The following is a 57,671-nucleotide window of genomic DNA, read 5'->3' as shown; positions in this document are numbered from 1 at the left end:
GGTATTCATCGTCAGCGTCAAATTGATGTAGCTATACAGTTATTCGATGTAATGGGCATAGCCCGTGAAGACAAAGAAAAGCGTATGGATTGGATGATGCGCGGTTTCCGTCAGTTTGATGCACCGGTTTCTTTGGTGCTGACCTACGATAAGTCATTAGAGCCTGCTGGCATAACGCAATTTGGCTTGGGCTCTTTGGCCTACGGTATTGTTCTTGCTGCTTGGGATTTAGGGCTTGGCTGCGTAATAAATGGGCAGGGGATAATGCAGTCAGACGTGGTACATAAGTACGCTAACATCCCTGATGATGAAGCCATTATGATTTGTATAGCACTAGGTTATCCAGACCCTGATTTTCCCGCAAACGATGTTCGCTCGACTCGCGCCGATAACGAAGAATTTGTCACTTATCACGGCTTTTAGTGTATTGACCTTATGCTGCATGCTCGCAATAGCGCAACGGTTGTACTTTTTTACGAGAATTACTAGCCTGTTACGCAAACAGCCCTAATAAGGAGCATGCGAAATGAAATTCTTAATTTTTCTAGGTACCGTACGAGACAGTACGCCACCTAGGCCAGCAAGGTTAGGCCTTCGAGTCGCCAAAGCCATATTGAATTGGGGCAAAGACAATATGGCTGAACACGAATTTGAACTGATAGATCCTTTAGATTATTCAACCGGTGAAGTGTTCAAGCCTCACTTTGCTTATGTCCAAGGGAAAGCGCCCGAAGCGTTATCAACGCTGGCTGAAAAAATAGAATCTGCTGACGGGTATGTAATGGTAAGCCCCGAATATAACCACTCAATGAGTCCCGCGTTAGCGCATTTACTTAATCATTTTGGTAGTTCTTTATATTCATTCAAACCCAGCGTAATTGCCACTTATTCAGCAGGACAGTGGGGCGGTATGCGCGCGGCCGTTGGGATGCGAACCTTTCTGTCGGAGCTTGGTTGCCTGCCTGTTTCTGCAATGATCCATGTGCCCCATGCACAAGATGCATTTGATGAGGAAGGTTGTGCAAGCAGTGAAAAAGAAGAAAGCTGGAAAGCTTATTTTGGAAGGGCGCTAAGTCAGATGCAGTGGTGGTCTGAAGCGGCATTAAATCACCGTCAAAATAAAGACCCTTTCGAATTGTCAAAAGTGTTTAAATCATCGCCTACGCAAAGAAATATATCGTGATGAGGCGGTGGAAATCGTTTGTTGCTTCTCTTATTGACAACACTTAGATGGCAGCATACCCAGTGTGATTTTATCGCTTCAGTGCCTACAAAAGCGAGCAAGAAAACCGTGTTAAATTAAGCGAAGCGCTTATAAAAAAACAGCATAACTCAGTGGGTATGCTGTTTTTAAAATTAATAATTATCTTTCATCTGATGGCGCGTAACGCTCCAACCAGTGTGCGTAAGGCGCAGGCATTACCCACGACGGTTTCTCAACGCCAAGCTGGTTTGCAGCAAAGTAAGTCCAATGTGGGTTGGTAAGGTGCATTCTGCCTACCATTACTACATCGAGCTGTTCATTTTTAACGGTGTCGTTTGCAAGTTCCGGTGTATCTACACCCCAAGCGGTAGCTACGGGAATACCTGCTTCATCACGAACGCGCTTAGCAATAGGTGCTAGGAAAGCGGGCCCCCATGGGATGTTCGCATCGGGCGTATTGAAACCTACGCTAACACTTACAAAATCAGCGCCAATTTCTTTGAACTGCTTTATAAGCTCAATAGACTCGCTAAGTGTTTGCTCGTCTTCACCATCGTATTCAATAACGCCAAAGCGCACAGTCAACGGCAGGTTCTCTGGCCATACTTTACGCACAGCGCCGAGTGTCTCAAGCAAGAAGCGTCCGCGACCTTGTGCATCACCGCCGTATTCGTCGGTGCGTTTATTAGCGTGTTTCGAGAAAAAGCTTTGAGCTAGATAACCGTGAGCAAAGTGAAGTTCAAGCCATTCATAGCCAGCTTCAAGGGCTCGCTCTGCGCCTTTTACAAAATCATTCTTTACACGTTCGATATCGGCTTTAGACATTTCCGTTGGGGTAACAGGTAAATGTGCGCCAAAGGCTTCTGCCGACGGACCAATTGGCTGCCAACCTTTTTCTTCGGTAGGCTGGATATGATCATCGCCTTCCCACGGGCGGTTAGCACTGGCTTTGCGACCGGCATGAGCTATTTGAATACCTGCTACAGCGCCTTGGCTTTTTATGCGATCAGCGATGTTTTTCAAGCCGTCTATGTGTTCGTCTTTCCAAATGCCTAAACAATTTGGCGTTATGCGACCTTCCGGAGAGACCGCTGTTGCTTCAACAATGACAAGTCCTGCACCGCCTCGTGCAAATGATTGGTAGTTAGCTTCATGCCACTGATTAGTAAAACCGTCTTCTGCGGAGTACTGACACATAGGGGGCACGGCAATACGATTGCGAAGGGTCACGTCTTTCAATGAAAACTGTTCAAATAGTGCAGTCATATTTCTCTCTAATAAATTAAGAATAACAAGTACCCAGCCAATGCTAGGTACTTAATTGTTCAACATGCATATGTATTTAGTACCATATGCAACTTGGTTTATGCCGCTAAGGTTAAAATTTCGCGAGCTTTTGCCAGGTCGATATCGCCATGCTCACCAAGGGCCGTTAACCCGTTGCGTTCTAGGTTCGAAATTAGACCGTCAATTGCCGACTTCTCAATGTTGTAGTCTGACAAACGGGTTTTCACCTGCATGGTTTCGAAAAAGTCTTGTACGGCTTTAATGGTCAAGTCGATAGCCTTTTCTTTGTCATCTTCTTGAATACCAAATACGCGCTCGCCTAGCTGCAGAATTTTTTCCTGTTTCTTGTCGCGCTGCACAAACATTAGTGATGGCAATACGATTGCTAGGGTTACAGCGTGATCTAAACCGTGTAATGCAGTGAGTTCATGGCCAATCATGTGGGTGCCCCAGTCTTGTGGTACACCTTTGCCGATTAGCCCATTTAGCGCCATGGTTGCTGACCACATAACGTTCGCGCGCACATCATAATCTTCAGGTGTCGCTAGCGCTTTAGGGCCTTCTTGAACTAAGGTTTGTAAAATACCTTCTGCAAAGCGGTCTTGAAGCGGTGCATTTACTGGGTAAGTCAAGTACTGCTCAATGACATGTACGAATGCATCGACCACACCATTAGAAACCTGACGAGGCGGAAGTGAATACGTGAACTCAGGGTCAAGCACAGCAAATACAGGCTGTACTGTTTCCGATGAAAACGCGCGTTTTTGTGACGTTTCTTTTTTGTTTACTACCGAGTTGCCGTTGCTCTCAGAGCCTGTTGCTGGCAATGTAAGCACTGCACCAATAGGTAACGGGTTTTCAAACGCTGCGCCTTTAACAAGTATGTCCCACGGATCGCCTTCAAAGTTAGCGGCTGCAGCAACAAACTTTGCGCCGTCAATAACACTTCCGCCGCCAACAGCAAGAATGAAGTTCACGTCATTTTCACGGGCTACATTCACTGCTTTCATGAGTGTTTCAAATTCAGGGTTTGGTTCAACGCCCTGAAACTCAATAACATCGGCGCCTTCTAGCGCGGTATTTACTTTATCGTAAATACCATTTTTCTTAATTGAGCCGCCGCCATACAAGAAGAGGACTTTTGCTTGTTCCGGCAAACGTGAAGACACTTCACTTAGTTGTCCTTTGCCGAACAAAATTTCGGTTTGATTTTTAAATGTAAAATTAAGCATCGTGTTGCCTGTCCTTAATTAGTTTGTGAATTTAGCTGTTGTAAAAGCTTCTCAGCTAACAGCTCGTCAGAAAATGGGTTTTGGCCAGTAATAAGTTCACGGTCTACTACTACATTCGGTGCCCACATTTCTTTGTATTCCATGTTTCCACCCGCTTGCGCCATTGCGTCTGCTGGGTAATATAATAAAGTTGCATCGTCTAAGGTGCTTTCAAAATATTCTTCTTCCGGCGTCGAGAAGATTGTCATTTTGTAGCCTTCATAAATCCAACTGTCAGATGTGGCTTGCTCACCTGATTTCAATGCTAGTTCGAATGCCTTTGGGTTAGATTGCCCAGAAAGTAAGGCGATTGGACCATGGCAGATCGCAGCAGTGGGTTTTCCTTCACTATGAAAGTGAGACAAAATCTCGCCTACCTGAGGGTTGTTTGCTAAGTCGATAAGTGGCGCGTGCCCACCTGGAATAAATACACCCTCAAACTCATCAAGGCCATCTGCAATAACTTCGCTTAGTGACAATGTGTCATTAATACCATCTATCGACGCAACAAACGTTTGAATATCTCTCATTTGTGATTCGCCGCCATCAAAGTATTGTGGAATAACAGACTTTTTATCTACTGCAGGCGCATTACCTTTTGGTGTTGCCAATACTAGCTTGTAGCCGGCATCTACCAATGCCTTTGCCGGCACGCCAAACTCGTTAAGGTAGTAACCTGTAGGCTCTGTTTTGCCCTTTGCCAGCTGCATTACATTTTCGCTTGAAAGTAGAACAAGCACTTCGCCTTTACTGGCTTTTGATGACTGAGCGTCGGCTGCATACGCCGACTGTGATAAGCCAGCAATGATCGCTAGTGATAGAATTGATGATGATTTCGTCATTTGCTTTTCCTGTCGCATTAGAAAGTGAGTGCATCTTAGAGTTGTTGGTTTAAAAGCAGAAGTCAGATAAATTATGATGAGTCATCAAAAATCTGATGGGTGGAGAATTATGTCTTACCTAACACAGCTAAAAACCTTTGTAGAAGTTTATCGAAGCGGCAACATCACACGTGCAGCAGCGCGGCTTCATATGTCTCAGCCAGCAGTAACCTCACATATTCAGGCAATGGAACATATTGTCGGTAAAGAATTGTTTGTGCGAAAAGCGAGAGGCGTAGAGCCAACGGCGATTGCTGATGATTTAGCGCTACAGGTAGCTAGCCACATAGATACATTGGAACAAAAAGTAGCGTCTATCCGAAGCCGAGCATCAACGGATCACGGCACCTTACACTTAGCGGGGCCTGCGGAATATTTGAGTTTTGTTGCGGGTCCAGCGCTGGCCAACTTGCTTCAAGCCGATAAAGTAAACTTGGTTATCCACACGGGTAATAAAAATAGCACTTATCAACTGTTAGAAGGTGACGTTGCTGAACTTGCCATTACCGCTTCTGAGCCAACAGACGCCATGTACGAATATCAGATGTTAGATAAAGAGCGGTTGATATTGGTGATGAACCGGGTTCAAGGTAAATTACTTGCTGATAAAGAGATAACGGCGTCGGTATTGAACCAGCACAAAGTGGTGAGCTATGACGAGCAACTACCGCTTATTCGCCGGTATTTTTCAGAAGTGTTCAATGCACCATGCGAATCACCTGTAGCTGCAATATGTCCAGATATTCGTGCAATCAGCAGCATTCTTAAAGCAGGGATAGGCTATTCGGTATTACCTGATTACCTTTGCAAAGAAGCGATTGCTAAAGGTGAGCTCGTCTCACTTGGAAAGAGTGGGCCTGAAAACGAAATCTATCTGGTATGGAAAAAAGGCGCGTTGCGACACCCTAGGGTCGACTTTGCAAAAGACGTAATAATGGCTTTTGCGAACATTAACTACCTTGCCAGCTATCCTGACTAGCAGCTTTGGTTCAGTGCGCCATATAAGCAGGGCTTGTCGCACTGAACTCCAAATAGGCTTATTGAGATGATGAAATTAAAATGTACCAACAACTTTAACTTGGCCGTCGACTTTATTCTCGTCAATGAAACCAATTGTGTTCGGGTTAGTTGCAACTAACTTTAACATCTCGTCTTCCGTTGCAATCATTTCAGGTGGAGTGCCACGGCCGGTAAATACAAGCTTCGACCAAAATGCAGAGTATTGAGATTCTGACTTTCCTAATACACTGTTGTTAAAAGCGTCTCTAGCAGTATTGCCCTGCTCAAAGGTGAGTGGGATTGCGCGGCTGCCATCTGGAAATGCTTTTACTTTCCCTAGATATATTTTTTTTACCGTGTCGATATCTATACCCGAGTTGTTGCTAGCATTAACAATTACGGCGGTACCCGCATAAAGTGGTGCCGATAGAATAAAAAACAGAGCTGCAATTATCTTCATTGATATTACCTTCGAGAGTTACTCTGCATAATGAGTTACCTGTGTATTTATACTTAAATGCAGAGTTATTGTTACCATAGGGCACATCACCCTTTGTGAAGTATAACCAAGATTTACCATTTGTCGCACTTCAACAAAAGATGAATTTTTAAATGGAGAACAAAAATATTCATGGCGAAACCTAATGCAAAAGGACCGATCAGAACCGTGCAGATTTATTGCGCTAAATGTAAGTTCCAACTTTTTAAGTATCGAAAAGGAGGGAAAGGCGCGCTGGTGAAGTGTTTCAAAGAACGCATTGTTGAAGATTACACTAATGAAGAAGGGGTTTGTTCCTCCTGTAATGCTCAGTTTGCCAGAAGAGCAATGATTCGGGGCGTTCCCGCGCTTAAAATAGTGGGCGGTAAAGTGCATATGAAGTGAGATTGCGACAAGATTTCAAAAAAGGTGTCGTAACGTACAAATAAAGTCACTATTTTTGTTTTTTCGGAAATTTTTGAAAAATTAATCGTTTGGGCAATTTGCACTGACACAAAAATTGCCTAAATTTATAAAATAACTCGTGAGCCCGCTAAAACGAAAAGGCTAGCGTGTAGGGTGTGGATCGAAAGTCAAAGGAGTGAGTTATTACCTAACTGTTAACCTGAGAAGTTGCATGTCCATTCAAAGAAAATTTCTGTTCTCGGTTTCTGCAGTCATTGCCTTGTTCGCACTGATTGTAGCAATTATCACTGTGGTAACTACGTCGTCGTCTATTTCTGAGCTTGTTAAAGAGCAGAAGAAAAACACTGCCGACCGCTTAGTCAACATTCTAACTGTGACCGACGCCATTATGCTTGAGCGAGTTAAAAACAGTATGGCGCTACTGATGCAGCGAGGAGAAGCCTTAGGTGCTCCCAATCAGGGTGACTACATCAATGTAAAAGCAACACAGGCACTAGAGTTAAGGCTGGGGAATGCTGCGCAAGCCAACGATTTTGAATTAGTTGACGGACTAACCAGTGTTATGGGAGGTACAGCAACGCTTTTCAGTAAAACCGGAGATGATTACATCCGAGTGAGCACAAACGTCATTAAAAATGGCGAGCGAGCAATTGGCACTAAATTAGCTCCGTCAGGAAAAGCGATTCGGAAAATAAACCAACAGCAAGCTTACTACGGTGCGGTGGATATTCTAGGTAGCCCCTATCTGACAGGTTATGAGCCTATGTTCGACGCAAGCGGGCAAGTGATAGGTATATGGTATGTGGGATATTCAGCAGACCTTAACGTTCTAGAGCAAGCGATTAATCAGAGTCATGTTTTAGAGAATGGATTCGTAGCGCTTAGAGACGGCAAGGGTAACATTCGCATGCATTCATCGCATGTTAACGATGCGCAAGTCACCGAAGCATTGAATCAAAATGAAGATTGGATTGTAGAAGTGGTGCCTTTTTCTAAATGGGGCTATGACATCATATTAGCTGCGTCAGCTTCCGAGAAAGCAGCGATGGTTAGCAGTTCGGTGATAACTGTAGTGCTTAAAATTGTGCTGGCCAGCGGGGGGATTTTGCTCACTGTTTGGTTATTAGTGAAATATATCGTTGGAAAACCACTCGATGAGTTTATTGGTGTAGTAAACAACCTTTCAACGGGTGAAGGCGATCTTACTTTTCGCTTTGAGGCAAATCGCAGTGACGAGTTTGGAACCATGGCTAAAGCTTTTAACGGTTTACTTGCTCAACTACAACAAACACTTCAAAGCGTGGATGAAGCCACCGATAATATGTTAGCAAAATCAGAAGCACTGAATACTACTGCAATGAGTTCTAAGGAGACCGTTTCGAAGCTTAGCCAAGAGACCGAATCCATCGACAACGCGATTACGATGATGCAGCAAAACGTACAAAGTGTCTCTACTACTATAAGAAGCTCGAGTGACGCCGCTAGTGCTGCTGATACAGATACAAGAACCAGCGTGACCGTTTTGTCTGAAACTATCAAAGATATCCAATCGCAAGCGAATGACCTCGACGCATCAGTGGAAGTAATCAATGAACTAGCACAGGCCAGCGAGGAAATCAGCGGCGTTATGGAAGTCATTAGAAACATTGCAGAGCAAACAAACTTACTTGCACTCAACGCGGCAATTGAAGCGGCCAGAGCAGGCGAACAGGGGCGGGGCTTCGCTGTGGTTGCAGATGAAGTGCGTTCACTAGCTAGTCGTACGCAGGCTTCCACGGAAGAGATCCGCATTATGATAGAAAGGCTACAGCAAGGAAGCCGTATTGCTTCTGAAAAAATGCAACTAAACAAAGAAACCGCGTTTAAGACCGTGGAAACCACTAAGCACGCAGGTGAGTCGTTAAACCAAGCGCTAGAGGCTGTCGCTAGAATCACTGCGCTAAATGAGGACGCCGCTAATTTGGCAGAAGGACAAACTTCAGTTGCTGCCGATGTAAACAGAGGGGTGAGCAGTATCCAGCAGGTAGGCCAAGCCAATACAAACTACGCTAAAGAGGTCGTTGATAATTGTGAAGCACTAGTGCAGCAAATAAAGACCATGCAAATGCAATTGCGCCGCTATCAGTTCTAAATTCCCATTCGAGGGAAAAACCATTATTCAGAGAAAACGCTGTAAAAACTGTTTTCCTGCAAATCCGTAAGCGACAAAGAGGCATCATTAATCAAAGTAAGTCAGTGCGTCTAATGTCCATCACAGAACTAAAGAGTGCTTTATAGGTGCTCTTTTTTTGTGCATTTAAATTGTAACATGCGCAAGATTACAGCATGGAAATGTTTCAAAACTGAAACATTTTAATAATGTTACAAATTAGCTTTTCCTGTACCAAAGTTTAGTCGAGTTAATGAATAAGTAAACTTATTTTAAAGCTTTAACTTGTTGATATATATAACATGTGACGTTTATATTATTATTTTTATTAAGTGCTTGCTGCGCATACGTATGTATAAGAATTTATACCTTCCTTATACAAATAAAGCGGAAAGCAAAATGGTTAATGAGGGTAACACACAAAAGTATAAGCTGAGTAAATCAGCGAAAGTTGTCAACGCGTTGTTGGCAGGGGCATTGTCACTGGGCGTAGTATCACTTAATGCATCGGCCGACACGGTTTGGCAGGAAGATTTTGAATCCAGTGAATTGCAAGGAAAGGGCGCAACTGGTTCTAATCCCGGTGGGGCCGTTCTAAGCCTTGAAGGCGTTGAACGTTGGTCAATTGATGTTTCCGCAGGCGCATTAACTGCAACCTCAGATTGGTTTCGCGTTGAAAACGGCGCTATGCAAGCCCGCGATGTGGATGGCGAAGTGGTATGGTTGAGTGAATCGATTGATATTACTGATGCGGGTGATGTCACCATCAATGCAGTACTTTCGGAAAGTGGCGATTTTGAATCGACTGATTACATTGATGTATTTTACTCACTAGATGGCGGCGCTTTTGAGCTTATAACAATTACCGAAGGCGCATCAAATACTGTACAAGATGACTTCGGTAATGCCACGGTAAATGAAACAATTGGTAGCGGAAGCACGTTAGTATTGAAAGTCGCCATGGCTAATAATGCAGGCACAGAATACTTAAATTTAGATAGTATTTCGGTGACGGGTAGCGGTGCCTCTGATGGCACAGACAATGGCGGTGATAACCCTGATAACGGGGGCGAGCCTTCCAACGAACTCCTTTTCTTAAGCGGTACTTGCTTTAACTGCCCAGATTTAGAAGCAATCAATTTAGCGAGTGATTTTGTAGCATCGGACTACTATGCCGCTTTAGATGCCGCTATTGCTAGCGGTGATAGTGCACAATCACTGAAAGAAACAGCACACAACATCATTGAAAACGGTCATCGCACGCTATCATATTCTGAGGTGTGGACTGCGCTTACCTACACCGATGAAGACCCTGCAGATACTGACAATGTTATCCTGTTTTACAAAGGGATATCACAAGGTAAGTTTACCAACGGAAGCGGTAGCCAAAGCTCTAACCAAGAAAACTGGAACCGCGAACATGTTTGGGCAAAAAGCCACGGTTTTTCAAGCAGAAGTTTAACGGCATACACAGATATTCTTCATCTGCGCCCTACAGACATTTCAGTAAATAGCTCTCGCGGTAATCTAGATTTTGACTTCAGCGATAGCGCACTTGCCGAAGCGCCTGAAAACCGCGTTGATAGCGATTCTTTCGAACCGCGCGATGCAGTGAAGGGTGACGTTGCTCGCTCTATGCTTTATATGGATGTGCGTTACGACGGTAACACCGCAGGTGATACCGAAGAAGATTTAGTATTGCTAAACCGTCTAACATCTACCGACGAAGCAGCATTTGGAAAGCTTTGTGTACTGCTTCAGTGGCACGAGAGCGATCCAGTGGATGAATTTGAGCGTCGCCGTAACGAGCGTGTGTTTGAATTCCAGGGGAACCGTAACCCGTTTATTGATAAGCCTGAACTTGCTTCACTTATCTTTAATGAAAGCTGTGATGGCACGGGTGGTGACACAGGTGGTGACACAGGTGGTGATTCTGGCGGCGATACCGGTGGAGACACAGGTGGTGATAACGGTGGTGGCACAGGTGGTGATACCGGTGGTGACGCAGGTGGTGATACTGGGCCGTCAACCAATAGTGTTTACATTTCAGAGTATATTGAGGGTGGTAGCTTTAATAAAGCGATAGAGCTTTTCAATAGCTCGACTCAACCTGTGAGCTTGTCTGGTTACGAGTTAGTTTTACTTTCAAACGGTGATACTGCCGACGCCGACCGTAAAGTACTGGCACTTGAAGGCGAAATTCCTGCAGGTGGCGTAGCAACATTCGCTCACGCGCAAGCCGATGCTTTACTTACAACTGGTTCTACACTCAGCAGTTTCGTAATGAACTTCAACGGCGATGATTACGTTGAGTTGGTATATAACGGTCAAGTTGTTGATGCATTAGGTACTTATGGCGTTAAGACTAATTGGGGCAAAGACGTCACGTTAGTGCGTAAGAGCTCTGTAACAGGCGGAAACCCTAACCGAAACCCTGCTTTTACTCTTGATGAGTGGGATAGCTTCTCAAAAGATACGCTAAGTAATTTTGGTTCTCACAACGGTTCAGTAAGTGAGCCAACAGACCCAACCGACCCAACGGATCCTACAGACCCAACAGATCCGACAGATCCAATTGCTGAAGTGGCACTTATCAGCGCGATTCAAGGCGACGGTGAAGAATCAGCGCTTGTCGGCACGGATGTTATTGTTGAAGCAGTAGTCACCAAAGTTGTACCTGCCATGAGCGGTTTCTTTGTTCAGGAAGAAGCAAGTGATTCAGACGATAACCCGGCAACTTCTGAAGGTGTGTTCGTTTACGCAGGCTCATTTAACCTGCCAGAAGCAGGGGATGCAGTGCGTTTGCAAGGTACAGTAGGCGAGCGCTTTGGTGTAACCCAATTAAGCTTGTCTGCAGAACTCGAGATTACGGGTGTAGGTAGTAATGTGCTTTACACACCTATTGCTATGCCATTTAGCCTCGATACTTCTTTGGAAGCACTAGAGGGCATGCACATCAGTTTTGAGCAAACCCTTAAAGTTTCTGATATGTACAATCTTGGACGTTATGGTCAGTTTAACGTGTCGTCAGAACGCTTATTCATTCCTACTAATCAGTTTGTAGCGGGTTCAGAAGAGGCGTTGGCGCTAGCTGAAATTAATGCACGAAACACCTTATTGGTTGATGACGGAGCTACATCACAGAATTTGGATGGCATTCCTTTCCCTGTAGGTGGTTTATCACACAACAATCCACTGCGTTTAGGTGACAGTGTAGAAGCCCTAGAAGGTGTATTACATTACGCCTTTGGTGCTTACAATCTTATCCCTGTCGGTGATATCCAAACTGTGCGCACTAACCCACGAATTGCTGCACCACAGCTAAATGCTATCGGCGATGTAAAAGTGGCTAGTTTTAACGTGCTTAATTACTTCAATGGTCCGGTGTTCCCCACCACTCGCGGTGCTGATTCAGAAGTTGAATTTGCTCGTCAGCAAGCAAAAACAGTATCTGCCATCGTGGCTATGGACGCCGATGTGCTTGGCCTTGTCGAAATTGAAAATGATGGTTACGGCAGTGATTCTGCGATTGCGACATTAGTAGACAGCGTGAACGCGGAACTAGGTAGCGATGAGTACAGCTATGTTGCATTAGAGTCTTTGCTGGGCGGCGATGAAATTGCTGTAGGTATAATCTATAAGCCTGCCGTAGTTTCGCTTCAGGGTAACCCTGTGACGACGTCTGAACCACCATTTGACGAGGGTAACCGTCAACCTTTACTGCAAAGCTTTAATGTAAACAGTAATGGTGAAGACTTTACCTTAGCAATAAATCACTTTAAGTCAAAAAGTTGTGGTGGTGCGACAGGCAACGACGCAGACTCAGGTGACGGTCAAGGTTGTTGGAATGAAAAGCGTACCCAAGCTGCACAAGGTCTGATTTCCCTTGTTGAGCAAAAGAGCGACGTCTTGTCTGACCGCGTTATCGTAATGGGTGATTTGAATGCCTATGCGAAAGAAGACCCTATCCTTGCTCTTGAAGAGGCTGGCTACAGTAACTTGGTTAACTTCTTTGATGGAGACGGCGCTTATTCCTATAGCTTTGGCGGAGAAGTAGGTTACTTAGATCACGCTTTATCAAGCCCATCATTAACGGAATATGTGGTCGACGCAACGGTATGGCACATTAACGCCGATGAACCCCGCGTATTCGATTATAACGTAAATTATAAGACTGAAACCCAGCTTTCTAGTTACTACGGCGCTGATGCGTATCGCTCGTCAGATCACGACCCAGTACTTGTCGTATTGGATTTCCCTGAAGCGAGTGAGCCAGAGCCAGTTATTGGTGATTTTGATGGCGATAGTGACATAGATAACAACGATATTCTGGCGTTCTACACCTTACTTCTACAACGTCAAGCGACGGTTGAAGAGCACGACTTTAACAATGATGACAGATTAAATATCTACGATTTATACGCGTTAATGTCTATGTGTACACGCACTGCATGTGCAATTCAGTAATTGGAAAGAAAATGAAAAAAATTATTTTAATGGTATTGGCATTTGCAACTTTTAGTGCAAATGCCGCAATAATTGAAATCTCTACGGATAAATCGATTTATCAGGTAGGAGAAACTATCACGGCGACGGTAAGCTTTTCTAATGAAGATGCTTTTTCAGGAGATGTACTGCTTGTTCAATTATTCGACGTTTACAACACCATTGTGGAGTTTGATGAGTCGTTATTGAGCTTTATTGGCGCTTCTACATCAAATCCTTTTGGTACGGTTAACGTCTCTGGCGACGTGATTTTCGAGCTCTTCTTACCAGAAGCTAAACCAGGTGGTGTACTAGAGATAGGTTCTTCAATCTTCGATCATGAAGGTGGAATCGACTTTCTTTATCAGTCGACAACTCCTGTCATAGGCCTTTATAGTTTAAAGTTTATTGCTCAGGCCGCGGGAATTTCGGAGTTGAGCGGTTTAGAAGGTAGCTTTAATTTCGGTGGAGTTTCTTTAGGTGGCCAAAATCAACAAATTGACATCAACAGCACAAGCTTTGAAATCGCTCAAGTACCTGCACCTGGTACCTTTGCGCTATCGCTTCTGGCTATAGGTGGTATGTTTTTCGCTCGTAAGCGTGCGAAATCATAAACCTTAAACGCTAAACGTTTAAGCCCAGCCAAGTGCTGGGCTTTTTTATTTCTTTTGCTATTTACATGCGGCTTTAAATGAACCACACTGAATAAAAATACAATAAGCGCGCACCATGTTAGAAACCATTTCTTTTTCTCAACGCCAACGACTGGCGTATATCGACTTCTGCCTTTTGTTTAAAGGGGCCATTCATCGCCAAGATTTAATCAATCGGTTTGAAGTGGGTTTATCGGCCGGCTCTCGTGACTTTACTCTTTATAAAGAGCTTGCGCCCGATAACTTAATCTACGATCCAAGGGAAAAGCGTTATTTTCAAACAGAAACCTTCGTTCCGGTTTTCGAGCACGATGCAAAACGTACCTTGGTAAAGCTTGCTAACGATATATCGGACGGTTTCGATGCTATTGGCGATGTACATTTCCCGGTAGAAAGTGCATCTTCCCTGAACGTGCCTGATATTTTTGTGGTAGCGAAAGTAGTACAAGCCATAGTCAACAAAAAGGCGATGAGCGTTATTTACACGTCGCTGTCTAGTGGCAGTGGCGCACGTGAACTCGTGCCGCATAGTATTGTTGACAACGGCCAGCGCTGGCATGTGCGCGCCTTCGATAGAAAATCACAAAGCTTTCGCGATTTTGTGCTTACAAGAATTAGTAAGGTTACAGTTAAAACTGAGCCTGAAACCCACGAATGCATTGAACACGATGAAGAGTGGGGAAGACTTATCTCACTTGAAATAGTGCCTCACCCGAAGAATATCAAATATTCTACGGCAATAGAGCTTGATTACGCTATGGAAGAAGGAGTACTCAAATTAGAGGTACGCGCGGCTATGGCAGGGTATTTACTCCGCCGCTGGAATGTTGACTGCACAAAACATGCGAGTTTGCGCACTGGCGAATACCAGCTTTGGCTTAGAAATCAGCAGAGTTTGGCAGACACTGATAACCTTGCCATTGCCCCAGGCTATGTAGGCGAGAAAGAGCCTTATACAGCTTAGAGACCGTTTACATGCGTTAATATTGATGTTCGGCAAACCTAGCCCACAAGTACAAGCGTCTTTATTAACTGATGTATCTTTTAATCGTGGTAATTAGAGTGTCTTTGTCTAAGGGCTTGGAGAGGAAATCGTCCATGCCCGCAGCTAAGCACTCTTCTTTATCTTCCGCAAATGCATTTGCAGTTAGTGCGATTATAGGAGTGTTAGTTTCCAGTGTTTTTCTTAAAATTATTGAAGCTTCGATACCGCCCATAACTGGCATATTGCAGTCCATAAGTATCAGGTCGAACTTGTGTCGTTTGCTTACTTCAACGGCATCGCGACCATTTTTAACATGCAAAAATTTATAGCCTTCTGTTTGCAATATAGCTTTAACAATCTCGGCATTAATTTCGTTGTCTTCGGCCAATAGTATCCGTTTCTTTTTGTTGATTTCTTGAATCTCTTGGCGACTAACAGGTTTTGCTTCAATTAACTTACTTAAATCGTTTTCCAGTTCACGTCTGTTGATTGGCTTAGCATGAGTCTTCCAAATACTTTCAAGTATTTCGTGTTCGTCTTCCAGTCTTTCTAGTTCAGCCGAAATTAATATTACTTTAGGAAATTTAGGCGGTTTTAAACTTTTAAGCTGATGAAGTAAATCTACGCCGCTCATTTCTGGCATAGAGAGGTCAAGAATTATGACATCAAAACTAAACGGTTTGTCATCTAAAAATGCATTTGCACTTTCATAGCTGCAGGGCTCAATCGACATAGACGCAACGATGTGCTCAAAGTATTCGCGACTGGTTTGAAGGTCGTCAATGATTGCACAACGCAAGTTAACACTCGGCACAATATTGATATCTGGGAGCTGTGCTTCTCTTGTCAGCATTGTGAAGGTAAATGTACTGCCTTGACCTGAGAATGAGGCCACATTTATATCGCCACCCATTAAGTTAGCTAGCTGTTTTGCGATGCTAAGCCCTAGCCCTGTGCCACCAAATTCTCGTGTTGTAGATTGGTCAGCTTGTTCAAATTTTTTAAAAATGTTTTCTAGCTTAGAATAGGGTATGCCAATGCCTGTATCGATAACATCAAAGATAAGGCGATTGCCATTTTCATTTTTAGCGTGTGTCACTTTTAGCGTTACCGAGCCTTCAGCCGTAAACTTAATCGCGTTGCTCAGCAGGTTGTGTAAGATTTGCGCTATTCGCGTTATATCTCCTTCGATAACATGGGGAAGATCAGCGTCTTTTAAATAGTGAAATTCGAGCCCTTTGCGTTGGCAATAAACCCGTTGTAACGACACCACATCGTCTAGTACTTGTAGTAAATCAACAGGGGCTTGCTCTATTTTTATTTTGCCCGCTTCAATCTTTGATATGTCGAGAATGTCATTAATCAAAACTAACAGCTGCCGGCCGGCTGTTTTTGCCTTTTTTAAGTACAAGTTACTTTTTTCGGGGTTATCTATTGCCAGCTCAATCATGCCAAATAAACCATTCATAGGCGTACGTAACTCATGGCTCATGCTTGAGAGGAATTCTGATTTTGCTTTACTGGCTTTCTCGGCTTTTTCTGCGGCATTTTGTGCTAATTCTTTCGAGTGCTCTAGCGCGTTAATAGAGCGTTTAACCTGACGCTCCATAGGAAAGAAAATAAGCGCGGCTTCTATACTCAGTAGAGCAAGTGCTGCAAGCCACAGGTACATTTCAATACTAAGAACTGTATCTACACGTGATATTGCGTCTTGTTCTAATTGGCTTACAACATTGTCTAGCTGCTGTAGAAGCGAGGTAAGCTCTTCAACCGGCATAAGGGGAGACGTTTCGCAACGTGCATTTGTTAACAAGGTCTCAGCTCTATCGACAAAGTTTTTGACTTTTGAATCAAGCTGTCCTTGTTGAAAATAAGTGTTAAACGTTTGAGTAGGCAGGTGTTCCAACGAAACAAGATACTTATGATTTTGTTTGAATTTAGTAAGATCTTGCTTTAAATAGCCTAATTCTTGGCTGTTTCCACACAATGTCGATGAAGCTGCCAGCATCGCTATGCGTTGCGACAGCATACGCTGCTGGCCTGCAATATTAATAATTTCTCCATCCTGCTTTTGTTCTTTAATTAACCCTGAAAGAATTAAAAAAGACAAGGTAATTAGCGATGCTGTTAGCGCTAAAGCAACGATATATCGAAAACGTATGGACATAAGGTAAAGAAATGCACAGTGGTAACTAAAAGATAATAGATGCCAAGTGGTTACGCAATGTGCTGAGCAAATTACTTTTTTAAGTGACCCTATTCATCATCGCTTGGAAAATGGTTTGGCTCCCAGCCACGCAATACCGCTTCTTTAGTGTAAAACTCTGCTTCTTTATCGTTTAGAAAATGGGAGTCAATTGCAGGTGATGCGGCTTCTTTAGGTGCACCATCTCCAAAAGATTGGTATTCGGAAAACCGTGCTTCTGTGTGGGGACTAAATGGTCTCTTTATACCTGATAGCGTAGTTCCACCCATAGTAGTCCATCGCTTTTGGATGATATGACCTGCCATATAGGTGTTTATAAACGTGGTTTTACCTACAGCGTAAGGGTTTGCATATCGGCCATCTGAAAAGGTGGTTGTTGGATGCCACGGTCTACCCAGTGCCACGCTTTCATCTGGAACGCCGTTTTCTCTTTCAAGCCTACAGTTGTTGAAAGTAAGTCCATATGGGCGCTGTAAATGGGTGCTTGGGGCGGTTATGTAGCCCGTTAGTCCTTCGCTGTCACCACCTGAATGACGTGCTCGGGAGATAATAGAAACGCTTTCAAAAAATGCGCTGCCCTCACCAAAAATGAAGTCAATATGTCCCGCTATTGTTCCGCCTTCAATCAAAGCGCGGTCACCTTTTAAATAGAGGGTGTCTTGATAACCCCAAAGTGCGACATTTTTAAGGTAAGTGCGATCTGAGTTCACGTCGGTTTTAAGCGCTACTGCCTGCGTACCTGATAATCGAGTAGGGTCATCTTTTGCTTTGAGCTCGTTACCGGGATAATCAAAATCATTGGTGATAGTGATATTTTCGACAGTGATATTATCACCTAAAATCTCCACCGTGGCTGTGCGACGAGTTCCCCATTTTTCATCAGAGTTTTCTGCAACTTTTTGACCTGCATATCGATTGAAAACGATAGTCGTTGTTTCTTGCGATTGGCCTATCAAGTGAATATTGTCAGCGTTTATGACGACACGCTCTCGATAAATGCCTTCGTTAATAAAGACGGTCCATACTTTATCTTTTTGTGGCTCGTGAGACTCGATATAAGTAACAGCTTGGGACACAGAGCTAAAACGAGGTAAAGCGCCGTTAGTTACGTCACTGTTATCGTTACTGTCATGTGATTTAGCTACCACTACATCCGTCGTTGCTGGCATTGCCGCGCTTAATCCACTGAAAAATATACCCGCCAGCAACACAAAGGCTAAACTAAGACTGACACGTGCTTTATTAAATTCCATAGTATTTATTCTTCTACCGCCCATGCTTGTTAAATGGTTGGCTATTAATAAACACATTGTTTATTGAAAGGTGCGCTACATTTTCGATAACGGCATCTTTAATTGCACGCTTTATCGTTACGTTATTTATCGTCAACCCAGAAATAGGTGTATGATCGTATCCACGAAGTACAAAGGCTCGGTTAGCAGAAGCAACGTTTAAGTTCTCTATAGTGATATCTTCCAGTAGAGGAGGGAAGTTACCGGCATCACCCTCTTCGTAGAAGAAATTCACGACAACAGCGTCTTTCACCGTCCCAATATCGATATTGCGATAGTTTAGATTTTTTAGGTGACCACCCCGAATACTGTTGGTTTTAATTCTAATGCCGCGGTCTAAATCAGGGCTACTCATGGTGCAATACTGAGCATAGAGATTCTCTACACCACCGGATATTTCACTGCCGATTACAACACCGCCATGGCCAGCCTTCATCTCGCAATGTTCTATGACGATATTACTGCAGGGAACATTGACCCTTCTACCGTCTGCATTGCGTCCAGATTTAATGGCAATGCAATCGTCCCCTGTATCAAATGTACAGTTAGAGATAAGAACGTTCGTGCAGCTTTCAGGGTCGCACCCGTCCGAATTTGGGCCGAAACTTTTACAGTACACGTCGTTAACGGTGACGTTCTTGCAAAGCACAGGGTTAACCAGCCAAAATGGAGAGCGCAGAATGGTTACACCCTCAATAAGTACATTTTCACAGCCGTAAGGTTGTATAAACGGAGGGCGCAGGTAATTATTTTCAAAAACGCGGTCACTAACGGGTGTCCCTTTTTCTACCATTTCTTGCAGCGTGTCTCTGGTATATTTTTGGTTCTCAACCGGATCGTCACCCCATGTTGAAGCCTTCCACTTACCTTTCCATGGCCACCAGTTGTCTTTCGCCGCGCTACCGTCAAGCGTACCTTTGCCGGTGATTGCGATATTACTTTGCTCAAAAGCATAAATAAGAGGGGAGTAACCCATTAACTCCATACCTTCCCAGCGAGTAAAAACATATGGTTTGTAATCATCAGGATTGGTAGAAAATCGAATGGTTGCGCCTGCCTCAATATGCAAGTTTATATTCGACTGTAAGTGAATTGGGCCGCTGCATAGCCAGTCGCCTTTTGGCACAACCACTTTGCCACCACCTTGGCGTGCGACTTGGTCGATAGCTGCATGTAACGCTTGCTTAAAATCACTGCCATTTTCATTTAAAAAGTCGGTTACATTAGCTTCGCGCTTTGCAAAGGTGGGGCGCTTTATCATCCCTTTAATAAGGTTTGCTTCAGCGTCCCACTGGCGTTGAGTCCTTCCCGTTTCGGTCACACTTGCACATCCAGATAGGAATGCTGGAACACCTAAAGCCACCCCAGAAGCTGCAACAGTGGTGGCGAGGCCAGACTTTAAAAAGTGACGTCTGGCATTCGGTGAGTTAGGTCGGACCATCATATACCCCTTATATTTACGATTTAGCGCTTTTTACTTATTCAAATAATGTGCAGCCAGAATGAATGGACCTACACCTTTCGCGTCGTTTGCTCTGATTGGCTCACTCATGTAGTAGTCGAATGAACCATCTCTATATGGATTTCCACCAAGACCAGCAACAGCGCAAACTTGTTCAAGGCTGATAACGTTAGTTTCTGGATTAACCGAAATCATTTGATCAAGAAGTCCAGCAAACCCTTTTTCTGCGTAAGTTTTGTATTTTTCAGGAAGAAATTTAAGGCTTGAACCTTTAGCCATAGCGTAGGTCAGCATTGCCGTACCTGATGCTTCAAGGTAGTTTCCTTCTCGACTGCCCAAGTCAGTAACCTGATACCAAGTGCCCGAATTATGTTGATAGGTAAGCGTAGCGTCGATAAACGCTTTAAAGCGCGCTTTTAGCCACGGTGTTTTTGGGTGTTCGGCAGGAACAACTTCTAGCACATCCACCATTGCCATAGCATACCAACCTAGCGAACGTGACCAGTGATGTTGAGAAAGACCTGTTTCTTTATCAGCCCACTTTTGCTTTTTAGATGCGTCCCAGCCATGCAAGGGGAGGCCTGTTTTTTCGTCGTAAAGGTGCTCTTCAATGAGTTCAAATTGCAAAAATACGTCGTCTAGCTCTTTCATATCGCCGTACTTAACAATGTACTCGGCATAAAAAGGTGCTCCCATGTACAGGCCATCAAGCCACATTTGGTCTGGATAACGTTTCTTATGCCAAAAGCCGCCTTGTTTGGTACGTGGGTGAGTAGTAAGCTGCGTTCTAAGTAGGTCAGCGGCTTTTTTGTACTTAGGGTTGCCAGTTTCTTCATAAAGAAAAAATAACACCTTACCCGGGTTAACCATATCAATATTGAACTTGTTGATATCATAGGTTTTGATACTTCCGTCATCTTGAACCAACATGTCGTAGTAACCTTTTACATAAGACAGGAGACGGGGATCTTTAGTATCTTGATAGACTTCCGTTATGGCAAGGAGATTGAGACCGTGAACGTAATCCCACTGGGGCTTCTCGTCCCAGTCGATTTGCCAAGCTTCTGGGAAACGCACCATCTCAGACTCTATCATTCTCATAGACCATGATTGTGTGTTGTCGAGAGGCATTTGTACCCAATCATTTGCATTAGCAGCGGAAGAAACAAACGCCGTGCAAGCTACAACGGAAGCTGCGCGTAGAATACCTTTTAGCATAACAAACCCTTATTTTTATAACATTGTAAATACACTCTGTGCTACCGGTAGCATAATGGTTTTTATTTGCTCATATGTCAACGGGATTGTTTATATTTTTTAACTTTTATTTTACGCGTTTAAAAAGTGACTATTATAACTTAAGTTTTTGTATTTAAATGACTTAGTTAGAATATTCATCCTGCTTGGGTTAGTTTAAATAGTCTTCCCTTCTTTCATCATTGCATATCAAATTTCTACTTATTGTAAATTTTTTTAACAAAATTGTTGCCACCGGTAGCATAACTGTTTAGGATGTAAATCAAATGTAAAGCTTGAGTGTTGTTTTCGAGGTTTACATTATTGCCGAAGAGAAGTTTTGCGTTAATTAGAAAACGTAGCTGTACCCTGCAACTCTTCTCATTCAAGGTTTTGGTGGTTTACGAGACCATTATAGAGAATGAATTAGCATTGACGCGTTTTCGCTTCCTTAACAGCCAAGACATGCTATCGGATAAATGTAAAGCATTGACGGTATTAATCACCAAAATGTTATCCGGTGGCATAAAGGGGAGTGAAATGGTTAAATACGATAAATGTTGAATTTGTGTAAATTTGAATAGTTCACACACGTTTCAAAAGCATCTTCACCTTTTGTCAGTATGCGCGTCTCTTATAAATATAAAAACCGGAGAAACAACAATGTTACCAAAGAAAAAGCAACTCGCTGTTCTTGTTACGTTAGCGTTGTCAGGCGCACATATTCATGCGCAAGAAGCCACAGACGAACAAACTAGTGAAACCGAAGCACAAAATATGGAAGTCATTGAGGTATCTGGCTTTCGTGGATCGCTCAATAAGTCATTAATGGAAAAGCGAACGTCAGTTAACAGCAAAGAATCTATTGTTGCCCAAGACATTGGTAAATTTCCGGATTTAAATATTGCAGAGTCTATTCAGCGTGTTCCTGGTGTAGCCATCTCTCGTGAGGGGGGAGAAGGGCGTCAAATTACCTTACGCGGTTTAAGCCCTTCATTTACCCGCACAACACTTAATGGCATGGAAGTGCCAGCGAGTACAGATGGTACAGACTCAGGAGGCGGTGTTAACGGCGGACGTGGCTTTGATTTTAACATTTTCGCATCTGAGTTGTTCAACCGCGTAGATATTCAAAAATCTCCCACTGCCTCTATGGAAGAAGGCGGTATTGCAGGTACCGTGGATTTATATTCGGCAAAACCGTTCGATTATGACGGCTTTAAATTCGTTTCATCTCTTCAAGGTGGCTATAACAGCATTACTGAAGAGACCGATCCTCGCGCAGCTTTCATGATCAGCAATCGTTTCGCTGACGATAAGGTGGGCGTACTTTTCTCGGCCGCTTTCTCAGAGCGCACAGTAAGGCAAGAAGGTTTTGGTACCGTTCGTTGGACAACACCGGTTCGCGATGGTGGCGGTATTTTTGCAGACACGTCTGATACTGTGGTGAACGGCACGCCAGACGTGGGTAATTGCGAGTATCAAGGCGAATCTGTTGATCCCGTTAACTGCTTGTGGACACCACGCCTTCCACGCCCTGATTACTTTGGCAATGACCAAGAGCGTACTGGTTTTACGGGGTCTATTCAGTGGGCTGCAACAGACAATTTCACACTAACGTTAGACGGTTTAGTGTCTAAGCTTGATAACACCCGTACCATGTATAACTTCTTCCACATGTTTAGAAGTACATTTGACGAGATTACCCCTACTTCAATTACAGTGCATCCAAACGGCAAACAGGTGCTGGCTGGAAGTTACGACGGTATCAAGTCGCGTATAGAGAGTCGTTTGCAGGAATCAACCACTGACTTTAGCCAATTTGTTATCTCTGGCGAGTGGTTTATTGGTGAAAATCTAAAACTTGATATGATGGCAGGTACCGCAGAGTCTGACGCTCGTTCAGAGCAATATCGTTACAATATGACGCTGCTGGAAGAAACTAGCTACGGCTTTGACTTTAGCAATAACATTAACGCGCCGCAGCTTACTTATGGTTATGACGTTAACGATGCAAGTAACTATAATCTAAGCGATGGCCGATTACGTGCTACTGATGTATTGCGCGAAAACGATACGGTTAAGTTTGATGCCACTTATCTTGGCGACGAAGTGACTATCAAGGCGGGTTTCGCCTACAACGACCGCGTAGTAACCTACAGCGAAGAGCAAATTAATGGCTTCCCAGATCAAGATTCGGCGGTCGGCTTTGCTGAAATGATGCCGGTAGACGATTTCGGAAGTGGCTTTGATGGACCACTTGATCCGTTCCTTGTGGCCGACTTTGACGCCATTAACAGCCAACTGCTAGACGTTGTTTGGACACCACGCTCTGCACAAAGCTGGCAAGTAGGCGAAGAAACCTCTGCTGCTTACATCGAGATGGATACTAGCTACGAGATTGGCGATATGCTGCTTCGCGCTAACTACGGTGTACGCTATGTGAAAACAACCACCACCTCTGAAGGCTTTATTCAAGGCGAAACGGTACAAATTGAAAATGACTACAATAACTTTTTACCAGCGGTTAACTTAGCACTTGAGGCCACTGACGACGTTGTTGTACGCCTTGGCTTAACCCAGTCTATGACACGCCCAAGCCTGAACTCGTTAAACCCTGGCAACCCTAGTTTTGATTATATTAACGGCTCGGTGAGCGTAGGGAACCCATTCCTTGACCCATTCACTTCAGACAACGTTGATTTTGGTGTTGAATGGTACTTCGATGACGAAGCGCTACTAGCAGCAACCGTGTTCTACAAAGACATTGATAACTGGATTGTTCGCGCATCAGAAGAGCGTTTAGTCGACAGTGCTTACTACGACTTTATCGACAACGATGCACAGTTTGACCCTGTAATTGCGCTAGACCCACGCACTATTCCATACGAGCATAGCAGTCCAATTAACGCTGAAGACAGAAGTGTAAGCGGTTATGAGCTAATTTATCAGCAGCCGTTAAGCTTTCTACCAGGACTGTTCGAAAACATGGGTATCGTGTCGAACTACACTCACGTTAACGCGGACGACATCGAAGGTATGAGTGAAACATCGTACAACTTTACGGTGTATTACGAAACAGACCAATACGGTGCGCGTGTGTCAGTTAACAAACGCGACGATTACCTGACAGACTTTACTGGCAGTAATGGTAACGTTGCGCACGGTACGACAGGACCTACGCAGGTAGATTTCTCGTCATTTTATAACGTAAACGACGAACTCACGTTAACCTTTGAAGTCATTAACCTTACCGATGAGTACGAGCGCTTGTTTACCACGGGTGATGGCTCTTTGAACTTGGTACGTGAGTACAACCACACGGGCCGTCAGTTCTTCTTGGGCGCTCGTTATACGATGTAAAAAACAGGCTGACCAATTATGTTGGCCGGCCTGAGATAATAATTAAATGTTGTGTTCCGTGAAGACGGGTGTGTTTGGCCATCGTAATGATGGCCTTTTTTATGTGTAAAAAGTGTAGGCCGGGCGGAGTTCACCACGCCTCTACCTCACTTTTTGAGCAATTTGCATCGCAACAATAGAAATATTGAAAAGGAGAAAAGGTGTGAAAAGTTCAAGTAAACCCACCACAGGGAAAATATTCAACGCGCTGCGCTATAGTCTTGCAAGCGTTTTTGTTGTATCGAGTACTTTTGCAGTAGCAGACCAGCAAGGCACGAGTACACTTCACATTAGTTACGCGGCGCAATCTAGCGCTTATGCACTTACCAATTCGGGTTCCCAAAGTGCTTCAATCCAAAGCGCTACTAATAAAGGCAGTGAAGAGGCTGTAAAAGCTCCACCCTACAAAAAGCCAGTTACCCTACATCTGGTAGGCGATTCAACCATGTCAGACAAGCCTATGTTGTCATATCCAGAACGTGGGTGGGGGCAATTACTTCCTGAATTCATGCTACCCAATCTTAATATTAAAAACCACGCGGCTAACGGCAGAAGCACAAAGCGATTTGTAGATGAGGGACGCTGGCAGCTTCTGTTATCCGATCTGTCTGAAGGTGATTTTGTGGCTATTCAGTTTGGTCATAACGATCAAAAACAGTCGGATCCTGCTCGCTATGCCGACCCGGAAAATGCTTATCCAGCTTACTTGAATCAGTTTGTTCAGGATGTTGAAGCAACAGGGGCATCAGTGATTATCGCAAGTAGTATTTGCAGGCGTCATTTCACTGAGGAAGGTGTGTTAAAACGGACGTTGCTGGCGTATGCCGATGCAGCGAAGAAAGTGGCAGCACAAAATAACGTGCCATTTATTCCTATGAACGCTTTAACTTGCGATTTTCTTGCTCAGGTAGGCGAGCCTAATAGCAACCATTACTTCATTAAGGTGCCCGCCGACCTTTATGCGCGCTACCCTGAAGGCAAAACGGACGACACTCACTTGAACGTTGTGGGCGCGGCGAAAATGGCGCAAATATTCGTGCGAGAGCTAAAAGCGACAGCGCACCCACTGGCAAAATACGTATATCGAGACACGTTGTAAGCTCACATAAAAATGAAGTGGCGCGTTATTGCGGGCGTGCCGCGTTCTTTAGTGCGGGATCGCCTTTATCTTAATTAGCGTGCTTGCTTATGGTTACAATGGCAGGAAATAGAAGAGAAAAAAGAGGAATGTCACATACCGACTATAGCGACGGTATGTGATTAGTGAAGGCATCGTCTGATATAATGGCACCGGGGTAGGTAATCACAGTCGCTGCCACTTTTGCACCATAGCTCGCGCTCTCAACAGGCTTTCTACCTGCAAGTCGAGCGGCCATATAACCGCCATTAAATGCATCGCCAGCAGCCGTTGTATCAACCACCTGTTCAACACGCTCAACAGGCACAATACATTGTTCTTGTTGACGGAGTATATGAACGCCAACCGCCCCGTTTTTCATAACGATTTCTTCAATCTGTTTGTCGGCTAAATAGCTAAATATTTCATCAGCATTAGTGTGGCCAAACAGCATTAAATGGTCGTCTGCACCTGGGAACGCCAAGTCTGCTTCAGCATATGCCTTACCCGTCCAGTATTTGGCATCTTCTCGAGATGACCAAAGACGAGCTCGATAATTAGGATCAAAGGCAATCTTACTTCCTTTGGCCTTGAGTGACGAAATTAGTTCGAAAAGTGTAGCGCGCTGTTCGTCATCTAAAATGGCAATAGAGATACCGCTCAAATAAAACCAATCACAAGCAAATTCAGCGCCCTTCATAATGTTGAGCGTCTGTGTTGCTGCAGACTGGTTACGCCAATATGCAAAGGTTCTTTCACCTTCGTTGTCGTTGCGGATCATATACAGGCCAAGGTTACGCGACGACGAGCGAAACACTAAATCAGTGTTAATTTCGTGCTCCCCCATTTTAAACAGCAGCTCATCGCTTAAAAAGTCTGCGCCTATAGCCGTTAAGTAACTAATGGAAGAGGAAGGCAAGCAGCGTTTTAAATAAACCGCAGTGTTGTACGTGTCGCCAGCAAAGCTTTTCGCCATCAGATTATTATCTGTGTTTTCATCGCGCGTACTAACTGATGATTCACGCTGAGTGCTTCGAAGCTCTACCATGCACTCGCCAAAAATAACCATTCTTTGGTTGGTATCAACTATACTCATGCCGCAGCCTCATCAAACAATGTTAGGCTTTGTTGACATGCCAAAGTTATAGCTTGCCAATTTTTTGCTTCAATGGCTGCCTTCGGCATCATCCATGTACCGCCTACTGCTCTTACATTGCCAAGCGAGAGATACTCATTCGCGTTATCGCCATTAATGCCGCCGGTAGGGCAGAAGCAGACATCGCTAAATACGCTTGAAATAGCTTTAAGAAAAGGTGTTCCGCCGCTAAGACTCGCAGGAAAGAACTTCATCTCGCGAATGCCTTTTTGGTGCGCCAAAAGAATATCGGCAGGCGTAGCGACGCCTGGCAAAAAGGGTGCATTAGACGCAATCAGTGTATCGAGCAATGTCTCTGAGCTTGTGGGCGTTATCAAAAACTGCGCGCCTGCATCCAACGCTTCAAATACGTGGTTGCGATTTAACAATGTACCCATACCCACAACGAGTTCAGGAAACTGTTTTCTAATCGCTGACAGGGCTTCAAATGCTGCGTCGCTGCGTTTCACTACTTCTATGTTGCACAGGCCGCTATTTGCAATTGCTTCTGCTAGGTGAAGCCCCTCGTCAACAGATTTAGGCTGAATAATAGGCAGTAATGGGGCGCCTTTAAGCATGGAAAAGGTACTTTTCATCACGCGGTTCCTTTTAGTGAATCTAGCGAACTTTCTGTTAACGTAGTGGGAGCAGAACCTTGCTGGCCTTCGTTGCTGTTTTCGTGCGATAAAATGTTAAGCAGCTGATTAACTTTTTCGAGCACTTTTTCTTTGAACGTAGTGTTTACCGACAGTTCGGCGAACATGGTTTCAAGAGATAGCAATTTTTTTGCAAGTTCTATTGCCTGAAAGTCTACCGATTTTGCTGTAGCCCTTAACATACTATCTAGCGGGTCGGTAATGGTTTCGTTTAAACGTGCCTTGTTGTTTACAAATAGGCACCAGGCCGCAACTGCACTGCAGAGCAAATCAATATTTCGTTTTGCTTTTAGGTTATCGCGTACTGTGTCGAGAATTCGAAATGGGATTTTCTGTGACCCATCCCAAGCAATTTGCGACAACAGGTGGCGAATATGCTTATTCTCATAGCGCTTAACAATGTCTTGTGCGTAAGCGTTCAGATCGAAGTCTTGTGTTCCGCTATCGGCATTCTCGTTATCACTGGATAGAGACGGCACAATTTCTTCTTTCAACATGGTTTGAATCAGTTGCTTTATGGCTGGGGTACGCATTGCGTCGAATACGGTTTCCTTGCCAAGCAATAACCCTATGTAGGCCAGTGTTGAATGTGTGCCGTTTAGAATGCGAAGCTTAGCTTTTTCAAAGAAGCTCACATCATGAGTAAAAGTAACGCCAACTTTATCCCAAGCAGGTCGTGGGCCAGAAAAATTATCTTCAACCACCCATTGAGTAAATGCCTCTCGCTGAATAGGCCAGTTATCAGTTAAACCCAGCTCAGCGGCAACGTTGGCTTTAAAGCTGTCTTCAGTTGCTGGCGTAATACTGTCAACCATAGTGCAGGGGAAGGCGATGTTCTCGCTTATCCACTGGCCGAGTAATTCATCCGTTTTATTGGCGAACTCGGTCACCGCTTTTTGCAGCTTTTTACCGTTGTCTGACACGTTGTCACAGCTGATAATGGTAATATCTGCATAGCCTGCCTGCTTACGTTGTGATAGTGCTTGCACAATTAGGCCAACTGCACTTACCGGTGTTTCTGGCGTGACTAAATCAGCTTTTATATCCGGATGATCAGTATCTAGATGACCTTGTGCATTAAGGCAATAGCCCTTCTCTGTCACGGTAAGCGTCACAATTTTAGTTTGCTTGTCTACCAGCGCAGCAACAATGTCTTCACGATCATGTGCTAATGTTGAAAGGGTTTTAATTGCGCCGATAATGTGGGTTTCAGGCTCGTTATCAACAATACACAACGCATAGAGATTGTCTTGTGTACTCAACGCTTCTTTAAGTGATGCGCTGCGCATTGACACACCGTGAATGCGCCAGTCACCGCCATAAGCCAGCGCCTTTTCGGTATAATACGCTTGGTGCGCACGGTGAAAGGCGCCTGGACCAATATGCACAATGCCACAACCGGTTGCTTCCAGGTCGTATTTTGGTTTACTTACGCTGTCACTTAAAAGAGGTAGCGTTGAAATTGATAACGGCTTTGTCATGATTACCCCAGTTTGTACGCTTGTTTAGCAAAATCATAAGTGAGTTTTCTGGCAATGCTGGCCGCTTCTGTTTCACTGATGCGGTGCTCCACAACTAGCTGTGCAAGGAAGCGACAATCAATGCGTCTTGCAACATCATGACGTGCAGGAATAGACAAGAACGCGCGCGTATCGTCGTTAAAACCAACAGTATTGAAGAAACCTGCGGTTTCTGTCACTTGATGTCTAAAGCGCAACATGCCTTCAGGGCTATCGTGGAACCACCAAGAAGGGCCAAGTTTCAGGCAAGGGTAGTGGCCTGCAAGTGGTGCTAATTCACGGCTGTACGTGGTTTCATCTAATGTAAATAGAATTATGTCCAGGTTAGGCTCGTTACCGTATTTACCGAGTAACGGGCGAAGCGCTTTAACAAAATCTGTTTGCATTGGAATGTCGTGGCCTTTATCGCGACCAAACTGTGCAAAGAGCTGACTGTTGTGGTTTCTAAACGAACCAGGGTGAATTTGCATCACCATGCCGTCTTCTACACTCATTCCCGCTAATTCGGTAAGCATTTGCGCTCTAAATAGCTCTTGCTCTTCGGCGTTACTGTTTCCACTTCTTACTTTATCGAATAAAGCAATACACTCAGCTTCACTTAAATCAGCTGTGTTCGCTGTTGGGTGTCCGTGATCTGTTGCTGTCGCACCGTGCTCTCTAAAGACGGCACGTCGTGCACGAATTGCGTTCAGGTAGCCCTGCCAGGTTGCCGTATCTTCACCGGTTAATTCACCTAGTTTCTCAATATTTGAAGCAATATCTTCGCGTGAAGCATCGACTACATCATCAGGTCTAAAGGTGGTAATAACCCGCTTTGCCCACGGTGTATCTTTAATCGCCGAGTGATGGGGAAGGGCATCAAGCGCACCTTCGGTGGTAGCAATCACTTCAATATTGAAGCGATCCATCAGTGCACGGGGTTTAAAGTCATCCCCTTGAAGCTGCGCAGTGATGTGGTCGTAATAATGCGTTGCGTTGTCGCTACACAACATCTCTCGCAAACCAAATACATCGTGAAATACAGTGTCTAACCACAAACGCGATGGTGTGGCAGCAAATAGATGATAGTTATCTGCCAGAAGTTTCCAGATTTTACGTGGATCCTTTTCCGTTTCGCCGCCGTCCCAACGTGGCACACCAATATCGGTTAATTTAATACCTTGGCTATACAGCATTCTGAACACATAGTGATCAGGGGTGATAAACAACTCGGTTGCATTGGTGAAATTATTGTTTTGTGCAAACCAACGTGGGTCAGTATGGCCATGCGGACTTATGATAGGGAGATCTCGAATTTCCTTATACAGCGCCTTTGCAACACTTCGGGTTGCTTCATCGGCAGGAAAAAGTCTATCTTCATGTAATAATATCGATTCCATAACGCTCTCTTTTAGAGGGTGACGCCACGTTTCCAAATAGCAATCTCATGGCTGCCATTCTTTTCGTTGCAGGTTTGTTGACCAGATGCCACTGCCAAGCAATGTTGGAGTAGCGCTTCGGCACACTTATCGATAGAGACGCCTTCTAGAACTTGTCCAGCGTTAAAATCTATCCAATGTGGCTTCTTATTAGCGATATCTGAATTTGACGATATCTTGACTGTGGGTACAGGAAAGCCAAGGGGCGTGCCTCGGCCTGTGGTGAATAAAACGATATGTGCCCCCGATGCTGCCAACGCCGTTGAACTAACGGCATCGTTACCAGGTGCTTGTAATAAACTTAAGCCTTTATCTTGCTTGGGCTCGCCATACTGCAAGATGGACTGAATAGTAGACGTTCCACCTTTTTGAACCGCGCCGAGTGACTTTTCTTCTAGCGTGGTTAATCCGCCAGCTTTATTGCCTGGAGACGGGTTTTCGTAAATAGGTTGGTTGTGGGCGATAAAGTAGTTCTTAAACTCATCAATCAGCGAGTTAAACGCCTCGAATACGTCTTTGTTTTTAGCGCGATTCATTAAAAGCTGTTCGGCGCCAAACATTTCTGGCGTTTCGGTTAAAATAACCGAGCCACCTAGATTACACATTAAATCGGTAACACGCCCTACTGTTGGGTTGGCAGTAATACCGCTAAAAGCGTCGCTACCCCCGCATTTCATGCCCAACGTTAATTCGCTAGCGTCGATGGGCTCACGTTTGTCATTAGCCATTACTTTTAACAAGTCATAAACCGCATTGACACCTTCTTCTAACTCATCTACCACTTCTTGTGCGTTGTAGAAGCGAACCCGATTTGCCGGTTTATCAACGTGAGGCAGTAAACTCTTAAGCTGATTGTTTTCGCAACCCAAGCCTACAATTAACACCGCACCTGCGTTCGGGTGAGATGCGAGAGAGGCTAAGATAGTGCGCGTGTCATCTAAATCATCGCCCAGTTGAGAACAGCCAAAAGGATGGGTAAATGCGCGGAACCCGTCGCACTCGCTAGCGAAACGACGATTACATTCGTTGGCAATACGGTCTGCTGTTCGATTTACGCAGCCTACGGTATTGATGATCCATACTTCATTGCGAATACCCACTTTTCCATTTTCTCTTCTGTAGCCCATGAACTGTAACCCAGAAGTAAGATGGTTTTGTTTTGAAGCGGTATTTGACGGCGCGTAAACGTATTGTTCAGTGCCTTTTAACTTAGTCTTTGCGTTATGGCTGTGAACATGTTCACCAGCATTAATTCGGCTTGTTGCTGCACCAATGCTGAAACCATATTTTACGATGTCACCACCGTCTGACAGGGTAACTAAGGCAACTTTATGGCCAGCAGGAATGTCTTGGCGAACTGTAAAGTCAAATTCAGCGATGTAAGTGCCAGCCACGATAGGGCAGGTTGCAACCGCAACGTTATCGTTATTATGCACTTTAACTAGTTGTGTTTTAACGTCCATTACAAGTCCTGCTTTATCTTTACGGCTTATTTAACCGCTAAGCGTTGTTAAATAAGCACTTAGTCTTTAAAAAGAGCGATAGATTGGAAAGCGTTGCTTTTTACGCTCTGTTTACAAATTGTTTATTTTTAACATTCTTATTTATTGTTATGCCACCGGTGGCATATTAGGTCGAAAAAGAAGTGTTAGCAACACTTCATTGCAAAAAATCACACTTTTTTGATTGAATCGCGAATAATCAGATGAGGTTTGACCAGATACGTTTCGGTTTCACTAACTTCACTGCCTTCGATGTGCGCGATGATTTTACGCGCTGCGATAGCTGCCATATCCCCAACGGGACGTTGAACAGTAGTAAGGGCAGGGATTACACGGGCAGCAAGTAGATTGTCATCGAACCCCGCGACGGATAGTTCGTCAGGTACGGTTATTCCCATTTCATGAGCCACTTTCAATACGCCTGCTGCCATTTCATCGTTGTTCGCAAAAATAGCTTTAACTCGTGGTGACTGAATAAGCAATTGACGCGCGCATTCTATACCGCTTTCGAAGCTGTTTTTACCCTCAATTACCCTGTTTTTAGGTACATCGACACCCAGGCCGTTAAGCGTTTCAACAAAGCCTTCCAAACGCTCTTTTGAGGAATAATACTGTTGCGGACCGCTGATGATACCAATGTCTTTATGACCTAGTGAAACCATATAGCGCGCTAGATCGCTCAGCGCAGCTCTGTCGTCACTCACTACGATATTTTGATGGTCATCTAAATCTACTGACGCCATTCGCACATAGTTAATGCTCTTTTGCTGCAGTGCGTCTGCTAAAAGTTTAGACTCGGATACGGGTGGCAGTATGATGACGCCATCTATGTTCGAACGACGTACAAAATTGACGCAGTTTTCTACGAAGCCTTCTGCATTATAGCGGCAAGGGTGGACGACTAATTCGTAACCCTTTTGAGAACATATGCTTAACACGCCTCTTTGCACTTGGTCGATATACAAGGCATCTGGGTTGTCATAAATCAAGCCTATCAAGTAAGAGCGGCTAGTACTTAAACCACGCGCTTGCTTGTCAGGGGCAAACCCCGTTTCTTGAATGACAGCTTCAATGCGCTCACGTGTTGCTTTACCAACATTGGTCGCGCCGTTAATGACGCGTGACACGGTACGCTTTGATACCCCTGCCAAGGCTGCTACATCATTGATAGTCGGGCGCTTGTTCATAATTCTCTGTTTTTCCGCGCTATTATGTCGTTACTTCCGATATTACCACACAAATACGAGCAATATGTTTTTGTTACTTAAAAGTGAAAGTTCGTGTGATCAAGCTCCGCTTGACCACACCTTTCAGTCTTGATGATTCTACCTTACTAAAATCCTAGTGCACGTGGCAGAGCTTCACTGAACCAAGCAACATACGTGACTAACATAAGAACCACGAACATAGCCACATACAAAGGAATGAGCGGTCTAATGATGTTCTCAAGTTTGGTTTTAGCAATAGCACAGGTAATAAAAAGTACCGCGCCTACGGGCGGTGAGCATAATCCAATAGATAGGTTGAGTACTAGCATGATGCCAAACTGCAACTCGCTCATTCCAAGCTCTAAGGCAACCGGCAAAAATATGGGCGTAAAAATAAGTACGGCAGGCGTCATATCCAAGAATGCACCAACCACAATGAGTAACAAGTTGATAAGAAGAAGAATGAGTAATGGGTTATCGCTTATCGATAACAGTGCATTACTTAAAGTCTGCGGGATATTTTCAAACGATAAAAGCCATGACATCGCGGTTGAAGCCGCGATAAGCAGCATTACAATTGCTGTTGTTTCCGCTGCTTTTAAGAATATATCGGGTAAGGCTTTCGCTTCTACTTCTTTATAAAACACCACAGCTAACAGCAAGGAGTAAACTACCGCAATGGCACCCGCTTCAGTAGCGGTAAAAACACCGCCCACAATGCCGCCAATCACTAAGAATATGAGGAACAGGGAAGGGAGTGCTGCGATAGTTTTTTCGACAACTACTTTAATAGGAAGTCGCGGCGATAGCGGGTATCCCTTCATTTTTGCATAGACAAAGCACACTAGCATTAGCGCTAGACCCACCATAATGCCTGGAATATAGCCAGCCATAAAAAGGGCGGCGATGGATACGCCACCGCTAGCGATTGCGTATACAATTAAGATATTACTTGGTGGAATTAACATTCCCGTAGTTGATGCTGCGGCAGTGACCGCTGCGCTAAAATTCGGCTCGTAGCCCGCTTTTTTCATTTCGGGCAACATGAAGCTGCCAATAGCAGACGTAGTCGCTACCGCAGACCCTGAAATTGCACCAAACAGCATGCAGGAAACAACATTCACCAAGGCTAAACCACCGGGAAGCGCACCGATAAGCGCCATTGCACATTCAATTAATCGCTTGGCTATGCCGCCGCGTCCCATGATAAGGCCAGATAAAACAAAAAATGGGATTGCCAATAGTGCAAAGCTATTAAGACCACCTGCCATACGCTGGGCAATAGTAATGGTAGCCGGAGCAATGTCCATGCTCATTACCATAGCAAGCAGCGTGGCTACACCAATGCTGATTGAAATGGGAACATTTAAAAGAAGGAGTACAAAAAAGGCGACGACTAAGATAATACCGGTCAGTTCCATTACGCTGATTCCTCATTGTTGTCTTGCCAAAGCGTTGTAATGTTAACCAGTGCATAGGCAATGATAAGGCCTCCAGATAAGGGAAGCACGCTATAAATAAAGCCCATTTTTACACCTAGCGCTGCTGAAATTTGCTCTAGCTCTAATGTAAGAGACACTAGTTCAGCGCCGCCGTATACCATCACTAAAACACAGAAAATAATGACGATAATTTCAACGCAGGTGAGCAAAAGGCGTTTCACTTTACGTGACTGGCGCTCAACAATTAGGTTGAAGCCTAAATGCGCGTTTTGACGATACGCATAAGCCGCACCTAAAATACCAATCCAAATAAGTATGAACCTAGATAATTCTTCGGTGATTGAAGCGGGGTCTTTAAGTACGTAACGTGAGACCACTTGCCAAATCACGGTAAGTAAAATACTTACCATGGCAACTATAAGTGTGCCGGCTAAGGCTTTATCGATAAGGCGTATTATTGTCATTGTTACATCGCTTTTATTTGCGTAATTAAGTCGCCAATAGGCGTGCCTTCAAAGCTCTTATGAAAAGGCTTTACCGCTTCAACGAAAGGCGCTTTATCAGGCGTAATAACTGTGACGCCTTCGGCTTTTACCTTTTCTAAAGATGCTTGGGTCGATGTTTTCCAAAGCTCGCGTTGGTATTCAACCGAGTCTTCCATAGCCTTGGTTAACCACGTTTGCTGCTGCTCATTCAAACCTTCCCACACTGGTAGTGATGCCAGCATGACATCTGGCACGCTCGTATGCTCATCAAGGCTGTAATACTGAGCAATTTCATAATGACGAGAAAGGTAGTAGCTAGGTGGGTTATTCTCAGCACCATCCACAACACCTTGCTGAAGCGCTGTGTACAGCTCTCCCCAAGAGACGGGCGTTGCTGCTCCACCCAGTGCGCGAACTGTAGCTACCGCAGTGGGGCTATTTAACACGCGAATTTTTAGCCCGTTCAGATCGCTTGGTGTTTCTATAGGTCTGTCGTTGGTATAAAAGCTACGGCTTCCCGCATCGTAATAGCCGAGACCTTTTAGTCGAAAATCTTCAATACCGGATAGCAACTCATTGCCTAAGTCGCTGTTCAACACTCGCCAAAAATGATCATTATCGCGAAAAATGTAGGGAATACTGAATATCTTCATTTCAGGAGCAAACCCTTCTAGGGGGCTTGCAGACACCTTCGTCATGGCAAGTGAGCCAATCTGCAACAGTTCTACCATTTCTCGCTCGGTGCCCAGCTGGCTGCTCGGATAAATAATCACACTCATTGTACCGTCAGAATAGTAATCGAGTCGCTCTCCAAGGTATTCCATTGCCTTATGCACAGAGTGTTGCGTGTCCAACGTATGCCCTAAACGCAATACGGTGACTTCGCCTTGCAATTCATTTTGCGAACACGCGGCTGTTAGCAACATCGCTGTAGCAGAGAGCGTGAGTTTTAGATACCGCAACATATTCAATACACCTATTTAGAACAGGGCAGCTTAGCGCAACTGCGATGGCGGAAACTTATCCATATCATCGTAATCCAGGTTTTCTCCCGCCATTCCCCAGATAAACGCATAGCTTCCTGTACCCACACCACAGTGAATTGACCAAGGTGGTGAAACCACAGCTTCTTCATTTGCTACAAAAATATGGCGAGTTTCGTGAGGTTCGCCCATGAAGTGACAGACTCTGCTTTCGCTGTCCATATCAAAATAAAAGTACACTTCATTGCGTCGGTCATGCTGATGAGCAGGCATAGTGTTCCAAACAGAGCCTGTGTGAAGGCGGGTTAACCCCATCTGTAATTGACAAGTATCGACAACAGAATTGATAAGTAACTGTCTGATATCTCGCTTGTTAGAGGTTTCTTGACTACCTAGATGAAGAACATTTGCGTCGGCACTACCTATTTTTTTACAGGGATAGGCGTGATGAGCCGGCGCGGAGTTTAAGTAATATTTGGCAGGATTGGACGCATTGTCTGACTCAAATATTACTTCTTCATTGCCTTGGCCGATGTATAGGGCTTCCTCGTTATCTAAATGGTAAGTCGTGCCTGAAACGGTAATGGTGCCTGGACCGCCGATGTTTATCACACCTACTTCGCGACGGGCGGTAAAGAAGGGCATTTTTAACTGATCTTCAATGGTTTCTAGTGTCAATGCACTTGCAGTGGGTACTGCGCTTCCAAGCATAAAGCGTTCGTAATGGGTGTATATCCATACGACTTTGCCCTCTGTCATCAGGGTGTCGACCAAAAAGGCGTCGCGCAGTTCTTGCGTATTGTAAGCATTGGCCTCTTTACGGCCTATGGCGTATCGCGTGTCTATTTTTTCGTTCATCACTTTTTTCCCATTCATCGTTGTTTTGCTGCACAAGGCTATTTGTTAGCTCGGGGCTATCTTATCGCTCAGGGCTATTGTATTGCTCAGGGCTGTGACCTTTGTTAGTCGCTAGCGTGCTAAAAAGCCGCCGTCAACCGCAAGGATATGGCCGTTAACGTAGTTACTTGCTGCGCTCGCAAGAAATACTGCTGCCCCTGCTAAATCGTCGCTTTCACCCCAACGATTAGCTGGAATGCGGGCGCAAATTTCAGCACTGCGCTTTTCATCATCTTGCAGCGCTTGGGTATTATCGGTTTTGATATAACCGGGCGCTATCGCGTTTACCTGTACATTGTGCTGTCCCCACTCATTGGCCAGCGCCTTTGTTAATCCGGCAATGGCATGTTTGCTCGCAGTGTATGCGGGAACAGTAATACCGCCGGTGTAACTCAACATTGACGCAATGTTGATGATCTTACCTTGCCCACGCTCTACCATCGTCTTGCCAATAGCTTGGCTAAGTAGGAAAGCTGAATCGATGTTGACTGCAAGTACGTTTCTCCATTCCTCAAAAGGAAAGTCGGTAGCAGGTGCCCTGAAAATAGTACCGCCGTTGTTGAGAAGTATGTCGACGTGTCCTTTAACGCTTAACGCATCTTCGGCAAGTTTGGCTACAGCGCTGGCATCGGCAAGGTCGGCATCTAATGCCATAGCTTGCCCCCCTTCACTTTGAATTTTACGTAATGTCTCATCACAGCCACCTGGTCGAGAGCTCGCGCAGATGACGAAGGCACCTGAAGTGGCGAGTGTTAAGGCAAGCGCTTGACCTATACCTCTGCTTGCGCCAGTAACCAATGCTGTCTTACCTTCTAGGCTGAAATTGACCATGTAATTCACCTTTACCATCTGCGTTATCAAATGCCTGACTTTCATCGACATACTAAGTTGAAATATCTCGTTAACAAAATTTAAAATAATTGCCACCGGTGGCAATTGTCAATATATTGTTTAAAAATATCGTAAATTAGTTCAGCGCGTTAACAACCAATGGAGAGCATAAAAGTGATTAAATTGAGTAAGATAGGTCTAATTTTGGTGCCATTTTTGGCAAGTTGCTCACAAGAAGATATAAATCCAACTTTGTCTGTCAAGGTCAAAAATCCAGCAAATGGTGGTAACGGGAAGCAAGTTTTCGAAATTTCACTGCCCCCGCAATATTCAGGTTGGAAGTTGAAGCAACACCCTTCTGAGTGGATAGAAAATGATGAAGGGAAAGCGATGCTTTTAGGTGCGGCATCTATAGCGGCAGGCAAGAGCATATCGTTAGAACTTTTACCACCTAAGCAGGTTTCAAATAATAATGTTCAAGACAGAGCGCACGCGGAACTTTCATTAAGAGCGGGAGGGGAGTGGCAAGACGCAGCATATAGCGCTGAAGGCTTTGCGTTTGAAGAGGTCACTTCGTTTACGTCACCCCCTCAATTAACCGACCATTCTTACTTTTTGCGTTACGAAGGGCCCGGTTGGGAGTCTGATCAAATGGGCTATCGTCTCTATCTTGATTGGCGCAACGCGATAGATGTCTTTGTAAAAACTGATGACAGTGTAGTGTTACCCGAAGTTGGGCAAGACGGCTATGATAGCTATCACACTTTATCTTCGTGGGGCGGAGACGCGCTTAAAGTTGGCAAATCGTTGGGAGTGGGTGCACTAGGTCGATTAACAGAACAAGAAACCCAAGACTCCTCAACGCAGACAGTCATGCATTTTCAGCATGTTGAGAATACGCAATACAAATTGGTATCGAATTCTCAGTTGCGGGCTGAGTTCGAAGTTGGCTACGAAGGGTGGACATCGTCTGATGCGAAAACGGACAGCATTGACGTTACCACGCACTATCGAATTGATGCGTTCGACCCCACAACCCACATCAGAGTTTCTGTATCAGAGCCTTCGGATAATATTGTCGCGGGTTTAGTGGCACATGATGGAATGCAAGTAATTAAAGCTGAGCGCGGAGAGTGGGGCGTGATAGCTACTTGGGGGGCTCAAAGTATCTTGGCAGATAATGACAACTTAGGATTGGCCCTTGTTTACCGGTTAGATCAGGTCGAAAGGGTATTTGAGGGTGAACATGACCACCTTGTGTTGTTTAAACCTTTGACCGCTTTTGACTATAAAATTCTCGCGGTTTGGCCCAAGCGTAGTAGCGACATACAAACTGCAAAGCAGTTCGAAGATTATCTGATTAACAAGCTAAAAGTGCACAGCCATCCGTTTACTGTATTAAATTAAGCAACATTACTTAACTTGGAAAACGGTTTGATGCGAAGGACTGGGGCGGTTGATCTTTAATTTTTAGCAGAGCTCAACAAGCCCCTAGATTTACCAAATCCCTACGGTTTAGCTTCAATTCTTAAAATTCCTTACTTCTCTTTCGATTTTTGCTATTTTCCATGAGTTTACTCGAGCCTAGAAAATATTGACCATCTAACCCTATACCGTATTCAGAACCTTTAATTAGCCAATGAAATAAATAATTCATAAATTGACTAAATGGACTATTTTTTCTTGATTGAATATTCAATAATCCTAAGCGCTGCGCCGCCTCCGTTTATGTTTGCTTACCCTCCTCCTTTACTTTCATATTGTTGTGTCAAAAAGCTTTTACTTTTTGGTCAATAATTTGTCACCGAAGTGTCATAAATTTTATCCACACTTTTTGCCCGCTAAGACCGTTTAGCGAGGTAAGCCATCTGCTCTCCTCATCTCTAATTATAAAACAAGTATAAGCAAGGAACCGTAATGAAAAGCGAAACTCTTCGTGGAATAAAGTATTCAGCGATTGCACTAGCAGTAACACTTGGAATGTCTGCCTGCTCACTAGAGGGTGATGATGGCGAAGACGGCGTTCAAGGGCCAGTGGGCGAACAAGGTCCAACAGGTGAGCAAGGCCCTTCTGGCGAACAGGGCCCTGTGGGTGAACAGGGACCAGAAGGTACAACAGCAGGTACGCTTACTCGTATTGCGACTGTTCCTCTTGGCGCAGAAGTAACGGGTATTTTCCTCACTGATGAAGGCGACCTGTTTTTCAATGTACAGCATCCATCTGGTACGAATGCAGCAACGACTAGTGTCAACGACATGCCTATCAATACAGGTACTGTGGGTGTGCTAGCAGGCGCTAACTTTAATAATCTGCCGGTTACCCTACCAAATTCTCCGGTACCAAGCTCTGATGAAGAAAAAGAGCTGGTGGTTTCTGCCATTGGTCAATACCAAGTACTTGGGCAAACCGGTGATACTTTCGGTACTGATCTTCCTGAAGGTTTAGGCCACATCTACACACTCGATGGCGAAGAACTTGTTCTTGAAAACGATATGCCTGACTTTAACGGCTTTATTTCAACGGCCGAAGGCGAAGGGTATCTTTTCTCTAACTGGGAAGAGCTTCCTGGCGGTATGAGCCGCATGAAGGTAGAAAAAGACGAATTTGGCATGTGGGAAGTAACAGAAGCCATGATGCTCGACTTCTCACCAGTGTGGGGCACGGCAGCAAACTGTTTCGGCTCAATGTCACCATGGGGCACGCCTCTTACGTCGGAAGAGTGGGTGGTTAACTCTGCGGTAGACACAACAACGTCTCCTAGCTGGAATAACCCAGAAGCCGTATCAACCGATGCACGCTTAGGTCGCATGTGGCAGATGACAGCACCAGATGCGCCAAATCCTTACAACTATGGCTACATAGCAGAAGTTACAGAGCCATTGGCTAATGAGCCAGTGATTGTTAAGCACTTCACTATGGGCCGTTATGAACACGAAAATTCAACGGTAATGCCTGATGGAAAAACCGTTTATCTTTCTCAAGATGACACCGGCGGCGTGCTGTTTAAATTTGTCGCTGATACTGCAGAAGACTTATCTGCAGGTACGCTTTACGGCGCTAAACTAACTCAAGATGCAGGGCAAAATGACCCAGCGACCACGGGGTTTGCTGTTGAGTGGGTTGAGCTAGCCAGTGGCGACAATATGACTATTCGCGCATGGATTGACGAGTACAACGGTATTGGTACTGACGATTACGTAGATGGCCAAAGCTCTTATATCACAATGGCCGACGTTCAGGCATGGGTTGATGGCGATGCAACGTATCCAACAGTGGAAGAGGGTGGTTCTAGCGTAACCGCTGGTCAACCTATGGACGACCGCGTGGCGTTCCTAGAGAGCCGCGCAGCAGCCCGCCTTAAGGGGGCTACCGCAGAATGGAGAAAACTAGAAGGTATCTCTATTAACCAGAAGCGTGCGCAAGAAGCTGTAGAAGGTGTTGATACCATTGAAGGTGAAGTCGTAGACAATGCATACCTTTACATCGGCATTGCTGATATCGATAACACTATGGTTGACGGTGAAGGCGACATGCAGCTTTCTGCCCGCGTTAAAGATTGTGGTGGTGTTTATCGCGCCAAGCTGGAAGAAGGCTACAACATTTCTCGTATCGAACCTGTAGTGATGGGTGGTACGTACCGTTCAAGCCTGACAGGTGCAGAGCGCTGTGATGTTGAGCAGCTTTCTCAACCAGACAACGTTGTAGTTATGAACGACGGCCGTATTCTTATCGGTGAAGACGGTTTCCAAGAAAACAATACGCTGTGGATGTATGAACCAGCAGATAAATAAGTTTTCTCTTTAATTTAAAATTTGCCGGGTGTTTAAACACCCGGCTTTTTCCGTTGTGACGATTATGAAAATACTTAAAATAACTTCAGGTGTAGGCATTCTGCTTTCACTACTTATCAGTGCGGGGTGCACTGAAAGCACAAGTGCTGACCTAAGCAGTCAATCAAATACCGGCATAAGAACAAGTACTCACTCTGCTAATGGGAAAGGGCCTTCATCAGAGCAGACAAACGCCGACAATGTGCACTATTACCCTTATCAAGAAGGTGATGATATTCCCTCACTTGCCTATATTGAGCACAATGAAGTGTATAACCCAGAATCGGTGATCCCGCCCCAGTGTTACACCAAAACTGAAGGCGTTAAAAACCCGTGTTATGCGTGTCACCAAAGTTACGATTCGATAGAAAAGCGCCCTAACCAAATGGGTGATGGTACATTGCAGGGTAACTATGAATTTTCCGATGTTGGGTTAACGAATAGCTGGAAGAACCTTTTTATAGACCGTACGTCGCTCATAGCGGATATTGATGATGCCACCATTAAAAAATATGTAGAACAAGACAATTACACCGCATCGATTCAAAGCGACGCAATGCCAGAATATATGCGCATCGAAAGTTTAAGTGAAGCTGATAAGGCTTTTGATAAAGACGGTTTCGCCAAAGATGGCAGCGGGTGGGTATCTTACAATTACAAACCCTTCCCAAGTACCTTCTGGCCGACTAACGGGTCAACCGGTGATGCCATGATCAGGCTTCCTGAAAGCTTTCAAACACTGAATGGTGAATATGATCAGGCCGTTTATACATTGAACTTAAGCCTAGTTGAAATGGCGGTCAAAGAGCTAGACACATTAACAGTAGCACCAGTCGATGAATTAGCGCTGAACCTTGATGTAAACAACGACGGTAAGCTCACAAAATTAGTGACTGAAATGGCGCGTTCGTCGCATTATGTTGGCGATGCAAGTGCAGTTCCGCTTGCCCATATGCTTTACCCCGAAGGTACCGAATTCTTGCACACTGTGCGTTACATTGGCGTGGATGAAAACGGAAATATTTACAATGCGCCGCGGATGAAAGAAGTGCGCTACATGAAAAAGCATATGTTCAGAAGCCGCGAAAGCTTGGCCTCTGCCTATTATGCCGAGGCAAAAGATAAGCATTTTGAGAAATTGCCTCAAACTCGCTATCTGGGTGAAAAGGGGATAGACAACGGCTTTGGCTGGACAATTAACGGCTTCATCGAAGATGAGCTGGGCGAACTGCGTGCTCAACACGATCAAGAGCTAGCGTTTTGTAACGGCTGTCATAAAACAGTAGGGTCAACCTTTGACCAGACATTTTCATTTGCCCGCAAAGTGCCTGGCGATGCAGGGTGGGGATATATTGATTTGCGTGCCATCGAAGATGTACCAAATATCAATGAAGAAAAAGGCGAATTCCTCACCTACATGGAGCGCGTGGGCGGTGGCGATGAGTTCCGTCAAAACGGAGAAATGCTGGCCAAATGGTTTGATGAAAAAGGCATGGTCAAGGTGGAAGAAGTGCAACGTGCCAAGTCAGTGTATGACATCATTACTCCTTCACCAGAGCGCGCTTATGCGCTAAACAAAGCTTATTTGACCATAGTGAAAGAACAAAGTTATCTGTTTGGTCGCGATGCGACACTGACTGAAGCGACTAACGTGTTAAGCACCATTGATGCCCAGCAGCCACCACTTAAACCTGAATATCGCTTCAAGTGGGATATGCGTCTTAACTGGCAACAGGAAAAGCCAAGCACCATAGCAGAAGCGCGTCAACACTAACCATTAGTAGATGCTTACAGGCGTAAAGTTTGATATCGACCAGTTGCTGCGCTCGCGAGCTCTGTATTGCTCGCGAGCATCTAATTCGAATGCTTTGCTGCTAATGAAGGTCATCAGAAGAAGTATCGCTTAAGCTGAAGTGCTTAGAAGGCCAGATTCTTTCTCTGGGGAATGAAAGGATGTGAACGCGATATTGTTCTGAGCGTTCGTTACCATTCGCTTCTCGGCCGGAGCCCCTGATTTGTCTTCACCTTCCTGCTGGGGGAGGTGCTTGACCTTAATGCCGTTTTGCTTGAAATCAGCATTAATAAAGCCTTGGTCTGAATACGCGTTCAATACATTGATACATGGGTAAAAGCCCCATTTCGAGTGAAAACGCTGAGCATTATGAACAAAGTCTAAAAGGTGATTCACTGGACATTGATAATTAGGGCGGTGTGGTGCGAAGGTTCGCGTGGGTAATTGCTCTAACGAGAACCCTAATGCTCTACAGTTAGTGAAGAAATCTTCGTCGTTTAGTCCGAAACCCGCGTAGCCTTCATCGAAGCCGCCGGTTTTCTGAAAGTCTGCCTTACGAATAAAAAACACTGTAGAACAAATACTATCGTCACTAAACTTTCCATGATTAATTTCCTGATCTCTTGAAGGTATTTCGTTATTGTCATCTTCGGGTAACGTGTCGTCATTACTTGCTAAATAACCGATTTCTTTCTCATCTTTTGAAATTGTTCGGTAGGGCTTACTACAGCGCTCGTTGGGCAGAAATACCACTGATGTGAACACTACGGTGTTGTCACGAAGTGCAAGCAAGCCATCCTTAAAAAGCGATGGGGCAATAACTGCATCTACGTTTAAATAAACTAAATTCGCGTGCTTGGCCGCTGACATACCCTTGTTGCGCGCTTTCGCTATCGGAAGCGCATCTTGATTTACAAATTTGTGAACAATGTCGAATTTCTCACTCTGTATAAGTGACAAATCAGAAGGAGGTGCCATCCAAACAATGACTAGTTCATCTGGCGTTGGAGAGCATTGCTCTAACTGAGTAATCAAATTAGTCAGCTGTTCAGTCCTGCTCTTAACGATAGTTACTGCACTTATTGGTGAACGCATACTCTTCCTCCCTTTCTAATTTATTGAATTTGTAATAACTAGGACACGATACGTTGAACGTTATACTCTCGTGTAAGCAAATAACATTCCTCTTTTGCAAGTTATTGTTTGTAAAGTGTAAATTTTATTGAAGGAGTTTGATTTTGAGAATTTTCAGCAATGGTTGGGCGTCAAGGTAAGCAAGAGGTGCAAAGGAAGAGAAAAATTTACAAACGAATGTATGGAGGCAAATAGCAGTTTTTTATTTTAAATTTTTTGGTGGTTTGTTCTGATTTTCAGATTAACATCGCTCGTTGTTTCATAACTCTCTTTTACTGAGCATCTAGCGCGTAATAGCTTTGCCGTTCCCACATATTTTGGTATGCTTGGTTTGTAGGTTAAACATTACAATTCAATAGTTTAAATATTCCTACAAATATTGCTTAACACGTTTTCTTTTGAGTAGAGCTGATCCGATATTGTTGGTTATTACTCACTCAAAGTGTAGGTAAATCTTCAGCCTTACTTGTAACGTATTAATTTCTGAACTTCTTATTTTTTCTGGTGGACAAAGGCTGTGGAATCACAATCGTCTGTATTCATTCGACACTATGACAAACAATCATTAAAGGTGGTTGATGTCATATCTGGTATCTCACCGAATGCTATGCGTAGAGTATTTGGTGGCTGGATATTTTTCGCTGCTGTTGTTGGCGTTATTGTAAGTGTAGCACCAGATTTGAGCGCTCAATTTATCGGTTTAACGCTTTTCGTTCTTGTTGCTTTTACACTCGTAATGTTTGGTCAGAGCAGAATAACGGAAGGCTGGCCAGCTATCATTTGTGACAACAACTATATTGGCGTGGTGAGAGACCCCGTCAAGAGAGAGTATATTTGTGTGAACGCTGCGCTGGTCAAGGAAGCTAAACCTACATTAATAAAACCCAATAAAAAAGCGGTTGAGATTGTGTTAGATAGCGAACAACTATCGGCAGAAGATCACGAGGTGCTAAACCAAGCGGTTTGGCCTCGAGAGAACAAGCTGATAGGGCTAGCACATTTTAAAAAGCGTGAAGAAGCGTGTGATAGCCTTATGTGGTGTGTCAAACACCGTAGTTAGCTCTCTTTAGATTTACAGCCTTGAGATTAGTGTTAATCCGTGATTAGCGCTAGCTCGGTAAATAGCGGGTAGTGATCTGAGCCTATGCTTTCAAGCTTCTCTATATTGACCAATGCAAAGTGTTTCGAGTGAAACACGTGGTCTAATGGCCATTTCACTAAAGGATATTTCGCGTGAAATGTATTAAAAAAACCGCGCCCCTCTCGTGGGTCTAAAAGTCCGCTTATTTTCTTGAATTTTCTGGTAGTAGGTGACCAAGCCACATCGTTAAGATCGCCAGCGACGACGATAGGCCCCTCTGTTTCAGCTATTTCTTCCCCCACAACCGTAAGTTCTACGTCTCTGGGCTTTGCATACGTGTTTTCTGTTGGGCTTGGTGGTTTTGGGTGAAGAAAATACAGTGTGACATCTCGTTCATTAAGTTTGATTTTCACTCGCATAGAGGGAACATCATCTTCAATTAAAAATCGCAATGAGACCTCTTCAAAGGGGACCTTGCTGTATAGATGCATACCGTAGAGGTTTTCGAGTGGGCAAAATTTACGATATGGGTATTCAGACTCAATTTCACTGATGCCTTTCTGCCACTTCTCATTAGATTCCAACGTTACAAGAAAATCGGGTTGCTTATTTCGTACATGTTCAATGAGCTTGCGAAAATCGTCATTAGGCATATACACATTGCTTGATAAAAGGCTTAGCTTTTGGCTCGCGCTCTCAACCTGTATGTGCCTAACTTCTCTTTTATATAAAGGGGTATAAGGAACGATCCAGACAACCTGATAAATAAGGCTCACTGTTAATCCAGCTACAATAGTTATTGCGAGGCTATCAATCTTTGCGTAATAGGCTAACTCAATAATATGCCAAGCAATTAACAAAGCAATTATAGCTGCTATCTGTAATCGCGGAAATTCCCAAACTCTTACTAACCAATGAGAAGAAGGGAGCAAAGGGGCCCAGCTTACGGCTATAAATAAGACTGAAACAGCAGTAAGTGCAGTATCCATGTCTGGTTGGTCCTTTAGTTTAATTAACGAAGAACGCTTCACCTGCTAATTCGGCCTGCAAAATCAAATTGATGACCATAGCCAGTGAAGCGATACGAATCGTTATAGCTACGGCGGCTTTGTGAAAATAGTTTAACCTAGGTATCACTGCAACTAGGCGGCGGCCAACGGCGAAAAGTTAGTTCCTAGTACAATCGATAGGAACTTTTCTTACGTGAAGTTGACGAGTCTTGGGCATGAACAAAATTAAGTAAAAAGTTCTCAAACAAAGGCAAAGTTTGCAAAACAAACTTACTTTATTAGACCTAAATTTTAATATTTATCATTAAAAACAATACTTTATTTTGTTGGCAAGGAATTGGCATGACTATCTTCGAGTTTCGACAAAGGAGAAATGTTATGAAACGTTCAATTATTTCTATGATTGTTGCTACAACTTTGACCACAGCTGCATATGCAGGTGACATGGGCACTGACAGCACAGAAAATAAATGGGAAAAAGGCGCCAAAGACGCATGGATTGATGGCAAAGCAGAAGCAACGCTGTTGTTCAATGGTAACCTTGATTCATTCGACATTAACACTGACGTTAAAAACGGAAATGTTGTTCTTACTGGTAAAGTTGAGAACTCTGTTGATAAAAAGCTAGCGGAAGAGCTAGTGGCGAATATCGACGGTGTAACGTCTGTAGATAACAAGCTAACGGTTGTCTCTGACAAAGATATGGATGGCGATATGTCAGATGACATGGAAGACACGGTTGACGAAGGTACAAGCGAGTTGACTGATGCTAAAATCGCCACAGTAATCAAAACCCGTCTTCTTATGGATACTGACATTTCAGGTTTTGATATTGATGTTGACGTGGAAAACGGTGTAGTAATGCTGACTGGTGAAGTTGATTCTGATGCCGAGCGTGACTTGGCAGTAGAAATTGCTAAAAATGCTTCTGATGTCAAAGATGTAGAGAGCAACTTGCGTGTAGTAACTGAAACCGCAATGAACTAAAGGTTCTTTTCATCATTTTCACAAAAAAGGGGCGCTCGCCCCTTTTTTCTTATCAAATATTAAACAAGCATATAATAATCGAAGTCAATGCTTCTATTCTTCGTTAAAGAGTACTATCTGCCAATTTCAGATTGGACCTCTTTGCGATATTCAGTGCAACCATCAAAAACAAATTAGAGTTCGTAGATAGTAATATCAGTTCCATTTTGCTTACTACAATGCGCTTTATGTTCACGTACTTGTTCTGAATCCAAATAAGCATATGCACCGCAGACGTCAAAACTACCATGTTCAAATCACGTTAAATTTCAACAATTTTTCATTCGTTTAAATCAAAATTTTCATCTGAAATTACTCCAACATTAGCAAGAACCGAAGCGAGAATTAATGTAAGAGACATTAAAACGGGCTTCATCCATGGGATAACTGAAACGTCAAATAACCACAAGGCAGTAGGCATTGTCTTTGTTTTAGACATTTACACCTCTTGGCAGACAAACGCTTACCGGTACACCTCATACTTAAGTCAATATTATTGGTAAGTCCGGTTGAGGGGGAATATTGCATTTTGTAATGCCGATTTAACTATCTTACAAATCAATTGACAAAGTAATGAAATCTTTAAATAGATTGCCTTCGAGAGGGAGGGGAATTTGTATTATTGCTGTTTTTATTACTGAACCTATTGTCTTCTAATACTTATGTCTATTTCCACGGCAATATTTAGCACGAAAAATGAACTTTTTGGTAATGCCAAACATGCGCTGAACACTTTATTCTTCATCTACTGGCAATTTTGAAGTCGTTTTTACAAACTTTTTTTGGATAGGCTTTGATTAAACCCGAAAGAAAAACACGGAAAATTTCTCTTAAAGTGTGTAGAAAATTCTCTCAATATATCTTGCAGTAGTAGTCGTGCTTCATATCTTACTGAATTGCAAAGAAATATATTGTGGTATAGAAGCTGCAATTAAAAATCACACATAGTTATCAAATTAGCGCATTGTTTGGCTTACCTTAACTCTTTAGCGCTAAGTTTATTAATTAGATTATGAGCAGTTCACAGATGGTCAAGGAGTGAGGCATGAACATTTTAAAGTGGGTTTATTCAGCTATAGTTGTTTCAGTTGTAATAGCATTAATCGGTTTGTTCGGCCAAGGCAAGCTTTCAATTAGCCAAGCAACGGCCGATGACGCTGAACGCACTGTTCATGCAGATATCGTTAAAGTTGAACAGACATTATCACTTGTTGAGTTTGATCTATCCAAAAAAACGCATTTGCTTAGAAAAACACGCTTAGATTTTTATGTTAAGCAGGCAAAACAAGCTGATTTAAGAGGCTGGAAGTTTAAACGTGACGAGTTTGTTGAGCGCGCTGAGAACATCATTAGCCACCATCTTACACAATATGCGAACGATATCGCTCAAGAGACAGATACCTACACTGCACAAGCAATTTAGCCCAAATAGCATTAATGAAAACGCCCTTTACGTTTTGAGAACGTGAAGGGCGTTTTTTGGCTTACAAATACATTCAAATATCAGACAAAAAAAGCGAAGCTTAAGCTTCGCTTTCATTCTTCGTGTCAGACTATTCAACTTCCACAATTTTTAAAGTGTTAGTTGCGCCAACTTTTTCCATTTCATCGCCATAAGTAAGGATGATGCTGTCCCCACTTTTCACTAAGCCTTTCTCTTTAAGCGATGCTATAACATCGTACTTTAACTTACCTGGTTCGCTATCTGATGAGTCAAAGTAAACCGGTTTTACACCGCGACATAATGCCATCGTATTCAGTGTTGATTCGTGACGAGACATCGCAATAATTGGCAGAGCTGTAGTGATACGCGACATCAATGTTGGCGTAGTTCCACTTTCAGTTAAACCTACAATCGCTTTAACGCTTGGCAAGTGGTTTGCGGCGTATACAGCAGAGAGGGCAATCGATTCGCTAGTAGATGAAAACTGCTGGTCCATGCGGTGCTTAGAGATTTTAACGCTTGGATGAGTTTCTGCGCCTTCACACACACGGGCCATAGCAGCAACCGTTTCGATAGGGAAGTTACCCGCGGCAGTTTCAGCTGAAAGCATAACCGCGTCAGTGCCATCTAGGACGGCGTTTGCAACGTCCATTACTTCTGCACGCGTTGGCATAGGGCTATCAATCATCGACTCCATCATTTGAGTCGCAGTAATAACAACCTTGTTCAATTGACGAGAGCGGGCGATAAGCTTTTTCTGAACGCCAACAAGTTCTGCGTCTCCAATTTCAACACCTAAATCACCACGGGCCACCATAACGGCGTCTGACGCAGTAATAATGTCGTCCATGGCTTCATCAGAAGCTACCGTTTCAGCACGTTCAACCTTCGCACAAATTTTAGCGTAGCAACCTGCTGCCTCTGCAAGTTCTCTAGCATAATTCAGGTCTGCACCGCTTCGAGGAAATGAGACCGCAAGGTAATCAACACCAATCTTTGCTGCGGTTTTGATGTCTTCTTTATCTTTGTCGGTAAGCGCATCAGCAGAAAGCCCACCGCCTTGACGGTTTATGCCTTTATTGTTTGAAAGTTTACCACCTACAGTGACCTCAGTAAGCACCTTGCGACCTTCAACACCGGTTACGCGAAGCTGAATACGGCCGTCATCAAGAAGAAGAATATCGCCTGCAGACACATCATCAGGAAGCGCTTTGTAATCAATTCCTACTTGGTTGATATCGCCTTCGTCGCGGCCAAGCTCTGCGTCTAGGATAAACTTAGCGCCTACGTCTAAATGAACACCACCTTCTGAAAAACGAGCGACACGAATTTTAGGACCTTGAAGATCGCCTAAGATAGCTACGTATTTACCTAAGTTCTTTGCAGCCTGACGCACGCGTTTGGCACGCTCGATATGATCTTCAGCCTGCCCGTGAGAAAAGTTCATACGCACTGTATTCGCGCCTGCCGCTATTAGCGCCTGGATTTTTTCGAGTGAGTCTGTTGCAGGTCCTAGGGTGGCAAGAATTTTCGTTCTTCTGGTCATGTGATTCCGTCGCTGTTTCTAAGTTAGAAAAGACAAAGAGTGATAGGTATTCCACAATGGGATAATACCTGTAATCGCTTTACGTAATTTTATTACAGAATAATAGTTGAATTTGACAATAATGTGAATGAAATAAACAAAAACGCCTAACTGGCTCGACCAGTTAGGCGTTCTTCTCGGTACATTAGCCGCTAATTGCTACGATAATAAATGCGACTATGATCAAAGTAATGACGGTTTAATCGCCGCGTTTTTCGTATCGTGAACCCCGAAGTGTGTCTTTAACACGCTTAAGGTTTTCTCTGAACTTATTACCACGGCGCAACGTAAATCCAGTAGCAAGCACGTCAATGAGGGTGAGCTGCGCAATTCGAGACGCCATAGGCATATACATATCGGTATCTTCTGGTACTTCCAACGACAACACGTAGCTGCACTCTTGAGCCAATGGGCTGTCCGCTGACGTAATACCAACAACTGTGGCATCGTTCATTCGGGCGATCTGCGCTATCTCAACAAGACTCTTTGTACGACCAGTGTGGCTTATAAGTACGACTACATCTCCCGCCGAACAATTCATACAGCTCATACGCTGCATCAGGATATCTTCAAAATACACAACGGGAACGTTGAATCGAAAGAACTTATTTAGCGCATCGTGAGCGACAGATGCTGAAGCACCTAGGCCGAAAAATGAAATTTTCTGAGCCTGAGTCAGCAGGTCGACGACACGATTAACAACATTGACATTGACCGACTGACGGGCAACTTCAAGCGAGGCCATAGTCGACTCAAAAATCTTATTCGTGTATTCATCCGGACTGTCATTTTCATCAACGTGTCGGTTAACATAAGGCGTGCCATTTGCCAAACTTTGCGCTAAATGGAGTTTAAAGTCTGGAAAGCCTTTCGTATCGAGCCTTCGACAGAATCGGTTAACAGTAGGCTCACTAACATCCGACATCTTAGCTAGGGTTGCTATACTCGAATGAATGGCTGTTTGTGGATTAGCTAAAATGACTTCAGCCACCTTTTTCTCAGATTTACTGAATGCCGCTTGATTTTGTGTGATTTTTTCTAGAATGTTCATACAGATATAGCAATTAGTTAGCACGATTTATTGTAAGGTACACCTGTAATAGTACCCAATGTGAGGTCTGTGACAAGAAAAATGTAATTTTTTGACAAATTTTGTTGTTTTTCACAGGGTAAATAAGGGTAAACTGAGGGAAATAGTAAAGATTCAGATCCTATGGTTGGTTCAAGTTGTAATTTTACTACATTTGGTGTTAACTATACGGTAAAAATAGTCGTTAGTGTTGTAAACAATTTTATAATGCGCTGCGAGCATATACATTTATAAGGTCGACGAATATGGTATTGGATAATTCCTACGAGCCCTGTGATTTTGTACTTTTTGGTACCTTGGGTGATCTTTCACGACGCAAGTTATTGCCTTCTTTATATCAGTTAGAAAAAGCTAACTTGATGCATCCAGACACTACGATTGTTGGTGTGGCGCGTCAGGAAATGGAGCTTGAAGCATATATCGAAGAAGTTCACGCTAACCTTATTAAGTTTGGTGAAAAGAATTTATGTGAAGAAACTTGGGAGCGCATGAAAGCGCGTTTGCATTACGCATGCGTAGACATGAAAGATGTGGAAAGTTACTGCGTTTTAGACGACCACGTAGACCCAACTCGCACCATGGTGTGTTACTTAGCAACGCCGCCAGCCATTTATGGCGACATTTGCCGCGGCCTGCATAGCTGCAAAATTATCGACTCAAGTGTTCGTGTAGTGCTTGAAAAGCCAATCGGTCACGATTTGGAATCGTCGAAAGTTATCAACGAACAGGTTGCAGAATACTTTGACGAAAAACAGATTTACCGCATTGACCATTACCTAGGCAAAGAAACGGTGCTTAACCTAGTATCGCTTCGTTTTGCTAACTCTATTTTTGCAACAAACTGGGATCATAACTGTATTGACCACGTACAAATTTCAGTTGCAGAGTCAGTAGGTATTGAAGGACGATGGGGCTATTTTGACGACGCGGGACAAATGCGTGACATGGTGCAAAATCACTTGTTACAAATCCTAAGCTTGGTTGCAATGGAACCGCCAACAACGTTAGATGCCGACAGCATTCGTGATGAAAAGCTTAAAGTGCTTAAAGCGCTTCGCCCTATCAATTCGTTTAACATTAACGAAAGCACGGTACGCGGTCAGTACACGTCCGGTTTTGTTAAAGGCGAAGAAGTACCTGGCTACCTTGAAGAAGAAGGTGCTAATACACAGAGTAAAACTGAAACTTTTATTGCAATAAAAGCTGAAATTGACAACTGGCGTTGGGCTGGCGTGCCATTTTACCTGCGCACAGGTAAGCGTATGCCGACCAAAGTGAGCGAAGTTGTTATCTACTTCAAGCGCCAGCCGCACAACTTATTCGGTGATAGCTTTAAAAATCTTCCACCTAACAAGTTGGTTATTCGCCTACAGCCTGATGAAGGTGTAGAAATCACCGTAATGAACAAAGTTCCAGGCCTGACCAGCTCAGGTTCGATGGATCTTCAAAAATCTAAGCTTAACCTTAGTTTCTCCGAAGCTTTCGCTGACGAGCGTATCCCTGACGCATACGAAAAACTACTTCTTGAGGTAATGCTGGGTAATCAGGCGCTTTTTGTTCGTCGCGATGAAATTGAACAGGCGTGGACGTGGGTAGACTCAATTCTTGAAGCGTGGAAGCAATCAAGCGAGCCGCCTGAGCCGTATCAGGCAGGTACATGGGGTCCGGTAGACTCTATTGGTCTTCTGGCCCGCGAGAATCGCAGCTGGTATGAAAGCAAAACAGTGAAGAAGAAATAATATGGCGTTAACAACTCTATCATTTGAAACACCTGACGCACTGACAGATGCATTCGCGCATGACTTAGTCAGTATTTTGAAAACAGGTATTAAAACTCGCGGTCGTGCGTCGCTTGTGGTGAGTGGGGGGCGTACTCCACTTGCGCTTTTCAAGCAGCTAAGCGAGACCGATTTAGAGTGGGATAAGGTTGACATTAGCCTTGCCGACGAACGCTGGGTTGAAGAGGGCCATGAAGCCAGCAACACCAGCTTAGTGAAAAACAACCTAATTCAAAATAAAGCCGCCGCAGCTCGTTTTATCGAACTTAAAAGCGATGTTGCCGATGCGAACGAAGGGGTAAATGCAGCCGAGTCAAATTTGGCCAGCATGTCACAGCCTTTTGACGCATTGATTCTAGGTATGGGGGAAGATGGGCATACAGCATCGCTTTTCCCATGTTCAGAACAAGTACTTGACGGCTTAGATATGAGCAGCGGCAGAACCTGCATTGCTGTTCAACCTACAACAGCACCTCATCAACGTATTTCATTAACGCTACCTGCGTTACTCAATAGTCGAAATGTTTTTTTACACCTAACGGGTGAAAAGAAAAAGCAAGTACTGCTAGATGCTATTGAAAATGCTACCGAAGCGCAAAAGCCCATCACCGCGGTTGTAAATAGAGCACCGGTCACTCTGATGTGGGCGCCATAGGAGACAAAAAATGAATCCAAAAATTGCTGAAGTTACGCAACGCATAATCGAGCGTAGCAAAGAAACGCGTAAAGCGTATTTAGAAAAGATTGAAGACGCACGTCGTCAAGGCCCGCATCGTGGCGTGTTGTCGTGCGGCAACTTAGCGCATGGCTTTGCGGCCTGTGGAACGAGTGAAAAAGCTGACCTTCGTTCAATGACCAAAGCCAATGTGGCTATTGTGTCTGCGTACAATGACATGCTTTCTGCGCACCAGCCATATGAAACGTACCCTGCGCTTATCCGCGAAGCGGTAAAAGAAGTAGGCAGTGTAGCGCAGTTTGCCGGTGGTGTACCTGCAATGTGTGATGGTGTGACGCAAGGCCAGTCTGGTATGGACTTAAGCCTTATGAGCCGTGACAACATCGCTCAAGGCGCAGCTATTGCGCTTTCACATAACATGTTTGATAGCACCTTGATGCTGGGTATTTGCGATAAAATCGTACCCGGACTTCTGATGGGCGCACTAACGTTTGGTCACTTGCCAACGGTGTTTGTTCCAGCCGGTCCTATGCCATCAGGCTTACCGAACAAAGAAAAAGCGCGCGTTCGCCAAGAATTTGCTGAAGGTAAGGTTGGTCGCGACGCACTTCTTGAAGCTGAGTCTCAGTCTTATCATTCTGCTGGTACGTGTACTTTCTACGGTACAGCAAACTCAAACCAGCTTGTGGTTGAGATGATGGGTTTACACTTGCCGGGTTCTTCGTTTGTAAACCCAGGTACGCCACTGCGTGATGCGTTAACAAAAGCAGCGGCGGTTCAAGCGACGCGTCTAACTGACCTTGGCGACAACTACACGCCAATTGGCCACATTGTAGATGCTAAAGCCATTGTAAATGGTCTTGTAGGTCTTCTTGCAACGGGTGGTTCTACTAACCACACCATGCACCTTATCGCTGTTGCGCGCGCTGCTGGCTACATTGTTAACTGGGACGATTTCTCAGATATTTCAAATGCGGTTCCACTACTTACCCGTATTTACCCTAACGGTTCAGCTGACATTAACCACTTTGTTGCCGCTGGCGGTATGTCATTGCTTATCAAGCAACTGCTTGACGCAGGATTACTGCACAACGATGTGAAAACTATCGTTGGCGATGGCTTAGAGCTATACACCAAAGAGCCTGTGCTAAAAGACGGCGAGCTAGAGTGGCGCGACGGCCCAACAGAATCTCTGGATAAAGAGGTACTAGCAACAGTTGATGCACCATTTAAACCTGATGGTGGTTTAAGCGTGCTCGGCGGGAACTTAGGCCGCGGCGTAATCAAAACGTCTGCGCTTCGTACTCCGCATTGCACTATTAAAGCGCCAGCGGTTGTATTTGAAGATCAGTTTGAACTAGATGACGCGTTTAAATCTGGCAAGCTAGATAAAGACTGTATCGTGGTTGTTCGCTTCCAAGGTCCATCGGCCATTGGTATGCCAGAGCTACACCGCCTAACGCCGCCGCTTGGTGTAATTCAAGACCGAGGATTCAAAGTAGCCCTAGTTACTGACGGTCGTATGTCTGGTGCATCGGGTAAGGTGCCTGCAGCCATCCACGTGACGCCAGAAGCTTATAAAGGTGGTTTACTTGCAAAGGTGCAAGAAGGCGACATCATAGAGCTTAATACCGAAACTGGTGCGCTTACCTTGCATGTTGATGAAGAAACACTTGCCGCTCGCGAAGCTGCGCCGGCAAACTTGGCAAAGCATCATGTGGGTATGGGACGTGAAATGTTCGCGGGCATGCGTGCCATCCTTACTGGTGCAGAAGAAGGAGCGTGTTCACTGTTTTACACGCAGGAGCAAGCATAATGAGCCAAAAGTTTGTGGCTGATGTTGGTGGTACCAATATTCGTGTTGCAAGAGTAACCGAGTCTGGCGTCACTGATATCAAAAAATACATGTGTAATGACTTTGCTAGCATTGATCTAGCGATTACCCAGTATTTTGCAGATATGCCAGAGCACAGCTTTACCCAAGGTTGTATTGCAATTGCCTGCCCGGTGCTTGGCGACCAGGTCGTAATGACCAATCACAGCTGGGCGTTTTCGCAAAACGCTTTGCGTTCTCAGCTTAAGCTAGACGCATTGTTCGTAATTAACGACTTCACTGCAGTTGCCCATTCATTGCCAGTGTTAGGTAAAGACCAAGTGGTTCAAATTGGTGAAGGTACGGCAAAAGAAAACGGCAATATTGCGGTGTTTGGCCCAGGCACTGGCCTTGGCGTTGAGCACATCACGATGACCTCAACTGGTTGGCAAACATTAGACGGTGAGGGTGGTCATATAGACTTCGCTCCTGTTGATGAAACTGATGTTGTGGTTTGGCGCCATCTTCAATCTACCTTAGGTCGTGCTTCTGCTGAAGAAGTGATGTCTGGTCGTGGTCTGCACAACATCTACACCGCGCTAGCCAATCACGCTTCTTCACCAGTTGTATTTACCGAGCCTGCACAAATTACAGAAGCAGCGCTAAACGGAACCTGTGAATTAGCCGAAGCAACACTGACTCAGTTCTGTCGAATTATGGGTAGTTTTGCGGGTAATCTTGCGCTGAACATGGCGACTACTGGCGGCATCTTTATTGGTGGAGGTATTGCAAATCGTTTTCCTGAGTTTATTCAAAACAGCGATTTCAGAGCGCGTTTTGAAGCGAAGGGGCAAATGAAGCATTACGTTAAAGACATTCCCACCTATCTTATTGCAGAACCTGATCACGGTTTATTGGGTGCGGCTGCATATCTGAATCAAAATACAGCGAGCTAAATTATGACATCAAAATGGAAAACCTCTCCAGAGGAAATTTTTGCGGCCGGGCCAGTTGTACCTGTGTTGGTTATCAATGACGTAGAAAAAGCGGTACCTCTGGCAAAAGCGCTAATGGAAGGTGGAATTAAAGTTTTAGAAGTAACTTTACGTACACCTGCAGCAATTGACGTAATTAAGCGAATTGCTGACGAAGTACCAGACTCGTTAATAGGTGCGGGAACGGTAACCAACGCACAACAACTAAAAGCAGTTGTAGAAGCGGGCGCTAAGTTTGCTATCAGCCCAGGCATGACTGCAGACCTACTAAAAGCGGGTATGGATTCCGATATTCCACTTATTCCTGGTATTTCTTCAACGTCTGACCTAATGAAGGGCAAAGATGCGGGTTACACCCACATGAAATTCTTCCCTGCAGAAGCGTCAGGTGGCGTTAAAGCTATCAAGTCTATCAGCGGTCCTTTCCCTGATGTAACTTTCTGCCCAACAGGCGGTATTGGCCCAAATAACTACAATGACTATTTAGCACTCAAGAATGTTAAGTGCGTTGGCGGTTCGTGGTTAGCACCGGATGATGCAATTGAGTCAGGTGATTGGGCACGTATTACCCAATTGGCTAAAGAAGCCGTTGCAGGCGCCAAGCAGTAAGCCGACCTAGGCATTATATCTGTAGGTTTTTGATTACGGAAACTCAGTATAGGAACGTAAGCCTATTAAGGTGTATGCGTAAGTTGAGTTCACAATAAAAGCAAGTGCAATCATAAATGGAGACACCGAAAGGGTCTCCATTTTTTATTTATATTAGAGATAATAAGTACAACATAATTACACCGTGGCAAGTGAAT

Annotated in this window: 45 protein-coding genes (1 of these 45 cut by a window edge); 21 read left to right on the top strand and 24 right to left on the bottom strand. The window is 44.3% G+C overall.

Annotated elements, in window-relative coordinates; all coding sequences use genetic code 11:
* Nucleotides 1–423, top strand: partial view of a nitroreductase gene (locus ACXAGV_RS11755; protein WP_474873419.1) — the 3' portion only. It extends 249 nt beyond the left edge of the window; only the last 423 of its 672 coding nucleotides appear in the window; the start codon falls outside the window, past its left edge; it ends in the stop codon at nucleotides 421–423.
* A gap of 103 nt (nucleotides 424–526) precedes the next feature.
* Complete coding sequence (locus ACXAGV_RS11750; protein ID WP_474873418.1) at nucleotides 527–1,183, top strand: NADPH-dependent FMN reductase; 657 nt, start codon at nucleotides 527–529, stop codon at nucleotides 1,181–1,183.
* Between the two features lie 180 nt (nucleotides 1,184–1,363).
* Here the strand turns inward: ACXAGV_RS11750 and ACXAGV_RS11745 are convergent, their stop codons facing one another.
* The 3 genes from ACXAGV_RS11745 to ACXAGV_RS11735 all read right to left on the bottom strand — a co-directional run bounded on the left by ACXAGV_RS11745 (nucleotide 1,364) and on the right by ACXAGV_RS11735 (nucleotide 4,604).
* On the bottom strand, nucleotides 1,364–2,470 hold the full coding sequence (locus tag ACXAGV_RS11745) for an NADH:flavin oxidoreductase/NADH oxidase (protein ID WP_474873417.1): 1,107 nt from the start codon (nucleotides 2,468–2,470) through the stop codon (nucleotides 1,364–1,366).
* Nucleotides 2,471–2,568: 98 nt separating this feature from the next.
* Nucleotides 2,569–3,723, bottom strand: a complete 1,155-nt coding sequence (locus ACXAGV_RS11740) for an iron-containing alcohol dehydrogenase (protein ID WP_474873416.1) — start codon at nucleotides 3,721–3,723, stop codon at nucleotides 2,569–2,571.
* 14 nt (nucleotides 3,724–3,737) lie between these two features.
* The gene (locus ACXAGV_RS11735; RefSeq protein WP_474873415.1) at nucleotides 3,738–4,604 is read right to left on the bottom strand and encodes a type 1 glutamine amidotransferase domain-containing protein; all 867 of its coding nucleotides are present in this window, start codon (nucleotides 4,602–4,604) and stop codon (nucleotides 3,738–3,740) included.
* A gap of 109 nt (nucleotides 4,605–4,713) precedes the next feature.
* Between ACXAGV_RS11735 and ACXAGV_RS11730 the strand changes: the two genes are divergently transcribed.
* On the top strand, nucleotides 4,714–5,622 hold the full coding sequence (locus tag ACXAGV_RS11730; RefSeq protein ID WP_474873414.1) for a LysR family transcriptional regulator: 909 nt from the start codon (nucleotides 4,714–4,716) through the stop codon (nucleotides 5,620–5,622).
* Between the two features lie 75 nt (nucleotides 5,623–5,697).
* Here the strand turns inward: ACXAGV_RS11730 and ACXAGV_RS11725 are convergent, their stop codons facing one another.
* On the bottom strand, nucleotides 5,698–6,102 hold the full coding sequence (locus ACXAGV_RS11725; protein ID WP_474873413.1) for a type 2 periplasmic-binding domain-containing protein: 405 nt from the start codon (nucleotides 6,100–6,102) through the stop codon (nucleotides 5,698–5,700).
* A 171-nt stretch (nucleotides 6,103–6,273) separates the two neighbouring features.
* On the opposite strand from ACXAGV_RS11725, the gene ACXAGV_RS11720 reads away from it, so the two are divergent.
* The 5 genes from ACXAGV_RS11720 (at nucleotide 6,274) to ACXAGV_RS11700 (ending at nucleotide 14,797) form a co-directional block, all read left to right on the top strand.
* Nucleotides 6,274–6,525 carry a hypothetical protein gene (locus ACXAGV_RS11720; RefSeq protein ID WP_474873412.1) on the top strand — a complete coding sequence of 84 codons (252 nt, stop codon included), beginning with the start codon at nucleotides 6,274–6,276 and terminating at the stop codon, nucleotides 6,523–6,525.
* Between the two features lie 232 nt (nucleotides 6,526–6,757).
* Nucleotides 6,758–8,677 (top strand): methyl-accepting chemotaxis protein, encoded by a 1,920-nt coding sequence (locus tag ACXAGV_RS11715; protein ID WP_474873411.1) that lies wholly within the window; start codon nucleotides 6,758–6,760, stop codon nucleotides 8,675–8,677.
* Nucleotides 8,678–9,094: 417 nt separating this feature from the next.
* Nucleotides 9,095–13,162 carry an ExeM/NucH family extracellular endonuclease gene (locus ACXAGV_RS11710; RefSeq protein WP_474873410.1) on the top strand — a complete coding sequence of 1,356 codons (4,068 nt, stop codon included), beginning with the start codon at nucleotides 9,095–9,097 and terminating at the stop codon, nucleotides 13,160–13,162.
* Between the two features lie 11 nt (nucleotides 13,163–13,173).
* Nucleotides 13,174–13,794, top strand: a complete 621-nt coding sequence (locus ACXAGV_RS11705; protein WP_474873409.1) for a PEP-CTERM sorting domain-containing protein — start codon at nucleotides 13,174–13,176, stop codon at nucleotides 13,792–13,794.
* A gap of 115 nt (nucleotides 13,795–13,909) precedes the next feature.
* Complete coding sequence (locus tag ACXAGV_RS11700) at nucleotides 13,910–14,797, top strand: WYL domain-containing protein (RefSeq protein WP_474873408.1); 888 nt, start codon at nucleotides 13,910–13,912, stop codon at nucleotides 14,795–14,797.
* A gap of 64 nt (nucleotides 14,798–14,861) precedes the next feature.
* Here ACXAGV_RS11700 and ACXAGV_RS11695 read toward each other — a convergent pair whose 3' ends face one another.
* From ACXAGV_RS11695 to ACXAGV_RS11680, 4 genes are all read right to left on the bottom strand, one after another.
* The gene (locus ACXAGV_RS11695) at nucleotides 14,862–16,985 is read right to left on the bottom strand and encodes a response regulator (RefSeq protein WP_474873407.1); all 2,124 of its coding nucleotides are present in this window, start codon (nucleotides 16,983–16,985) and stop codon (nucleotides 14,862–14,864) included.
* 89 nt (nucleotides 16,986–17,074) lie between these two features.
* Nucleotides 17,075–18,277 carry a pectinesterase family protein gene (locus ACXAGV_RS11690; protein ID WP_474873406.1) on the bottom strand — a complete coding sequence of 401 codons (1,203 nt, stop codon included), beginning with the start codon at nucleotides 18,275–18,277 and terminating at the stop codon, nucleotides 17,075–17,077.
* A 13-nt stretch (nucleotides 18,278–18,290) separates the two neighbouring features.
* On the bottom strand, nucleotides 18,291–19,757 hold the full coding sequence (locus ACXAGV_RS11685) for a glycoside hydrolase family 28 protein (protein WP_474873569.1): 1,467 nt from the start codon (nucleotides 19,755–19,757) through the stop codon (nucleotides 18,291–18,293).
* A gap of 33 nt (nucleotides 19,758–19,790) precedes the next feature.
* Nucleotides 19,791–20,996, bottom strand: coding sequence for a glycoside hydrolase family 88/105 protein (locus ACXAGV_RS11680; protein WP_474832905.1), 1,206 nt, complete (start codon nucleotides 20,994–20,996; stop codon nucleotides 19,791–19,793).
* Between the two features lie 681 nt (nucleotides 20,997–21,677).
* Between ACXAGV_RS11680 and ACXAGV_RS11675 the strand changes: the two genes are divergently transcribed.
* Together ACXAGV_RS11675 and ACXAGV_RS11670 are read left to right on the top strand one after the other, a co-directional pair.
* Entirely contained in the window at nucleotides 21,678–24,377 is a 2,700-nt protein-coding gene (locus tag ACXAGV_RS11675) for a TonB-dependent receptor (RefSeq protein ID WP_474873405.1), read from the top strand.
* 202 nt (nucleotides 24,378–24,579) lie between these two features.
* On the top strand, nucleotides 24,580–25,515 hold the full coding sequence (locus ACXAGV_RS11670; RefSeq protein WP_474873404.1) for a rhamnogalacturonan acetylesterase: 936 nt from the start codon (nucleotides 24,580–24,582) through the stop codon (nucleotides 25,513–25,515).
* A 142-nt stretch (nucleotides 25,516–25,657) separates the two neighbouring features.
* Here ACXAGV_RS11670 and ACXAGV_RS11665 read toward each other — a convergent pair whose 3' ends face one another.
* The 11 genes from ACXAGV_RS11665 to kduD form a co-directional block, all read right to left on the bottom strand.
* Nucleotides 25,658–26,629 carry a sugar kinase gene (locus ACXAGV_RS11665; RefSeq protein WP_474873403.1) on the bottom strand — a complete coding sequence of 324 codons (972 nt, stop codon included), beginning with the start codon at nucleotides 26,627–26,629 and terminating at the stop codon, nucleotides 25,658–25,660.
* Nucleotides 26,626–27,264 carry a bifunctional 4-hydroxy-2-oxoglutarate aldolase/2-dehydro-3-deoxy-phosphogluconate aldolase gene (gene eda / locus ACXAGV_RS11660; RefSeq protein WP_014976837.1) on the bottom strand — a complete coding sequence of 213 codons (639 nt, stop codon included), beginning with the start codon at nucleotides 27,262–27,264 and terminating at the stop codon, nucleotides 26,626–26,628. The genes ACXAGV_RS11665 and eda overlap by 4 nt, the downstream gene beginning before the upstream one ends.
* On the bottom strand, nucleotides 27,264–28,805 hold the full coding sequence (locus ACXAGV_RS11655) for a mannitol dehydrogenase family protein (RefSeq protein ID WP_474873402.1): 1,542 nt from the start codon (nucleotides 28,803–28,805) through the stop codon (nucleotides 27,264–27,266). Before ACXAGV_RS11655 ends, eda begins: the two co-directional genes overlap by 1 nt.
* 2 nt (nucleotides 28,806–28,807) lie before the next feature.
* A complete protein-coding gene (gene uxaC, locus ACXAGV_RS11650) occupies nucleotides 28,808–30,223 on the bottom strand; it encodes a glucuronate isomerase (RefSeq protein ID WP_474873401.1) in 1,416 nt (471 codons plus the stop codon).
* Between the two features lie 11 nt (nucleotides 30,224–30,234).
* Nucleotides 30,235–31,725, bottom strand: a complete 1,491-nt coding sequence (locus ACXAGV_RS11645; protein ID WP_474873400.1) for a UxaA family hydrolase — start codon at nucleotides 31,723–31,725, stop codon at nucleotides 30,235–30,237.
* Between the two features lie 209 nt (nucleotides 31,726–31,934).
* On the bottom strand, nucleotides 31,935–32,951 hold the full coding sequence (locus ACXAGV_RS11640) for a LacI family DNA-binding transcriptional regulator (protein ID WP_474873399.1): 1,017 nt from the start codon (nucleotides 32,949–32,951) through the stop codon (nucleotides 31,935–31,937).
* 146 nt (nucleotides 32,952–33,097) lie between these two features.
* A complete protein-coding gene (locus ACXAGV_RS11635; protein ID WP_474873398.1) occupies nucleotides 33,098–34,393 on the bottom strand; it encodes a TRAP transporter large permease in 1,296 nt (431 codons plus the stop codon).
* Nucleotides 34,393–34,878: a TRAP transporter small permease gene (locus tag ACXAGV_RS11630; RefSeq protein ID WP_474873397.1), complete on the bottom strand. Its 486-nt coding sequence runs from the start codon at nucleotides 34,876–34,878 to the stop codon at nucleotides 34,393–34,395. The genes ACXAGV_RS11635 and ACXAGV_RS11630 overlap by 1 nt, the downstream gene beginning before the upstream one ends.
* Nucleotides 34,879–34,880: 2 nt before the next feature.
* On the bottom strand, nucleotides 34,881–35,864 hold the full coding sequence (locus ACXAGV_RS11625) for a TRAP transporter substrate-binding protein (protein ID WP_474873396.1): 984 nt from the start codon (nucleotides 35,862–35,864) through the stop codon (nucleotides 34,881–34,883).
* Nucleotides 35,865–35,894: 30 nt separating this feature from the next.
* Nucleotides 35,895–36,740, bottom strand: a complete 846-nt coding sequence (gene kduI / locus ACXAGV_RS11620) for a 5-dehydro-4-deoxy-D-glucuronate isomerase (protein ID WP_474873395.1) — start codon at nucleotides 36,738–36,740, stop codon at nucleotides 35,895–35,897.
* Nucleotides 36,741–36,851: 111 nt separating this feature from the next.
* A complete protein-coding gene (kduD, locus tag ACXAGV_RS11615; protein WP_474873394.1) occupies nucleotides 36,852–37,610 on the bottom strand; it encodes a 2-dehydro-3-deoxy-D-gluconate 5-dehydrogenase KduD in 759 nt (252 codons plus the stop codon).
* Nucleotides 37,611–37,784: 174 nt separating this feature from the next.
* On the opposite strand from kduD, the gene ACXAGV_RS11610 reads away from it, so the two are divergent.
* The 3 genes from ACXAGV_RS11610 (at nucleotide 37,785) to ACXAGV_RS11600 (ending at nucleotide 43,215) form a co-directional block, all read left to right on the top strand.
* The gene (locus ACXAGV_RS11610) at nucleotides 37,785–39,017 is read left to right on the top strand and encodes a DUF4861 family protein (protein ID WP_474873393.1); all 1,233 of its coding nucleotides are present in this window, start codon (nucleotides 37,785–37,787) and stop codon (nucleotides 39,015–39,017) included.
* Between the two features lie 510 nt (nucleotides 39,018–39,527).
* Entirely contained in the window at nucleotides 39,528–41,402 is a 1,875-nt protein-coding gene (locus tag ACXAGV_RS11605; protein ID WP_474873392.1) for an alkaline phosphatase PhoX, read from the top strand.
* A gap of 64 nt (nucleotides 41,403–41,466) precedes the next feature.
* Complete coding sequence (locus tag ACXAGV_RS11600; protein WP_474873391.1) at nucleotides 41,467–43,215, top strand: hypothetical protein; 1,749 nt, start codon at nucleotides 41,467–41,469, stop codon at nucleotides 43,213–43,215.
* Nucleotides 43,216–43,344: 129 nt separating this feature from the next.
* On the opposite strand, the gene ACXAGV_RS11595 is transcribed toward ACXAGV_RS11600, so the two are convergent.
* Entirely contained in the window at nucleotides 43,345–44,328 is a 984-nt protein-coding gene (locus ACXAGV_RS11595) for a glycosyltransferase family 2 protein (protein WP_474873390.1), read from the bottom strand.
* Between the two features lie 556 nt (nucleotides 44,329–44,884).
* On the opposite strand from ACXAGV_RS11595, the gene ACXAGV_RS11590 reads away from it, so the two are divergent.
* Nucleotides 44,885–45,427 carry a hypothetical protein gene (locus ACXAGV_RS11590; protein WP_474873389.1) on the top strand — a complete coding sequence of 181 codons (543 nt, stop codon included), beginning with the start codon at nucleotides 44,885–44,887 and terminating at the stop codon, nucleotides 45,425–45,427.
* Between the two features lie 32 nt (nucleotides 45,428–45,459).
* Here the strand turns inward: ACXAGV_RS11590 and ACXAGV_RS11585 are convergent, their stop codons facing one another.
* A complete protein-coding gene (locus tag ACXAGV_RS11585) occupies nucleotides 45,460–46,437 on the bottom strand; it encodes an endonuclease/exonuclease/phosphatase family protein (RefSeq protein ID WP_474873388.1) in 978 nt (325 codons plus the stop codon).
* A 399-nt stretch (nucleotides 46,438–46,836) separates the two neighbouring features.
* Between ACXAGV_RS11585 and ACXAGV_RS11580 the strand changes: the two genes are divergently transcribed.
* Nucleotides 46,837–47,445, top strand: coding sequence for a BON domain-containing protein (locus tag ACXAGV_RS11580; protein ID WP_474873387.1), 609 nt, complete (start codon nucleotides 46,837–46,839; stop codon nucleotides 47,443–47,445).
* A 319-nt stretch (nucleotides 47,446–47,764) separates the two neighbouring features.
* Here the strand turns inward: ACXAGV_RS11580 and ACXAGV_RS11575 are convergent, their stop codons facing one another.
* Nucleotides 47,765–47,923 (bottom strand): hypothetical protein, encoded by a 159-nt coding sequence (locus tag ACXAGV_RS11575; RefSeq protein ID WP_474873386.1) that lies wholly within the window; start codon nucleotides 47,921–47,923, stop codon nucleotides 47,765–47,767.
* Nucleotides 47,924–48,529: 606 nt separating this feature from the next.
* Between ACXAGV_RS11575 and ACXAGV_RS11570 the strand changes: the two genes are divergently transcribed.
* Nucleotides 48,530–48,907 carry a hypothetical protein gene (locus tag ACXAGV_RS11570; RefSeq protein ID WP_474873385.1) on the top strand — a complete coding sequence of 126 codons (378 nt, stop codon included), beginning with the start codon at nucleotides 48,530–48,532 and terminating at the stop codon, nucleotides 48,905–48,907.
* A gap of 130 nt (nucleotides 48,908–49,037) precedes the next feature.
* Here ACXAGV_RS11570 and pyk read toward each other — a convergent pair whose 3' ends face one another.
* Both pyk and ACXAGV_RS11560 read right to left on the bottom strand, forming a co-directional pair.
* Complete coding sequence (pyk, locus tag ACXAGV_RS11565) at nucleotides 49,038–50,474, bottom strand: pyruvate kinase (RefSeq protein ID WP_474873384.1); 1,437 nt, start codon at nucleotides 50,472–50,474, stop codon at nucleotides 49,038–49,040.
* A gap of 238 nt (nucleotides 50,475–50,712) precedes the next feature.
* Nucleotides 50,713–51,564, bottom strand: a complete 852-nt coding sequence (locus tag ACXAGV_RS11560) for a MurR/RpiR family transcriptional regulator (protein WP_015067467.1) — start codon at nucleotides 51,562–51,564, stop codon at nucleotides 50,713–50,715.
* Nucleotides 51,565–51,848: 284 nt separating this feature from the next.
* On the opposite strand from ACXAGV_RS11560, the gene zwf reads away from it, so the two are divergent.
* The 5 genes from zwf to ACXAGV_RS11535 are packed head-to-tail and all read left to right on the top strand — an operon-like array spanning nucleotide 51,849 to nucleotide 57,474.
* A complete protein-coding gene (gene zwf / locus ACXAGV_RS11555) occupies nucleotides 51,849–53,342 on the top strand; it encodes a glucose-6-phosphate dehydrogenase (protein ID WP_474873383.1) in 1,494 nt (497 codons plus the stop codon).
* A gap of 1 nt (nucleotide 53,343) precedes the next feature.
* Nucleotides 53,344–54,036, top strand: coding sequence for a 6-phosphogluconolactonase (gene pgl / locus ACXAGV_RS11550; protein ID WP_474873382.1), 693 nt, complete (start codon nucleotides 53,344–53,346; stop codon nucleotides 54,034–54,036).
* 10 nt (nucleotides 54,037–54,046) lie between these two features.
* Nucleotides 54,047–55,873: a phosphogluconate dehydratase gene (edd, locus tag ACXAGV_RS11545; RefSeq protein WP_474873381.1), complete on the top strand. Its 1,827-nt coding sequence runs from the start codon at nucleotides 54,047–54,049 to the stop codon at nucleotides 55,871–55,873.
* The gene (gene glk / locus ACXAGV_RS11540) at nucleotides 55,873–56,826 is read left to right on the top strand and encodes a glucokinase (RefSeq protein WP_474873380.1); all 954 of its coding nucleotides are present in this window, start codon (nucleotides 55,873–55,875) and stop codon (nucleotides 56,824–56,826) included. The genes edd and glk overlap by 1 nt, the downstream gene beginning before the upstream one ends.
* Before the next feature lie 3 nt (nucleotides 56,827–56,829).
* Nucleotides 56,830–57,474 carry a bifunctional 4-hydroxy-2-oxoglutarate aldolase/2-dehydro-3-deoxy-phosphogluconate aldolase gene (locus ACXAGV_RS11535; RefSeq protein WP_334060547.1) on the top strand — a complete coding sequence of 215 codons (645 nt, stop codon included), beginning with the start codon at nucleotides 56,830–56,832 and terminating at the stop codon, nucleotides 57,472–57,474.
* Nucleotides 57,475–57,671 lie beyond the last annotated feature (197 nt).

It is taken from the genome of Alteromonas sp. ABH4_453 (assembly GCF_056160665.1).
Note: the sequence above shows the minus strand (reverse complement) of the source record. Positions and strands in the feature narration are given on the sequence as shown.

Bases quoted from the DNA above. Each gene is read 5' to 3' on its own strand.
- ACXAGV_RS11750 (WP_474873418.1), top strand. From the start codon at position 527: ATGAAATTCTTAATTTTTCTAGGTACCGTACGAGACAGTACGCCACCT.
- ACXAGV_RS11745 (WP_474873417.1), bottom strand. From the start codon at position 2,470: ATGACTGCACTATTTGAACAGTTTTCATTGAAAGACGTGACCCTTCGC.
- ACXAGV_RS11740 (WP_474873416.1), bottom strand. From the start codon at position 3,723: ATGCTTAATTTTACATTTAAAAATCAAACCGAAATTTTGTTCGGCAAA.
- ACXAGV_RS11735 (WP_474873415.1), bottom strand. From the start codon at position 4,604: ATGACGAAATCATCATCAATTCTATCACTAGCGATCATTGCTGGCTTA.
- ACXAGV_RS11730 (WP_474873414.1), top strand. From the start codon at position 4,714: ATGTCTTACCTAACACAGCTAAAAACCTTTGTAGAAGTTTATCGAAGC.
- ACXAGV_RS11725 (WP_474873413.1), bottom strand. From the start codon at position 6,102: ATGAAGATAATTGCAGCTCTGTTTTTTATTCTATCGGCACCACTTTAT.
- ACXAGV_RS11720 (WP_474873412.1), top strand. From the start codon at position 6,274: ATGGCGAAACCTAATGCAAAAGGACCGATCAGAACCGTGCAGATTTAT.
- ACXAGV_RS11715 (WP_474873411.1), top strand. From the start codon at position 6,758: ATGTCCATTCAAAGAAAATTTCTGTTCTCGGTTTCTGCAGTCATTGCC.
- ACXAGV_RS11710 (WP_474873410.1), top strand. From the start codon at position 9,095: ATGGTTAATGAGGGTAACACACAAAAGTATAAGCTGAGTAAATCAGCG.
- ACXAGV_RS11705 (WP_474873409.1), top strand. From the start codon at position 13,174: ATGAAAAAAATTATTTTAATGGTATTGGCATTTGCAACTTTTAGTGCA.
- ACXAGV_RS11700 (WP_474873408.1), top strand. From the start codon at position 13,910: ATGTTAGAAACCATTTCTTTTTCTCAACGCCAACGACTGGCGTATATC.
- ACXAGV_RS11695 (WP_474873407.1), bottom strand. From the start codon at position 16,985: ATGTCCATACGTTTTCGATATATCGTTGCTTTAGCGCTAACAGCATCG.
- ACXAGV_RS11690 (WP_474873406.1), bottom strand. From the start codon at position 18,277: ATGGAATTTAATAAAGCACGTGTCAGTCTTAGTTTAGCCTTTGTGTTG.
- ACXAGV_RS11685 (WP_474873569.1), bottom strand. From the start codon at position 19,757: ATGGTCCGACCTAACTCACCGAATGCCAGACGTCACTTTTTAAAGTCT.
- ACXAGV_RS11680 (WP_474832905.1), bottom strand. From the start codon at position 20,996: ATGCTAAAAGGTATTCTACGCGCAGCTTCCGTTGTAGCTTGCACGGCG.
- ACXAGV_RS11675 (WP_474873405.1), top strand. From the start codon at position 21,678: ATGTTACCAAAGAAAAAGCAACTCGCTGTTCTTGTTACGTTAGCGTTG.
- ACXAGV_RS11665 (WP_474873403.1), bottom strand. From the start codon at position 26,629: ATGAGTATAGTTGATACCAACCAAAGAATGGTTATTTTTGGCGAGTGC.
- eda (WP_014976837.1), bottom strand. From the start codon at position 27,264: ATGAAAAGTACCTTTTCCATGCTTAAAGGCGCCCCATTACTGCCTATT.
- ACXAGV_RS11655 (WP_474873402.1), bottom strand. From the start codon at position 28,805: ATGACAAAGCCGTTATCAATTTCAACGCTACCTCTTTTAAGTGACAGC.
- uxaC (WP_474873401.1), bottom strand. From the start codon at position 30,223: ATGGAATCGATATTATTACATGAAGATAGACTTTTTCCTGCCGATGAA.
- ACXAGV_RS11645 (WP_474873400.1), bottom strand. From the start codon at position 31,725: ATGGACGTTAAAACACAACTAGTTAAAGTGCATAATAACGATAACGTT.
- ACXAGV_RS11640 (WP_474873399.1), bottom strand. From the start codon at position 32,951: ATGAACAAGCGCCCGACTATCAATGATGTAGCAGCCTTGGCAGGGGTA.
- ACXAGV_RS11635 (WP_474873398.1), bottom strand. From the start codon at position 34,393: ATGGAACTGACCGGTATTATCTTAGTCGTCGCCTTTTTTGTACTCCTT.
- ACXAGV_RS11630 (WP_474873397.1), bottom strand. From the start codon at position 34,878: ATGACAATAATACGCCTTATCGATAAAGCCTTAGCCGGCACACTTATA.
- ACXAGV_RS11625 (WP_474873396.1), bottom strand. From the start codon at position 35,864: ATGTTGCGGTATCTAAAACTCACGCTCTCTGCTACAGCGATGTTGCTA.
- kduI (WP_474873395.1), bottom strand. From the start codon at position 36,740: ATGAACGAAAAAATAGACACGCGATACGCCATAGGCCGTAAAGAGGCC.
- kduD (WP_474873394.1), bottom strand. From the start codon at position 37,610: ATGGTCAATTTCAGCCTAGAAGGTAAGACAGCATTGGTTACTGGCGCA.
- ACXAGV_RS11605 (WP_474873392.1), top strand. From the start codon at position 39,528: ATGAAAAGCGAAACTCTTCGTGGAATAAAGTATTCAGCGATTGCACTA.
- ACXAGV_RS11600 (WP_474873391.1), top strand. From the start codon at position 41,467: ATGAAAATACTTAAAATAACTTCAGGTGTAGGCATTCTGCTTTCACTA.
- ACXAGV_RS11595 (WP_474873390.1), bottom strand. From the start codon at position 44,328: ATGCGTTCACCAATAAGTGCAGTAACTATCGTTAAGAGCAGGACTGAA.
- ACXAGV_RS11585 (WP_474873388.1), bottom strand. From the start codon at position 46,437: ATGGATACTGCACTTACTGCTGTTTCAGTCTTATTTATAGCCGTAAGC.
- ACXAGV_RS11580 (WP_474873387.1), top strand. From the start codon at position 46,837: ATGAAACGTTCAATTATTTCTATGATTGTTGCTACAACTTTGACCACA.
- ACXAGV_RS11575 (WP_474873386.1), bottom strand. From the start codon at position 47,923: ATGTCTAAAACAAAGACAATGCCTACTGCCTTGTGGTTATTTGACGTT.
- ACXAGV_RS11570 (WP_474873385.1), top strand. From the start codon at position 48,530: ATGAACATTTTAAAGTGGGTTTATTCAGCTATAGTTGTTTCAGTTGTA.
- pyk (WP_474873384.1), bottom strand. From the start codon at position 50,474: ATGACCAGAAGAACGAAAATTCTTGCCACCCTAGGACCTGCAACAGAC.
- ACXAGV_RS11560 (WP_015067467.1), bottom strand. From the start codon at position 51,564: ATGAACATTCTAGAAAAAATCACACAAAATCAAGCGGCATTCAGTAAA.
- zwf (WP_474873383.1), top strand. From the start codon at position 51,849: ATGGTATTGGATAATTCCTACGAGCCCTGTGATTTTGTACTTTTTGGT.
- pgl (WP_474873382.1), top strand. From the start codon at position 53,344: ATGGCGTTAACAACTCTATCATTTGAAACACCTGACGCACTGACAGAT.
- edd (WP_474873381.1), top strand. From the start codon at position 54,047: ATGAATCCAAAAATTGCTGAAGTTACGCAACGCATAATCGAGCGTAGC.
- glk (WP_474873380.1), top strand. From the start codon at position 55,873: ATGAGCCAAAAGTTTGTGGCTGATGTTGGTGGTACCAATATTCGTGTT.
- ACXAGV_RS11535 (WP_334060547.1), top strand. From the start codon at position 56,830: ATGACATCAAAATGGAAAACCTCTCCAGAGGAAATTTTTGCGGCCGGG.